This window comes from Kribbella lupini, from assembly GCF_039529595.1.
GTDB classification, from domain to species: domain Bacteria; phylum Actinomycetota; class Actinomycetes; order Propionibacteriales; family Kribbellaceae; genus Kribbella; species Kribbella lupini.
Genome location: NZ_BAAANC010000002.1, coordinates 1,924,030 through 1,978,948 on the forward strand (window position 1 = coordinate 1,924,030; position 54,919 = coordinate 1,978,948).

55 protein-coding genes and 2 tRNA genes (1 of these 57 cut by a window edge) are annotated in these 54,919 nt (G+C 69.8%); 26 read left to right on the top strand and 31 right to left on the bottom strand.

Features of this window, described 5'->3' with window-relative positions:
- The 3 genes from ABD235_RS22410 to ABD235_RS22420 form a co-directional block, all read left to right on the top strand.
- On the top strand, positions 1-939 hold the 3' portion of the coding sequence (locus ABD235_RS22410) for an alkaline phosphatase D family protein (protein WP_344177105.1). Its footprint begins 642 nt before the window's first position; only the last 939 of its 1,581 coding nucleotides appear in the window; the start codon falls outside the window, past its left edge; the stop codon is at positions 937-939.
- A gap of 95 nt (positions 940-1,034) precedes the next feature.
- Positions 1,035-1,907 carry an aldo/keto reductase gene (locus ABD235_RS22415; RefSeq protein ID WP_344177107.1) on the top strand — a complete coding sequence of 291 codons (873 nt, stop codon included), beginning with the start codon at positions 1,035-1,037 and terminating at the stop codon, positions 1,905-1,907.
- A gap of 72 nt (positions 1,908-1,979) precedes the next feature.
- Positions 1,980-2,324, top strand: coding sequence for a tetratricopeptide repeat protein (locus ABD235_RS22420; protein WP_344177109.1), 345 nt, complete (start codon positions 1,980-1,982; stop codon positions 2,322-2,324).
- On the opposite strand, the gene ABD235_RS22425 is transcribed toward ABD235_RS22420, so the two are convergent.
- The gene (locus ABD235_RS22425; RefSeq protein WP_344177111.1) at positions 2,317-3,960 is read right to left on the bottom strand and encodes a glycosyl hydrolase family 28-related protein; all 1,644 of its coding nucleotides are present in this window, start codon (positions 3,958-3,960) and stop codon (positions 2,317-2,319) included. The two genes, ABD235_RS22420 and ABD235_RS22425, sit on opposite strands and share 8 nt — an antisense overlap.
- Before the next feature lie 118 nt (positions 3,961-4,078).
- On the opposite strand from ABD235_RS22425, the gene ABD235_RS22430 reads away from it, so the two are divergent.
- From ABD235_RS22430 to ABD235_RS22445, 4 genes are all read left to right on the top strand, one after another.
- Positions 4,079-5,206, top strand: a complete 1,128-nt coding sequence (locus ABD235_RS22430) for an LLM class flavin-dependent oxidoreductase (RefSeq protein ID WP_344177113.1) — start codon at positions 4,079-4,081, stop codon at positions 5,204-5,206.
- Positions 5,203-5,808 (top strand): FMN reductase, encoded by a 606-nt coding sequence (locus tag ABD235_RS22435; RefSeq protein ID WP_344177115.1) that lies wholly within the window; start codon positions 5,203-5,205, stop codon positions 5,806-5,808. Before ABD235_RS22430 ends, ABD235_RS22435 begins: the two co-directional genes overlap by 4 nt.
- A gap of 79 nt (positions 5,809-5,887) precedes the next feature.
- Entirely contained in the window at positions 5,888-6,262 is a 375-nt protein-coding gene (locus ABD235_RS22440) for a YciI family protein (protein WP_344177117.1), read from the top strand.
- Between the two features lie 46 nt (positions 6,263-6,308).
- Positions 6,309-7,247, top strand: coding sequence for an FkbM family methyltransferase (locus ABD235_RS22445; protein ID WP_344177119.1), 939 nt, complete (start codon positions 6,309-6,311; stop codon positions 7,245-7,247).
- Here ABD235_RS22445 and ABD235_RS22450 read toward each other — a convergent pair.
- Entirely contained in the window at positions 7,213-7,980 is a 768-nt protein-coding gene (locus ABD235_RS22450; protein WP_344177121.1) for an SDR family NAD(P)-dependent oxidoreductase, read from the bottom strand. The two genes, ABD235_RS22445 and ABD235_RS22450, sit on opposite strands and share 35 nt — an antisense overlap.
- Positions 7,981-8,088: 108 nt before the next feature.
- Between ABD235_RS22450 and ABD235_RS22455 the strand changes: the two genes are divergently transcribed.
- Positions 8,089-8,628: a GNAT family N-acetyltransferase gene (locus ABD235_RS22455; RefSeq protein ID WP_344177123.1), complete on the top strand. Its 540-nt coding sequence runs from the start codon at positions 8,089-8,091 to the stop codon at positions 8,626-8,628.
- A 115-nt stretch (positions 8,629-8,743) separates the two neighbouring features.
- On the top strand, positions 8,744-9,118 hold the full coding sequence (locus ABD235_RS22460; protein ID WP_344177125.1) for a hypothetical protein: 375 nt from the start codon (positions 8,744-8,746) through the stop codon (positions 9,116-9,118).
- A gap of 1 nt (position 9,119) precedes the next feature.
- Here ABD235_RS22460 and ABD235_RS22465 read toward each other — a convergent pair whose 3' ends face one another.
- The 6 genes from ABD235_RS22465 to ABD235_RS22490 all read right to left on the bottom strand — a co-directional run bounded on the left by ABD235_RS22465 (position 9,120) and on the right by ABD235_RS22490 (position 14,351).
- Positions 9,120-9,695: a hypothetical protein gene (locus ABD235_RS22465; RefSeq protein WP_344177127.1), complete on the bottom strand. Its 576-nt coding sequence runs from the start codon at positions 9,693-9,695 to the stop codon at positions 9,120-9,122.
- 33 nt (positions 9,696-9,728) lie between these two features.
- Positions 9,729-10,616: a DUF72 domain-containing protein gene (locus tag ABD235_RS22470; RefSeq protein ID WP_344177129.1), complete on the bottom strand. Its 888-nt coding sequence runs from the start codon at positions 10,614-10,616 to the stop codon at positions 9,729-9,731.
- A gap of 33 nt (positions 10,617-10,649) precedes the next feature.
- A complete protein-coding gene (fgd, locus tag ABD235_RS22475) occupies positions 10,650-11,654 on the bottom strand; it encodes a glucose-6-phosphate dehydrogenase (coenzyme-F420) (protein ID WP_344177131.1) in 1,005 nt (334 codons plus the stop codon).
- Between the two features lie 174 nt (positions 11,655-11,828).
- Positions 11,829-12,968, bottom strand: coding sequence for a hypothetical protein (locus ABD235_RS22480; protein ID WP_344177133.1), 1,140 nt, complete (start codon positions 12,966-12,968; stop codon positions 11,829-11,831).
- Positions 12,965-13,543, bottom strand: coding sequence for a hypothetical protein (locus tag ABD235_RS22485; protein ID WP_344177135.1), 579 nt, complete (start codon positions 13,541-13,543; stop codon positions 12,965-12,967). The genes ABD235_RS22480 and ABD235_RS22485 overlap by 4 nt, the downstream gene beginning before the upstream one ends.
- A 253-nt stretch (positions 13,544-13,796) precedes the next feature.
- The gene (locus ABD235_RS22490; RefSeq protein WP_344177139.1) at positions 13,797-14,351 is read right to left on the bottom strand and encodes a hypothetical protein; all 555 of its coding nucleotides are present in this window, start codon (positions 14,349-14,351) and stop codon (positions 13,797-13,799) included.
- 105 nt (positions 14,352-14,456) lie between these two features.
- Here ABD235_RS22490 and ABD235_RS22495 point away from each other — a divergent pair.
- A tRNA-Arg gene (locus ABD235_RS22495) sits at positions 14,457-14,532 on the top strand.
- Between the two features lie 53 nt (positions 14,533-14,585).
- Here the strand turns inward: ABD235_RS22495 and ABD235_RS22500 are convergent.
- On the bottom strand, positions 14,586-14,783 hold the full coding sequence (locus ABD235_RS22500) for a hypothetical protein (RefSeq protein ID WP_344177142.1): 198 nt from the start codon (positions 14,781-14,783) through the stop codon (positions 14,586-14,588).
- Positions 14,784-14,901: 118 nt separating this feature from the next.
- Between ABD235_RS22500 and ABD235_RS22505 the strand changes: the two genes are divergently transcribed.
- Both ABD235_RS22505 and ABD235_RS22510 read left to right on the top strand, forming a co-directional pair.
- Positions 14,902-15,432 carry a YciI family protein gene (locus ABD235_RS22505; RefSeq protein ID WP_344177145.1) on the top strand — a complete coding sequence of 177 codons (531 nt, stop codon included), beginning with the start codon at positions 14,902-14,904 and terminating at the stop codon, positions 15,430-15,432.
- A gap of 281 nt (positions 15,433-15,713) precedes the next feature.
- Complete coding sequence (locus ABD235_RS22510) at positions 15,714-17,591, top strand: phosphoenolpyruvate carboxykinase (GTP) (protein WP_344177148.1); 1,878 nt, start codon at positions 15,714-15,716, stop codon at positions 17,589-17,591.
- A 142-nt stretch (positions 17,592-17,733) separates the two neighbouring features.
- Here ABD235_RS22510 and ABD235_RS22515 read toward each other — a convergent pair whose 3' ends face one another.
- Positions 17,734-17,967 (bottom strand): hypothetical protein, encoded by a 234-nt coding sequence (locus ABD235_RS22515; RefSeq protein ID WP_344177150.1) that lies wholly within the window; start codon positions 17,965-17,967, stop codon positions 17,734-17,736.
- A gap of 146 nt (positions 17,968-18,113) precedes the next feature.
- On the opposite strand from ABD235_RS22515, the gene ABD235_RS22520 reads away from it, so the two are divergent.
- Positions 18,114-19,001 (top strand): LLM class flavin-dependent oxidoreductase, encoded by an 888-nt coding sequence (locus ABD235_RS22520; protein WP_344177153.1) that lies wholly within the window; start codon positions 18,114-18,116, stop codon positions 18,999-19,001.
- A 44-nt stretch (positions 19,002-19,045) separates the two neighbouring features.
- Here the strand turns inward: ABD235_RS22520 and ABD235_RS22525 are convergent.
- A tRNA-Ser gene (locus ABD235_RS22525) sits at positions 19,046-19,135 on the bottom strand.
- A 298-nt stretch (positions 19,136-19,433) separates the two neighbouring features.
- Here ABD235_RS22525 and ABD235_RS22530 point away from each other — a divergent pair.
- The 4 genes from ABD235_RS22530 to ABD235_RS22545 are packed head-to-tail and all read left to right on the top strand — an operon-like array spanning position 19,434 to position 23,258.
- Entirely contained in the window at positions 19,434-20,984 is a 1,551-nt protein-coding gene (locus tag ABD235_RS22530) for an LCP family protein (protein ID WP_344177155.1), read from the top strand.
- Positions 20,985-21,031: 47 nt separating this feature from the next.
- Entirely contained in the window at positions 21,032-21,490 is a 459-nt protein-coding gene (locus tag ABD235_RS22535; RefSeq protein ID WP_344177158.1) for a hypothetical protein, read from the top strand.
- Positions 21,491-21,532: 42 nt separating this feature from the next.
- On the top strand, positions 21,533-22,492 hold the full coding sequence (locus tag ABD235_RS22540) for an acetylxylan esterase (protein ID WP_344177160.1): 960 nt from the start codon (positions 21,533-21,535) through the stop codon (positions 22,490-22,492).
- Positions 22,493-22,511: 19 nt separating this feature from the next.
- Positions 22,512-23,258, top strand: coding sequence for an MBL fold metallo-hydrolase (locus ABD235_RS22545; RefSeq protein WP_344177162.1), 747 nt, complete (start codon positions 22,512-22,514; stop codon positions 23,256-23,258).
- A 64-nt stretch (positions 23,259-23,322) separates the two neighbouring features.
- Here ABD235_RS22545 and ABD235_RS22550 read toward each other — a convergent pair whose 3' ends face one another.
- Positions 23,323-24,189: an HIRAN domain-containing protein gene (locus ABD235_RS22550; RefSeq protein ID WP_344177164.1), complete on the bottom strand. Its 867-nt coding sequence runs from the start codon at positions 24,187-24,189 to the stop codon at positions 23,323-23,325.
- A gap of 231 nt (positions 24,190-24,420) precedes the next feature.
- Between ABD235_RS22550 and ilvA the strand changes: the two genes are divergently transcribed.
- From ilvA to ABD235_RS22570, 4 genes are all read left to right on the top strand, one after another.
- Positions 24,421-25,692, top strand: a complete 1,272-nt coding sequence (ilvA, locus tag ABD235_RS22555) for a threonine ammonia-lyase IlvA (protein ID WP_344177166.1) — start codon at positions 24,421-24,423, stop codon at positions 25,690-25,692.
- A 70-nt stretch (positions 25,693-25,762) separates the two neighbouring features.
- Positions 25,763-26,038, top strand: a complete 276-nt coding sequence (locus ABD235_RS22560; protein ID WP_344177168.1) for a hypothetical protein — start codon at positions 25,763-25,765, stop codon at positions 26,036-26,038.
- Positions 26,039-26,044: 6 nt separating this feature from the next.
- Positions 26,045-27,571 (top strand): sensor histidine kinase, encoded by a 1,527-nt coding sequence (locus tag ABD235_RS22565; RefSeq protein WP_344177170.1) that lies wholly within the window; start codon positions 26,045-26,047, stop codon positions 27,569-27,571.
- The gene (locus ABD235_RS22570) at positions 27,568-28,239 is read left to right on the top strand and encodes a response regulator transcription factor (RefSeq protein WP_344177172.1); all 672 of its coding nucleotides are present in this window, start codon (positions 27,568-27,570) and stop codon (positions 28,237-28,239) included. The genes ABD235_RS22565 and ABD235_RS22570 overlap by 4 nt, the downstream gene beginning before the upstream one ends.
- 363 nt (positions 28,240-28,602) lie before the next feature.
- Here the strand turns inward: ABD235_RS22570 and ABD235_RS22575 are convergent, their stop codons facing one another.
- The 12 genes from ABD235_RS22575 to ABD235_RS22630 form a co-directional block, all read right to left on the bottom strand.
- Positions 28,603-29,277: a hypothetical protein gene (locus ABD235_RS22575; RefSeq protein ID WP_344177175.1), complete on the bottom strand. Its 675-nt coding sequence runs from the start codon at positions 29,275-29,277 to the stop codon at positions 28,603-28,605.
- A gap of 164 nt (positions 29,278-29,441) precedes the next feature.
- The gene (locus tag ABD235_RS22580; RefSeq protein ID WP_344177177.1) at positions 29,442-32,633 is read right to left on the bottom strand and encodes a family 78 glycoside hydrolase catalytic domain; all 3,192 of its coding nucleotides are present in this window, start codon (positions 32,631-32,633) and stop codon (positions 29,442-29,444) included.
- Between the two features lie 103 nt (positions 32,634-32,736).
- A complete protein-coding gene (locus ABD235_RS22585; protein WP_344177181.1) occupies positions 32,737-33,018 on the bottom strand; it encodes a helix-turn-helix domain-containing protein in 282 nt (93 codons plus the stop codon).
- A gap of 4 nt (positions 33,019-33,022) precedes the next feature.
- Positions 33,023-34,708, bottom strand: coding sequence for a rhamnulokinase (locus ABD235_RS22590; RefSeq protein WP_344177183.1), 1,686 nt, complete (start codon positions 34,706-34,708; stop codon positions 33,023-33,025).
- A 47-nt stretch (positions 34,709-34,755) separates the two neighbouring features.
- On the bottom strand, positions 34,756-36,219 hold the full coding sequence (locus ABD235_RS22595) for an L-fucose/L-arabinose isomerase family protein (RefSeq protein WP_344177185.1): 1,464 nt from the start codon (positions 36,217-36,219) through the stop codon (positions 34,756-34,758).
- Between the two features lie 96 nt (positions 36,220-36,315).
- Complete coding sequence (locus ABD235_RS22600) at positions 36,316-38,355, bottom strand: bifunctional aldolase/short-chain dehydrogenase (protein ID WP_344178712.1); 2,040 nt, start codon at positions 38,353-38,355, stop codon at positions 36,316-36,318.
- Positions 38,352-39,515 (bottom strand): L-rhamnose isomerase, encoded by a 1,164-nt coding sequence (rhaI, locus tag ABD235_RS22605; RefSeq protein WP_344177187.1) that lies wholly within the window; start codon positions 39,513-39,515, stop codon positions 38,352-38,354. The genes ABD235_RS22600 and rhaI overlap by 4 nt, the downstream gene beginning before the upstream one ends.
- Before the next feature lie 3 nt (positions 39,516-39,518).
- The gene (locus tag ABD235_RS22610) at positions 39,519-39,851 is read right to left on the bottom strand and encodes an L-rhamnose mutarotase (RefSeq protein ID WP_344177188.1); all 333 of its coding nucleotides are present in this window, start codon (positions 39,849-39,851) and stop codon (positions 39,519-39,521) included.
- Positions 39,852-39,864: 13 nt separating this feature from the next.
- Positions 39,865-40,956, bottom strand: coding sequence for a rhamnose ABC transporter substrate-binding protein (gene rhaS / locus ABD235_RS22615; protein WP_344177190.1), 1,092 nt, complete (start codon positions 40,954-40,956; stop codon positions 39,865-39,867).
- On the bottom strand, positions 40,953-41,999 hold the full coding sequence (locus tag ABD235_RS22620; protein ID WP_344177192.1) for an ABC transporter permease: 1,047 nt from the start codon (positions 41,997-41,999) through the stop codon (positions 40,953-40,955). The genes rhaS and ABD235_RS22620 overlap by 4 nt, the downstream gene beginning before the upstream one ends.
- On the bottom strand, positions 41,989-43,014 hold the full coding sequence (locus ABD235_RS22625) for an ABC transporter permease (RefSeq protein WP_344177195.1): 1,026 nt from the start codon (positions 43,012-43,014) through the stop codon (positions 41,989-41,991). Before ABD235_RS22625 ends, ABD235_RS22620 begins: the two co-directional genes overlap by 11 nt.
- Positions 43,011-44,489 (bottom strand): sugar ABC transporter ATP-binding protein, encoded by a 1,479-nt coding sequence (locus ABD235_RS22630; protein WP_344177198.1) that lies wholly within the window; start codon positions 44,487-44,489, stop codon positions 43,011-43,013. The genes ABD235_RS22625 and ABD235_RS22630 overlap by 4 nt, the downstream gene beginning before the upstream one ends.
- A 493-nt stretch (positions 44,490-44,982) precedes the next feature.
- Here ABD235_RS22630 and ABD235_RS22635 point away from each other — a divergent pair, with 493 nt between their 5' ends.
- Positions 44,983-46,095, top strand: coding sequence for a LacI family DNA-binding transcriptional regulator (locus ABD235_RS22635; RefSeq protein WP_344177200.1), 1,113 nt, complete (start codon positions 44,983-44,985; stop codon positions 46,093-46,095).
- Here the strand turns inward: ABD235_RS22635 and ABD235_RS22640 are convergent.
- Entirely contained in the window at positions 46,088-46,660 is a 573-nt protein-coding gene (locus ABD235_RS22640; RefSeq protein WP_344177203.1) for a transglutaminase-like domain-containing protein, read from the bottom strand. The genes ABD235_RS22635 and ABD235_RS22640 overlap by 8 nt on opposite strands.
- A gap of 103 nt (positions 46,661-46,763) precedes the next feature.
- Here ABD235_RS22640 and ABD235_RS22645 point away from each other — a divergent pair, with 103 nt between their 5' ends.
- A complete protein-coding gene (locus tag ABD235_RS22645) occupies positions 46,764-47,711 on the top strand; it encodes an aldo/keto reductase (RefSeq protein WP_344177204.1) in 948 nt (315 codons plus the stop codon).
- A 58-nt stretch (positions 47,712-47,769) separates the two neighbouring features.
- On the top strand, positions 47,770-48,321 hold the full coding sequence (locus ABD235_RS22650; protein WP_344177206.1) for a DUF4240 domain-containing protein: 552 nt from the start codon (positions 47,770-47,772) through the stop codon (positions 48,319-48,321).
- Here the strand turns inward: ABD235_RS22650 and ABD235_RS22655 are convergent.
- The 3 genes from ABD235_RS22655 to ABD235_RS22665 all read right to left on the bottom strand — a co-directional run bounded on the left by ABD235_RS22655 (position 48,318) and on the right by ABD235_RS22665 (position 50,754).
- Positions 48,318-49,010 (bottom strand): hypothetical protein, encoded by a 693-nt coding sequence (locus ABD235_RS22655; protein WP_344177209.1) that lies wholly within the window; start codon positions 49,008-49,010, stop codon positions 48,318-48,320. The two genes, ABD235_RS22650 and ABD235_RS22655, sit on opposite strands and share 4 nt — an antisense overlap.
- Before the next feature lie 155 nt (positions 49,011-49,165).
- Positions 49,166-50,401, bottom strand: a complete 1,236-nt coding sequence (locus ABD235_RS22660) for an RNA polymerase sigma factor (RefSeq protein ID WP_344177211.1) — start codon at positions 50,399-50,401, stop codon at positions 49,166-49,168.
- Positions 50,398-50,754 carry a YciI family protein gene (locus ABD235_RS22665; RefSeq protein WP_344178714.1) on the bottom strand — a complete coding sequence of 119 codons (357 nt, stop codon included), beginning with the start codon at positions 50,752-50,754 and terminating at the stop codon, positions 50,398-50,400. The genes ABD235_RS22660 and ABD235_RS22665 overlap by 4 nt, the downstream gene beginning before the upstream one ends.
- Positions 50,755-50,930: 176 nt before the next feature.
- Here ABD235_RS22665 and ABD235_RS22670 point away from each other — a divergent pair, with 176 nt between their 5' ends.
- Entirely contained in the window at positions 50,931-52,337 is a 1,407-nt protein-coding gene (locus ABD235_RS22670; protein ID WP_344177214.1) for an MFS transporter, read from the top strand.
- Here ABD235_RS22670 and ABD235_RS22675 read toward each other — a convergent pair.
- The 3 genes from ABD235_RS22675 to ABD235_RS22685 all read right to left on the bottom strand — a co-directional run bounded on the left by ABD235_RS22675 (position 52,288) and on the right by ABD235_RS22685 (position 53,737).
- The gene (locus tag ABD235_RS22675; protein ID WP_344177216.1) at positions 52,288-52,635 is read right to left on the bottom strand and encodes a YciI family protein; all 348 of its coding nucleotides are present in this window, start codon (positions 52,633-52,635) and stop codon (positions 52,288-52,290) included. The genes ABD235_RS22670 and ABD235_RS22675 overlap by 50 nt on opposite strands.
- Before the next feature lie 76 nt (positions 52,636-52,711).
- Positions 52,712-52,867, bottom strand: a complete 156-nt coding sequence (locus tag ABD235_RS22680; RefSeq protein WP_344177219.1) for a DUF6131 family protein — start codon at positions 52,865-52,867, stop codon at positions 52,712-52,714.
- A gap of 96 nt (positions 52,868-52,963) precedes the next feature.
- Positions 52,964-53,737, bottom strand: a complete 774-nt coding sequence (locus tag ABD235_RS22685) for an enoyl-CoA hydratase/isomerase family protein (protein WP_344177221.1) — start codon at positions 53,735-53,737, stop codon at positions 52,964-52,966.
- Positions 53,738-53,973: 236 nt separating this feature from the next.
- Between ABD235_RS22685 and ABD235_RS22690 the strand changes: the two genes are divergently transcribed.
- The gene (locus tag ABD235_RS22690) at positions 53,974-54,882 is read left to right on the top strand and encodes an SH3 domain-containing protein (RefSeq protein ID WP_344177223.1); all 909 of its coding nucleotides are present in this window, start codon (positions 53,974-53,976) and stop codon (positions 54,880-54,882) included.
- Positions 54,883-54,919 lie beyond the last annotated feature (37 nt).

The following is a 54,919-nucleotide window of genomic DNA, read 5'->3' on the forward strand; positions in this document are numbered from 1 at the left end:
GCCCGGTACCGGCTGCAGTACTCGCTCTACAAGTCCGAGGCGCCGCTGCAGGCCGCGCACGCGGCGCACCCGTGGATCCACACCTTCGACGACCACGAGGTGGAGAACAACTGGGCCGGCGACCTGAGCCAGGCCGACACCGAGCCGGACCAGGACCCGGTGATCTTCAAGCAGCGCCGCGCGCAGGCGTTCCAGGCGATGTACGAGAACCTGCCGCTGCGGCACGAGCAGATGCCGTCCGGGCCGGACATCCGGTACCACCGGCGGCTGCCGTACGGGCGGCTGGCTGACTTCACCATCCTGGACACCCGGCAGTACCGCTCGGACCAGCCGTGCGGCGACGGCGACTCGTCGACCTGCGACGACCGGTTCGACCCGGACAACACGATGCTCGGCGGCAAGCAGCGCAAGTGGCTGCTGGACGGTTTCCGCCAGTCCCGCGCCCGCTGGCAGGTGCTCGGCAACCAGACCCCGATGGGCCAGACCGACTGGACGCCCGGCCCGGAGACGCACGTCTGGCTCGACCCGTGGGACGGATATGTTGCCGAGCGCAACAAGGTGCTGGCCGCGGCGCAGGACAGCGGGGTGCGGAACCTGGTCGTGATCACCGGTGACCGGCACCAGAACTACGCCCTGGAGCTGAAGCGCGACTTCGCCGACCCGGATTCCCGCACGGTCGGCACCGAGTTCGTCGGGACGTCGATCACCAGCGGCGGCGACGGCGCGGACACCACCGACCAGGGGCAGCAGTTCTTGGCCGCGAACCCGCACCTCAAGTTCTTCAACTCCCAGCGCGGCTACGTCCGGGTGACGGTCGACGAGCACCAGTGGCGCTCCGACTTCCGCGTCGTCCCGTTCGTCAGCAAGCCCGACGCCCCGGTCAGCACCCGCGCGACGTACGTCGTCGAGGACCGGCGCGCGAACGTCCACCAGGCCTGAGCACACCGGCCGAACGGGATTCAGCAGCCGCAGTACTTACTGCATCCGCATTTTGCTGTTGGATTTCGTTCGGCCGGTGAGGGAACTTGGGATCCATGGCTACCAACACGAAACGCCGGATCGGGGACGTCGAGGTCGGTGCGATCGGCCTCGGCGGGATGCCGATGTCGATCGAAGGACGTCCCGAGGACGAGAGTCGGTCGATCGCGACGATCCACGCGGCGCTCGACGCCGGGGTCACGCTGATCGACACCGCCGACGCGTACCACCTGACCGCGAACGACGTCGGGCACAACGAGTCGCTGATCGCGAAGGCGCTGTCCTCGTACGGCGGTGACACGTCGGACGTGCTGGTCGCGACCAAGGGCGGCCACCTGCGCCCGGGCGACGGGTCCTGGACGCTGAACGGCTCCCCGGAGTACCTGAAGCAGGCGGCCGAGGCGTCGCTGAAGCGGCTCGGGGTGGAGGCGATCGGGCTGTACCAGTTCCACCGGCCCGACCCGAAGACGCCGTACGCCGACTCGGTCGGCGCCATTCGCGACCTGCTCGACGCGGGCAAGATCCGGCTGGCCGGCATCTCCAACGCGAACCCCGAGCAGATCAAGCAGGCAGGAGAGATCCTCGGCGGCCGCCTCGTCTCGGTGCAGAACCAGTTCTCCCCGGCCTTCCGGTCGAGCGAGCCCGAGCTGGAGCTGTGCGACGAGCTCGGCATCGCGTTCCTGCCCTGGTCGCCGCTGGGCGGCATCTCGAAGGCGTCGGACCTCGGCGAGCAGCACCCGGCGTTCCACAAGATCGCCGGTGAGCTCGGGGTCAGCCCGCAGCAGGTGACGCTGGCCTGGATGCTGGCCAAGTCGCCGCACGTCATCCCGATCCCGGGGTCGAGCCGGCCAGAGACGATCCGCGACTCCTGGGCCGCGGTCGACCTGGAGCTCACCGCCGAGCAGGTCGCCGCGCTCGACGCCGGCTGAGCCGCCGGAATAGCGCCGTACGGACCTGACGTTGGGGCTGACGAATCATTCAGCCCCGATGGGAGGGTCCCCATGGAAGACATGCGTGCGTTGAGCTACGGCCTCGGCCGGCAGTACTTCGAGGAGAAGGACTACCGCGGGGCGATCAAGGCACTGAAGCCGGTCGTCGACGAGACGCCGGACGACGTGGGCACGCGCCTGCTGCTGGCGCGTGCCTACTACCACTCGGCGCTACTCAAGCCGGCCGAGGAGCACCTGCACGAGGTGATCACCCGCGAGCCGACCGAGTACTACGCGCACCTGATGATGGCGCGCACGCTCGAGCGGCAGTCGCGGGCGGACGAGGCGGCCAAGCACCGCCGGATCGTGGCGGCGCTGACCGGCGACGACAGTCACCTCGCACAGCACACTATTTGAGGGATCGCTGAGCGGCGTACAGATCCCGTACGGCGGGACGCTCGCCGAGCAGGAACGTGCCGTTCTCCAGATCGCCCTGGAAGTCGCGCGGCAACCCGCTCGAGTCCGACGTGAGCCCCTGCAGCCCGACCGTGAGGCTGCGGGGCGCCACGTCGGCCAGCTGGATCGCGTACGGCGAACCGCTGGTGATCCGCACGTTCCAGTGCGCGATCCGCGCCCCGAACAGCGGGCCCGACGCCGCCGAACCGCCGACCCGGCCGTTGTTCACCAGCGTGATGTCGGTCCGCGCGTTCTCGAACGGCATCGCCCGGTGGGTGTCGAAGGTGCCCTCGGCCATTCGCCCGCGGCGCCAGACGTTGCCCGCGGACAGCCCTTCGAGGTTGAGCCCGTGGTGCAGGGCACCCGTCGGCAGCGGCACGGCGAACGCCTCGATCTCGAACCCGTCGACCAGGTTGTCGTGCGCCTGCATCCGGCACGCGAAGCTGTGGTGCGCGGAGCGACCGCCGACCACGACATCGGTCAGCGTGACCGCCTTCGTGGTGGTGAACCCGAAGCCCAGGTCGCAGTTCTCGACGCGGACGTCGGCGGCCCAGCAGTCGTGGACCGCCTGGAAACACAGGCCGTTCGCGCCGGGGTGCCGGTTGTGGATGGTCATCGGCTTCAGCTCGTTGCGGATCGTCAGCGACTCGACGCCCACGTCGTGCACGGTCGGGCCGAGCTCCCGCAGCCGCGACGGCCAGCTCGGCTTGAGGTCGTAGCGCAGCGGCTGGGCGAGCCGGATCAGCCGCTCGCCGAGGATCGCCTCGATCCGGACCGGCCACTGTAGGGTCGCGTACTGGATGTACTGCCCTGCGGAGCCTGTGGTGAGCTGCGGCGCCTTGACCGGCCAGTCGTAGTCCGCCGTACCGGGGACGTCTCCGGCCAGGTGCTTGAGCACGCCGGCATCGGCCGGGTTGTCGGTCTCCAGTACGACGAGGTCGCCGGCCGCGAGATTCGCGGTGCTGGACACGAGCAGCGTGCGCTGACCGCGGGACGCGGCGCTGACCTCCGCCAGGGTGTCACCGAGCAGCCAGCCCTCGGAGGCGGCGAAGTCCTCGGCCTCCGACTTCGCCTTGCGCTCGGGCGCGATCACCCAGATCTGGCCGCCGGTCCACGACCAGCGGCTCTGCAGACTCGGCTGGAGGTTGGGCCGGTAGCTCTCCTCGAGCGGCCGGGTGAAGTGCAGGATCGTGCGGTCCCGGCCGGAGCCCTTGAGGACGACGTTCGACCAGTGGATCCAGATCGGCGAGTCGAGGCGGTAGACGCCCGGCGGGACGACGATCGTGCCGCCGCCGTGCGTACCGGCGTACTGGACGGCAGCGTTGAAGGCGGGAGCCGCGTCGGCGGTGCTGCCGGGCCGGGCACCGAAGTCGGTGACGCGGGCGATCGTGCGCGGAGCGCGTGGACGTTCGCCGCCGCGGTAGCCGGCGTGGGAGATGTCGGGGATCAGCGGGTGCGTGCCGGGGGCCTCGGACCACTCGGCGAGCAGCTCGCTCGAGGTGTCACGCGGACCAGCGTACGCCGGTCCGGTGGACAGGAGACCAGCGGCGGGGACGGCTGCGGCGCTGCCCAGGAGCAGGCGGCGGGAGAGCATCATGGACGAACTCCTCGGGGCGGAAGGGTTTCGCAGGGTGGGACCAAGTTTCACTGGGCGGACCGGAATAGACAAGAGCCAGAAATAGTTCAATAATTAACTACCTAATCGAGGAGGGCTCATGCAGTTCGGCATCTTCAGCGTCAGCGACGTGACGCAGGATCCGACCACCGGAACGACCGTCTCGGAAGCCGAGCGGATCAAGGCGATGGTGGCGATCGCGCTGAAGGCCGAGGAGGTCGGCCTGGACGTCTTCGCCAGCGGCGAGCACCACAACCCGCCGTTCGTGGCCTCGTCGCCGACGACCATGCTCGGCTACATCGCGGCGCGGACCTCGAAGCTGATCCTGTCCACCTCGACGACCCTGATCACCACCAACGACCCGGTGAAGATCGCCGAGGACTACGCGATGCTGCAGCACCTGGCCGACGGCAGGGTCGACCTGATGATGGGCCGCGGCAACACCGGCCCGGTCTACCCGTGGTTCGGGCAGGACATCCGCAACGGCATCCAGCTCGCCGTCGAGAACTACGCCCTGCTGCGCCGGTTGTGGCGCGAGGACGTGGTCGACTGGGAGGGCAACTTCCGGACCCCGCTGCAGGGCTTCACCGCGACGCCGCGGCCGCTGGACGGCGTACCGCCGTTCGTCTGGCACGGCTCGATCCGCTCGCCGGAGATCGCGGAGCAGGCGGCGTACTACGGCGACGGCTTCTTCCACAACAACATCTTCTGGCCGGCCTCGCACACCCAGCAGATGATCGACCTGTACCGCCGCCGCTTCGAGCACTACGGGCACGGCGCCGCGGACCAGGCGATCGTCGGACTCGGCGGCCAGGTGTTCATGCGGAAGAACTCGCAGGACGCCGTCCGCGAGTTCCGGCCGTACTTCGACAACGCCCCGGTCTACGGGCACGGGCCGTCGCTGGAGGACTTCACCCGCGAGACGCCGCTGACCGTCGGCAGCCCGCAGGAAGTCATCGAGCGGACGCTCGGCTTCCGCGAGCAGTTCGGCGACTACCAGCGCCAGCTGTTCCTGATGGACCACGCCGGCCTGCCGTTGAAGACCGTGCTCGAGCAGCTGGACATCCTCGGTGAAGAGGTCGTGCCGGTGCTGCGCAAGGAGTTCGCGGCGCTGAAGCCGGCCCACGTGCCGGACGCGCCGACGCACGAGTCGCTGAAGACCGCGGCCGAGCGGGCCCACTCGCTGGAGTCGCTGTCGGCGCCCGTCGCCGAGGGGGCCGAGCGATGACCGAGCGCACGATCGCAGTGGTGACGGCCGGACTGACGAGCCCCTCGTCGACCCGGCTGCTCGCCGACCAGCTCGCCGCCGCCGTCCGGGACACCCTGGACGAGCGCGGCGTGCCGCGCAAGGTGGTCGTCTTCGAGCTGCGCGACCTCGCGCACGACCTGACGAACAACCTGCTGACCGGTTTCCCGTCGGAGTCGCTGCGCGAGGTGCTGGAGACGGTGGTGAACGCCGACGCGTTGATCGCGGTCACGCCGACGTTCAGCGCGTCGTACAGCGGGCTGTTCAAGCTGTTCTTCGACGTGCTCGACGACAAGGCGCTGGTCGGCAAGCCGGTGCTGATCGGCGCGACCGGTGGGACCGAGCGGCACTCGCTGGTGCTGGAGTTCGCGCTGCGGCCGCTGTTCGCGTACCTGCAGGCGGTCGTCGTACCGACCGGCGTGTACGCCGCGTCGTCGGACTGGGGTCCGCACGCGGTCGCGCTGCGCGCCCGGGTGGACCGCGCGGCGACCGAGCTGGTCGACCTGCTCACCAACCAGCCCGCCCGGCGGGCCGTCGATCCCTTCGAGAGCCCGACGCCGTTCGAGGATCTACTGAATCAGTGAAATGTCGAGAGTTGCCGGTCGGCCCCGATGTAGCGTCGGAGGGCCGATCGGCGGCCTCTCAGACGTTGGGATTCCGAACATGAAGTACGTCGTACTGATCCACTCCAGCCCGCAGCCGTGGGGTCACCCGACCGGCGACACCGTGCCCGAGCACCAGGCGCTCCCGAAGGCCGAGCGCGAGCGGCTGAACGCGAACTTCGAGAAGCTGCTGACCGAGCTCCAGGCCAACGGCGAGCTGCTCGGCGGCGAGGCGCTCGGCGACCCGGCCACGTCCCGTCTTTACCGGTACACCGGCAAGCCGGTCGTCACCGACGGCCCGTACTCGGAGTCGAAGGAGCACCTGGCCGGGTTCTTCCTGATCGACGTCGACACGCCCGAACGGGCCGACGAGGTCGGCCGGGCCTTCGCCGGCCCGGGCGAAACCGTCGAGCTCCGCCCGATCCACGTCTTCTGAGCCTCTCGTGGGTTGAGAAAGCTCGCGGCGCGGGTACGTAGAGGGGATGGAGGTTCGGGACGGGCTGATCGCGCGCCTGGCGTGGCGGCTGCCGTACGTGGCCGCGGCGAAGGCCGGGCCAGGCGCCGCGCGCCGGGTGGCGCATGTCCTCGGCCGGATCGAGGGCCTGCGCCCGGGCGGCGTCCAGCGGATCGCGCTGCGGATCTCCCCGCGGCTGGCCGACGCGAACCCCGGGCTGGCGAAGATCTCACCGGCCTGGGCTGTCGACGCTGTCGACGTCCGGCGGCACGGTCTGCGGTTGCGGCTCGATCTGCGCGACAACCTGCAGGCGATCCTGTACTACGCGGGCCGGTACGAGCCGGCGACCTCGCGGTTTCTGACCGCGGAGCTGCGAGCGGGTGACGTCCTGCTCGACGTCGGCGCGAACATCGGCCTGCACACGCTCGGCGCGGCGCTGCGGATCCGCGACCTCAGCTCGGGCCGGGTGATCGCCTTCGAACCGGCCGGCGACGCCGGGAGCAAGCTGGAAGAGGCCGCCGAACGCAACGGTCTCGCGGAGTTCGTCGAGCTCGTTCAGGCGGCACTCGGCGACCGCGCGCAGGAGGCCGTGCTGCGCGCGGACAGCCGGTACGACGCCGCCGACACCGGGGTGCGTTCGCTGGGCGGTGACGGCGACGTCGTCCAGCAGGTGCCGGTGGTCCGGCTCGACGACTGGGCCCGGGCCAACGACCTGCCGCGGCTGGACGTGATGAAGCTCGACGTCGAGGGCTCGGAGCTCGCCGTACTGCGGGGTGCCGCGCACACGATCACGCGGCTGCGGCCGCGCGCCGTACTGGTCGAGGACAAGCGGGAGGACCAGCGGCGCGAGCTGTACGACGTACTGAACCAGCTGGGGTACCGGCCTGCCGCGCTGCTGGACCACAACCGGCTGTTCCGGCGGGACCGCTCGGTCAAGGCATCAACTGGCCGCCATTCACTTCGATGATCTGGCCGGTGACGTAGGAGCTCATCGCGTCGGAGGCGAGGAACAGGATCGTGCCGACGCACTCGTGCGGGGTGCCGGTGCGGCCCAGCGGGATGGTGGCGAGCATGGCCTTCAGCTGCTCCTCGCCGGTGTGGCGGTCGTGGAACGGGGTGCTGATGACGCCGGGAGAGATCGCGTTGACGCGGATGCCGTCGGGGGCGAGCTCCTTGGCCAGGCCGCGGGTGAACGTGCTGACGGCGCTTTTGCTGGTCGCGTAGACGACCGAGCCGCCGCCACCGCCGTTCCGTCCGGCGATCGACGTGACGTTGACGATCGTGCCGCCGCCCTGGCCGCGGAAGACCGGGACGATCCGCCGGCTCATCGCGAACACCGAGGTCAGGTTGACGTCGATGATCCGGTGGAACTCCTCGTCCGGTACCTCGGTCACCGGCGAGCGCTTGACCAGGTCGCCGGCGTTGTTCACCAGCACGTCGATGCGCCCGTGCTTGGCGAGGACTGCGTCGACGAGCGCATCGGCCTGGGCGGAGTCGGCGAGGTCGGCCTGGTGGATCGATCCGCTGCCACCGGCGGTGTGCACCGCGTTCAGCGTGTGCTGCGCGCCGGACTCGTTGGCGTGGAAGTGCAGCGCGACCGTCGCGCCGGCCTCCGCGAACCCGACGGCCGCCGCCGCCCCGATCCCGCTGCTGGCGCCGGTGACGAGCACAACCTGGTCAGAGAAGTCGAGAAATCGCATGGGCCCATCCTGCCTGTACTCCGGACCGGCGGCGCGGCGTACCGGCGTACGGGCAGGACAGGCCGGTGGAGAGGGTTGTGATTGCGGCGCCGGGGGTAGATTCGACGAATGGGTTACGACCTGGCGACGCTCGAGCTCCGGCGGTGGCGAGTAGCTGACGCGTTGCGCCTGACCGCCGCGCACGCGGATCCGGACATGGCCAACCAGGGCGGCATCCGCGACACCGCGAGCGCCGTCGACTGGATCGGCCGGGTCGCCGACCTCGACAACGGGCACGTGTACGCCGTGGTGGACGGCGACGACCACCCGGTCGGCTGCGTGGCGGTCACCAACATCGACCGTCACCAGGTCGGCTGGACCTGGTACTGGACCATCGCCGAGGTCCGCGGCCAGGGCATCGCCCGCGACGCCCTGCGCGCCCTCGCCGACTGGGCCCACCACGACGCCGGCCTCTACCGGCTCGAACTAGGTCACCGCACCAACAACCCGGCCTCCTGCGGCGTCGCCGCCGGCGCCGGTTTCCTGTTCGAGGGCCTGGAACGCGAACGCCTCGCCTACGACGGCACCCGGTACGACGTAGAACGCCACGCCCGCCTCGCCTCGGACCCGCTGACGACCCCCGAGCGCCCGGTCACCATCAGCACCTGACAGCAGCCAGTACGCCGTACGCCTGGCGCGTCATGCCCTGATGCCAGGTCTTGCAGGGGCCCGGGACAGGCGTTGCGGGAGGCGACGGGAGCCGGGAGACCCTACGGTTGGGGGTATGGGTAAAGGCAACCGGTTGTCGTTCTTCTCGTTGGTGATCGGTGGGGCGGCGGGGTTCGGGTTGCTGTGGATCACGCGGCGGGCCTGGGACGACTGTGGTGTGAAGGTCAACGGCGTCGGCAACGGGCCGACGTTGTTGTTCGTCGGGCTGCCGGTGGCGATGGTCGTCAACATCGTGCTGTTCAGCGTGGTGTGGCGGGTGATGAAGAAGGGCGGCGGCGGGAAGTTCCTGATGCCGCTGATCGGCGCGCTGGTCGCGATCGCCATCGCCGACCTGGCCCTCTTCTCGTGGGCCGGCACCCCGGCCGGGATGGCCGCGCCGATCTGCCCGGCCAACGTCCCGGCCTGGTGGCCGGAGTGGATCCCGACCTGAGTCAGTCCGCGGGTGGGGCGTAGGAGCGCCAGCGTTCTTCGACGACGTAGCCGAGGGCAAGGTTCGCGCCCAGGCTGGCATCGTTGAGTGCGGCGCCGCCGGTGCCGAACAGGCGCACCCCCTCGGCGTACAGCGTGAGGATCGACAGCGCCTTGACAGCCTGCCCGATCCCGCGACGGCGGTACCCGGCGAGCACCGAGGTGAAGCCGGTCTCCCCGCGGGTGCCGATCAGGCTGATGGTGGTCGCCGCGACCAGCCTGTCCCCGTCAAGCGCGCCGAAGACCCGGCCCGTCGTCCACAGCTCCCTGATCGTCTCGAGCGACCCGACCGTCCGCTGCGTTGCCGGGGTGTACGGGTAGTCCGCCTCGTTCGCCTGCTCCAGCGCGTGCAGCGCCTCCGCGTACGACGGCCCGAGCTCGTGCACGACCACGCCGGTCGCCCGGCGTACCACCTGCTCCAGCTTCACCGGGTCCGGGTCGTGCAGCCGCGCGCCCCAGGACTCGCCGACGACGGTGTACCCGGCGGCCTCCAGTACGGCGCAGCGCGGGTCGTCGGCGCGAACCACCTCGAACGTCATCCCGGTGATTGTCCGCGCGCTACCGCCACCGGCTCAACCCGATATCCCCAGCCGCTCGGCCAGGCCCATCGCGTCGTACGGCGCGCGGACCTTCACGTCGTTGTCGAAGTACGCGAACACCTCGCGCTGCCGCCGCGGCGCGGGCGATCCGACGCGCTGCCCGTTGGTCGGCGTGCGGCCGCCGTGCCACGTCTTGATCCGCCCCGCCCACCGGTCCAGCGCGGCGTCGTCGTACCCGCTCACGTACAGCTCGTCCGCGCCGTGCAACCGCACGTAGACGAAGTCCGACGCCGTCACGTCGTCGAGCATCGGCCACTTCCCCGCCGTGTCGGCGCAGACCAGCGCGATGTCGTGCTCGCGCAGCAGGTCGACGAACCGGCCGTGCTCGTACGACGGGTGCCGCACCTCCAGCGCGTGCCGGACCGGTTGCTCAACCGGCGCCTCCAGCAACGACCGGTCCTTCATCCGCTCATCGTGCTTGCGGGCCAGCTTCGCCGCCTCACCAGTTGTCCGAGGCAACAACTCGAAGAACCGCGCGAGCCGGTCCTCGTCGTACCCCAGGGTCGGCGGCAGCTGCCACAGCACCGGCCCGAACTTTTCCCCGAGCGCGAGCACCCCGGAGGCGAAGAAGTTGGCCAGCGGCGTCTCGACGCCCTCGAGCTTCTTCATCTGCGTGATGAACCGCGGCCCCTTGACCGAGAACACGAACCCCGGCGGCGTCTGGTCGTACCAGCGCCGGTACGACGAGACGTGCTGCAGCGAGTAGAACGACCCGTTCAGCTCGATCGAGTTCAGCCGCCGCGACGCGTACTCCAGCTCGGCCCGCTGCGGCAGCCCGTCCGGGTAGAACACCTTCCGCCACGGCGCGTACCGCCAGCCGGAGATGCCGACCCGGTACGGACTGTCCGCCCATTGCTCCATGTCCGGACAGTCCCCACCCGGCGGGGCCGGTAATCAGCCGAGCTTGCGCAGCAGCGGGACGACGTCCTCGGTGAACTGGGTCAGGAAGCGCTCCTGGTCGTGACCGGGGCCGTGCACCACGAAGTGGTTGAAGCCGGCCTCGAGGTACGGCTGGAACTGCTTCACGACCTCTTCGGGGTCGGAGGCAACGATCCAGCGCTTGGCGACCTGCTCGATCGGCAGCTCGTCGGCCAGCCGCTCCATCTCGGTCGCGCTGTCCACGCTGTGCTTCTGCTCCGGCGTCAGCGACAGCGGCGCCCAGAAGCGGGTGTTCTCCAGCGCGGCCTCCGGATCGCGGTCGTAGGAGACCTTGACCTCGAGCATCCGGTCGACGTCCTCGAACTTCTTGCCGGCCTTCTCGGCGCCCTCACGAACGGCCGGCATCAGCTTGTCGTTGTACAGCTCCATGCCCTTGCCGGAGGTCGCGATGAAACCGTCGCCCGCGCGGCCGGCGTACTTGGCGACCAGCGGTCCGCCGGCGGCCACGTAGATCTTCAGCGGCGTCTCCGGGCGGTCGTAGATCGACGCCTCGACGGTCTTGTAGAACGGCCCGTCGGAGCTGACCGTCTCCTCCGTCCAGAGTGCGCGGATCAGGTCGACCGACTCGCGCAGCCGCGCGAACCGCTCCTTGAACTCGGGCCACTCGCGGCCCGACACAGCGATCTCGTTCAGCGCCTCGCCGCTGCCGACGCCGAGCATGATCCGGCCCGGGTAGAGCACGCCGAGCGTCGCGAACGCCTGCGCGATCACGGCCGGGTTGTAGCGGAACGTCGGGGTGAGCACCGACGTACCGATCAGCACCCGGTTCGTCCGCTCGCCGACGGCAGCCATCCAGGCCAGCGCGAACGGCGCGTGCCCGCCCTCGTGCCGCCAGGGCAGGAAGTGGTCGGAGACGGTGACGCTGTCCAGCCCGAGCTCCTCCGCGCGTACCGCGTACTCGACCAGGTCCCGCGGTCCGAACTGCTCCGCCGACGCCTTGTAACCGATCCGAATGCCCACCGTCTCGCTCCTCCGTCGTAGTCCGTCCACCGGATGACAACCCGCGCACCGCGCGTTCTATGCCGCTGCCGGTGTGTCGCCACCGTACTGCGCCGCGCGGGCGCGTGACGCGGGGTGGGGACACGACGGAGTGCCGGTCGGCGTCGGCTGCCGCGGTCCGGCGGGACGGCGCGGTCAGCTGGTCTGGCGCCAGATGTCGTTGATCACCTTCTGGGCGGCGGGCTCCTCGCCCGGCGCCGCCACGGCGGCCGCGCCGACCAGCCACCAACGGCCCTGGGAGCTGAAGATATGGCTCATCACCAGCGTGTACGGCTTGCTGCTGACGGCGTACCAGGTCGTGCTGTTCCGCGGAGTGGTCGGAGCGGCGGTCTTGTACGTCGTACTCCACTCCTTGTCGAACGCCGCCCGACCGGCCAGGCACGCCGCCTGGTCAGTGCACGGGCGCAGGGCGATCCGCAGGTCGAGCCCCGCCGGGGTCGTCCCGGTGTGCACGCGGCGGTAGATCGTCGTCGACGACTCGGCGGCCAGCTTCTCGTCGAGCACCGGCGGCTGCGGGAAGCCGAACTCGAACGGCAGGTCGAGCTGCCGCGCGACCTGGAGGTCCGCGCCCAGCGGGTAGATCGCGCCGACCACCGGAGCGAACGGCTTCGACCGGGACCACGGCACGGAGGTCATCTTGTCGATCCCGGGGCTGAGCACGCCGGTCGGCATCGCGCCAGGGCTGACCGCGGCCGGCGGTGGGACGACCGGGTCGACGTCGGAGGTCGCGCTCTTGATCGCGGCGCCGACGGAGTAGGTGATGCTGAACACGGCGAGTACGACGACCACCGCGACGACGTACGGCCACTTCTTGCGGTCCGCGGAGCTTGCCGCTCCGTTTGAAGGGGGACGGGCGTCTGCGCCGGCATCGGGCTGCGAGGCTTCGCCCGCGATCGGGGCGGCGCCGTACGGCGCGAGCTGCTGGCGGACCGCGGTCAGGGACTCCTCGTCGTTGCCGAGCAGGCCGTCGAGCGGGTCGAGCAGGCGCTCGGCGCCGGACCGGCCGGGGACGAGCTGCGTGACGGCGTACGGCCTGGTAGCGGTCAGGTTGGCGGCCCAGAGCGGCAGCTCCTCATGCTGCGGGCCGAGCGCGGCGGAGCGGCTGGCCTGGCTGAGGCGGTCGCGGACCGCGGGGTCGTCGGCACCGGCCGTGCTCAGCACGAGGACGACGACCTCCATCCCGGTGAACGACCGCCCGCGCCAGATCTCGGCGAGCGGGTGGTCCAGCAGCCGCTGGTCCAGCTCGTAGCCGGAGATCTCCGGCGTGGTGTTCACTTCGCCTCCCAGATCGCGCGGTCGGCCAGCACGAGCGCGGCCTGCTCGGCCTTGGCAGGCTCGACCGGGTGCGCCTCGTAGTCGACCTGGACGACGAGGTCGTCGCGCAGCACCACAACCGACACCTTCCAGTCCTCGCCACCGGTCCGCCCGAACCGGTCGATCCGCGTCGGGTACGGCCGACCCGGCATGATGACGCCCTTCTCGCGGTCGAACGCCTTGCGTGCCACCTGGTCCGGCCGGAACGGCGGCTCGCCCTCGCCGCCGAGCTTCCCGGCGTACGGCGTGATCCGGACGTTGACCGTCGCGGCGGTGAAGGTCTGCTGGCCCGACTCCTCGGCGACCGCGCGGCAGCGCACCTCGCCGGTCCCGGTCTGCGCGAACACCGGAGAAGATGCCTTGGGCAACAACGCGGAGATGTCGCCGAGCCGCCCGCACAAGTCGGCCGGCAGCTTGCGCGCGCCGATCACGTCGTCCTCGTGCACCGGCTCACCCGAGGCGAACCCGATCCCCAACCCCGCGACCAGTGCCACCCCGGAAGCGATCAGCGTCCCCCGAACCACTCCACCAGCCACGCCCCAGACCCTAGCCACGCGGAAGTTCTCCCTCACCGATCACGCTCGCACCGCCCGGACAACGCGTCTTAGACGCCGGCAACCGAAGCGCGGTTCCCCCGACATTCACGACAGCTCAATCGAGTCCCCGAAGGTTTTGGGGCCTCCCGCTCTGGACTGAGGAGGGAGGGAGCGCAGCGACCGACCGACGAGGGAAGAGCGGGAGACAAAGCCCCAAAACCCGCGGCGACGAAGTCGACGCCAAAAGCACAGCTCACCCCAGCAGGGTTTTGACCGTCCCGCCGGACTCGCTCAGCTTGCTGCCGAGCCCGGACAGCGCCTCGCCGACCGACGCGAGAATGCCGGACAGGTCCTGCAGGTTCCCGGCCAGGGTTTCGATCTCGGTCGCGACGCCGCTGACCTGACCGCTCCCGTCGTTCAGCCGCTTGGCCGCCGCGTCGCCGATGCCCGGGATCTTGTCCAGCTCGCCGGCCAACCCGGCCAGCATCCCGGCGGCGTCCTTCAGCCGGTCGCGGGCCGCGTTCATCGTGGTCGCGCTGCCGCTGAGCGCCTTCCGCGCGCCGCCCTCGCCGTCGTCCCCCACCAGCGCACCGGCCGCCTTCGCCGCCTGCTCACCGGCCTCGGCCAGCCCGCCGCCGATCGTCTTCAGCAGGTCCGGCAGCTTGCCGATGAACCCGAGCGCGTCGTCCGGCAGGTCCTTCACCAGCTTGAGGACCTTCTCGAAGTCGTCGGAGTTCTCCAGTACGAACCCGACGGCCTTCTTCACGTCGTTGAGGTCCCGCCCACCGAGCAGATCACCGATGTCCATGCCCGGAATGTAGTGCCGGCAGGCCCGCGGCGCCCGCGTCCCGCGCCCGCTCACCCCCGATTACCACCAAGAGCCGGTCTCGTTGTATCGTTTTCGTCGTTGCCTGCGCTCGTAGCTCAACGGATAGAGCATCTGACTACGGATCAGAAGGTTGGGGGTTCGAATCCCTCCGAGCGCGCCAGCAAAGCCCCAGGTCACCAGGTGGACGACCTGGGGCTTTGTCGTTCCCGAGGGTCAGCGACCGCGGCCTTCGGCGTCCTTGCGGACCTCCGGGGAGTCCCAGCGGCCACCCTTGGCCCGGATGTTGTCCGCGGCCTTCTTGTGGCCCATCTCCTCGAGCTTCTTGGGCACGTTCAGGTGTGCCTTCAGCAGATCGGCCGCCTTCTGCGCCGCCGCGTCGTCCTTGCGCGCCTGACGCTCTTCCTTGCCCATACTCATCTCCTGTGCGATCGACGTGACCCCGTGCTTGTCGGGGAAGCTTCTCCCGTCCGGGGTTCAACGGGCGGTACGACGCGTGCTCGCGGCAACTGGTTCCAGGAGAGGATCGAGGATGGAGTACTTCGTGTACGGGCGTGACCGCGCCGGGGCGTTCCCGTTGAAGGTCGAGCTCAGCGAGCAGCACTGGACCTTCATGGACCGGTACGCCGAGGAGCTGATCGCGCGCGGGCCGACGCTGACCCACGACGACGAGGACGCCGAGACCACCGGCAGCCTGCACATCCTCGACCTACCGGACGCCGAGGCCGCCGAGCGGTTCGCGTACGACGAGCCGTACTACCTCGCCGGCGTTTTCGACGACGTCCTGGTCCGCGGCTTCCGCAAACGCGTCGGCACGACGATGTGGGACTTCACCGGCGCGGTCCCGGGCTACACGCGCTACCTGCTGCTCGCCACGGACGGCGTCGACCACGAGCCGCCGGCGTCGCCGCACGTGATCCTGTACGGGGACCTGCTCGACGGTACGACGCTCGTCGGCCAAGCGGCGCTCGTCGAAGCCCCGACCCCCGAGGCCGCGGCCGAGCTCCGGCCCGGCGCCGCCGTCCACGTCTGGCGCTTCGGCGGCCGCCCCACCGAGAACTAGCCCGACCCGAGCAAGTCGCCAAGCACCAGACCACTCACCCCCGAAGCCCCGCGCCAAATCCCCTCGGCGCGGGGCTTCAGTACGTCCTGCACCGGCTACCGACAAGAAACTTCCGGCGGAAAGCGGTTGTCGGCAAAAGTTTGTGATCGGGCTCACGCACTCGCGGTTCTCAACACGCCACCAGGTCGCGTACCGTTAGTACCACTTGCACACTGGTATACGCCCACCGGAGTTACTGGTATGCGACCGATCACACCGCCGAACAGGGGAATGAGCCGCCGATGACGACCACCGCCAGCCCTGCCCAGACCGAGGAAGCGCTCAGTGTCGAGAGCTCCGCTGCACCGCACACCATCGACCTGACGAACGCCCCGACTGAGCACGAGGGCCTGCGGGCCTGGGTGGCCGAGGTCGCCGCGCTCACGCAGCCCGACCGGATCCACTGGGTCGACGGCAGCGACGCGGAGTACAAGAAGCTCACCGACGAGCTGATCGCGGCCGGCACGCTGGTCCGCCTGAACGACGAGAAGAAGCCGAACTCGTTCTGGGCCCGCACCGACCCCTCGGACGTCGCCCGCGTCGAGCAGCGCACGTTCATCTGCTCGGTCGACGAGGCCGACGCCGGTCCGACCAACAACTGGATGGACCCGGCCGAGATGAAGGCCCTGATGACCGACCTCTACCGGGGCAGCATGAAGGGCCGGACGATGTACGTCGTCCCGTTCTGCATGGGTCCGCTGAGCGCCGAGAAGCCGATGTTCGGCGTCGAGATCACCGACTCGGCGTACGTCGTCGCCTCGATGCGGATCATGGCCCGCACCGGCGCCGAGGTGCTCGCGAAGATGGGCGCGGACGCGCCGTACGTCCCGTGCCTGCACTCGGTCGGCGCGCCGCTCGAGCCGGGTCAGGCCGACGTGATGTGGCCGTGCAACGACGAGAAGTACATCGTCCAGTTCCCCGAGGAGCGGACGATCTGGTCCTACGGCTCCGGGTACGGCGGCAACTCGCTGCTGGGCAAGAAGTGCTACTCGCTGCGGATCGCGAGCGCGATGGCCCGTGACGAGGGCTGGCTGGCCGAGCACATGCTGATCCTGAAGCTGATCTCGCCGGAGAAGAAGGTGCACTACGTCGCGGCCGCGTTCCCGAGCGCCTGCGGCAAGACCAACCTGGCGATGCTCGACCCGACGCTGGACGGCTGGGAGGTCGAGACGCTCGGCGACGACATCGCCTGGATGCGCTTCGGCGAGGACGGCCGCTTGTACGCCGTGAACCCGGAGTTCGGCCTGTTCGGCGTCGCGCCGGGCACCGGCTGGAAGACCAACCCGAACGCGATGCGCACGATCGAGAAGGGCAACTCGGTCTTCACCAACGTCGCGCTGACCGACGACCGCGACGTCTGGTGGGAGGGCTACTCCGAGACCCCGCCGAACCACCTGACCGACTGGAAGGGCCGCGACTGGACGCCGGGCAACGGCGAGCTGTCCAGCCACCCGAACAGCCGGTTCTGCACGCCGATCCTGCAGTGCCCGATCATCGCCGACGAGTACGACGACCCGAACGGGGTCCCGATCTCGGCGATCATCTTCGGCGGCCGCCGGGCGACCACGGTCCCGCTGGTGACCGAGGCGCGCGACTGGCAGCACGGCGTGTTCATGGGCGCGACGCTGTCGTCGGAGACCACCGCGGCCGCGGTCGGCGAGGTCGGCGTGGTCCGGCGCGACCCGATGGCGATGCTGCCGTTCCTCGGCTACGACGCGGGCCAGTACCTGAACCACTGGCTGACGGTCGGCAAGGAGCACGATGACGCCTTGCTGCCGAAGGTGTTCTACGTGAACTGGTTCCGCAAGGACGAGGCGGGCAAGTTCGTCTGGCCGGGCTTCTCGGAGAACAGCCGGGTGCTCAAGTGGATGATCGACCGGATCGAGGGCCAGGCCGACGCGGTCGAGACCCCGATCGGTGCGGTGCCCACGCCCGACGCGCTGGACGTGAGCGGGCTGGAGCTGACGCCGGAGGCGCTGCAGGTCGCGCTGAACGTCGACGCCGAGGAGTGGAAGGCCGAGCTGCCGCTGATCGAGGAGTGGTTCGCCAAGCTCGGCGACACCGTCCCGGCCGAGCTGCGGCTCGAGCTGGACACCCTGCGCAGCCGCCTCGGCGCCTGACCCAGTACGCCGGCGGCTGACCGGAAGCCAGTACGCCGGAGAGCGCGAAGCGCCTCGTCCCCCACCAGGGGCGAGGCGTTTCGCCGTAGTGGGGTCAGTGGACAGGCGGGTGCATCGCCCGTCCACTGCCCCGGTCGGGGAGTCAGACGCGGGGTGGTGGAGCGATGCGGTCGAGCGCTACCCGTGCGGTGTGCTCCTGGCCGGTCGGCCCCTCGTACTGGACCAGGCCGACCCAGCCGTCCCCGCAGTGCAGCCGGCTGACCAGCCAGGCCGGTCGCCAGGCGCTGTCGACCCAGCAGGCGACATGCGCCGGGAGGGACAGCTGGAGGAACAAACGGAGGTCGTACACCTGCGGTCTGACGGCTGAATCCGTCACCGCCACCACACCCTTTCGTGAGGTCAAAGGCTTCGCCGAACGCCCGCTCCTCACCGCGGCCTCACCCGCCGGGCACCTCCCCAGTTACCCACCCCGAAACCCGGTCACACCTGCGGCACGCCCGTTGCCGCACATATGTTGGCCAGATGAAACTTGGAGTGATGTTGCCGGTCGGCGGGGACGACGGGCCGGACGGACAGATGCCCCGGTGGGCCGACACGCGCCGGATCGCGCTCGCGACCGAGGATGCCGGGCTGGACTCGGTCTGGCTCGCGGACCACTTCTTCTACCGCGACCCGAGCGGTACGACGTACGGGATGCAGGAGGCGTGGACGCTGCTGAGCGCGGTGGCGGCGGTGACCGAGAAGGTCGAGCTCGGCACGATGGTGCTCTGCTCGACGTTCCGTGACCCGGGGCTGGTCGCGCAGATGGCGACGACGCTCGACGACGTCTCCGGCGGCCGCGTGATCCTCGGCGTCGGCGCGGGCTGGCACGACCCGGAGTACGAGGCGTTCGGACTGCCGACCGACCACCGGGCGTCGCGGTTCGCGGAGTGGGTCGAGATCGTGGCGCGGCTGATCCGCGGCGAGACGGTCACGAAGAAGGGCACGTACTACACGGTGAACGAGGCCACGCTCGTGCCGCAGCCGGACCGGCGGATCCCGATCCTGATCGCTTCCCGGCAGCCGCGGATGCTGGACCTGACCGCGCAGTGGGCCGACCAGTGGAACACGGCCTGGTTCGGCGCGGTCGACGACAAGGTCCGCGGGCGGCTGGCGGACCTGGACGAGGCGCTGGCCCGGAACGACCGGCCGGCCGGCGCGGTGAGCAAGACGGTCGGGCTCACGATTCGCGACCCCGAGCAGCGCGACGCCGGCGACCCCAGCGGGTTCGCCGGCACGGTCGAGGAGCTGGCCGAGGTCTTCACGGCGTACGCCGAGCTCGGGGTCGAGCACCTGATCGTCGGGCTCGAGCCGGTGACGCCCCGCTCGGTCGAGCGGCTGGGCGAGGCGAAGGCTCTGGCCTTCGGCTGAAACGACAAGAGCCGCCAGCGGGTGCTGGCGGCTCTTTCGTACTGCGGAGGCGGCGGGATTTGAACCCGCGAGAGGGGATTACCCTCAACCCGCTTAGCAGGCGGGCGCCATCGACCGGACTAGGCGACGCCTCCTCCGACGGCCCCGTACGGGACACGACGACGGCCAAGACTATCCGGCCGGATGCCGTCGGAGCAAAGCGGGCACCCGGCGACCGGGCACGGCCGGGACCGGACGCCTTGGGAGTGTTGCCCGGGCCCCCTGTAATCTGGCCGAATCGACGGGGGTCGAAGCTCGAAGTCAACCGAGGAGGCCGTGACGGCGTCTGTACTACCGGGGAGCTGATCCCACCAGGTCATCAGCCTGCCCTCAGGGCCCGCGCGTCGCGGGTCCGCATCGCCGCCACCCGTCGTCGATCCAGGGAACGGAGCCATGTCGCGGAGCACTCGCGCAGCCGGTCGGAGGTCTGCACCCAAGGCCAGCCGGTCGCGCCACAAAGCGCACCGGGCCCGGACGGTCTCGAAGGCGATCGGCCTCACCCTGGTCAGCGCCCTGGTCCCCGGATCCGGGTTCCTGATGGGCGGCCGGACCAAGCTCGGCGCGTTCGTCATGACGCTCAGCGTCGGCCTGCTCGGCCTGGCGGCGTACATCGGTCTGACCAAGCGTGACGCGGTGCTGACGCTGGCCGTCGACCCGAGTCAGCTGCTGATCGCGACCGCCGCACTGGTCGTCCTGGGGCTGCTCTGGATCTGGATCGTGGTCGCCTCCCACAAGCTGCTCCGCCCGGTCAGCCTGACCGCGGTCGGCCGGCTGGCCGGCTCGGCGTTCGTCGGTCTGCTCTGCTTCGCCATCGCGGTACCCACCACCGTGGCGGCGCAATCGGTGATGGCCCAGCGCGACCTGGTCGGCAGCGTGTTCGCCTCCGAGGGCAACTCCAAGAGCGCGACCCGGCCGAAGGTCGAGGACAAGAAGGACCCCTGGGCGGACACGCCCCGGCTGAACCTCCTGCTGCTCGGCGCGGACGACGGCGCCGGCCGCGAGGGCACCCGGACCGACACCGTGATGGTCGCCAGCATCGACACCAAGACCGGCGACACCAAGCTGATCTCGCTCAGCCGGAACTGGATGCGGATGCCGTTCCCGGAGGACTCCCCGCTGCACAAGTTCTACCCGGACGGCTTCTACGATCCCGACGGCCCGGCCGAGCAGCCCGAGTTCTACCTCGACGCGATGTACCGGAACCTCCCGGCCGCCCACCCCGGCGCGCTCGGCGCGTCCGACAACGAGGGCGCCGACGTGCTGAAGGTCTCGGCCGGCGCGGCGCTCGGCCTGGACATCGACTACTACATGCAGGTCAACCTCAAGGGCTTCGAGTCGATCGTCGACGCGCTCGGCGGGATCTCGGTCAACATCAACTACAAGGTGCCGATCGGCGGCGACTACAAGGGTCCGGGCTCGGGCGACGACATCCTGCCGAAGGACTACCTGCAGCCCGGTCCGGACCAGAAGCTGAACGGCCACGACGCGCTCTGGTTCGCGCGCGGCCGCTACGGCCTGGACGACGCATCCCGGCAGGAGCGCCAGCGCTGCACGATCCACGCGATCGTCAACAGCGCCAACCCGAAGACCCTGGTGACCAAGTACCAGCAGATCGCGTCGGCCAGCAAGAAGCTGCTGCAGACCGACATCCCGCAGGAGATCCTGCCGGCCTTCATCGAGCTCGGGCTCAAGGTGAAGGGCGCCAAGGTCACCAACATCGACCTGGACAAGAAGAAGAACTTCCCCAGCGGCCAGAACCCGAACTACGAGGCGATGGCGGAGATCGTCCAGAACGCGATCGCGGGCAAGAAGCCGGTCGCCTCCACCACCGGTACGCCGACCCGCAAGCCGTCCGGCGGCAAGTCGAACACGCCGGTCAAGCCGCCGGCCGGTGGCACCGAGGACCTCAGCGACGCCTGCGCGTACCACCCGGCCAACCCCTGACCGACCCGCTGCGCCGGCCGCGCCGTACCGGGTGAGATCCTGGCGTGATGCGTACGACGTACCGGATGCGGGCAGGACGGTTCCTCGGAGTCCTGGCCGCCGGCTTGATCCTGCTCGGCCTGGCCGCGATCGCGTGGGCGGTCGGGCTGCCGGACGCGGTGGTGGGTGTGTTCCTGGTACTCGGCGGGCTGGTCGCGCTGGCCGGGCTGTGGATCCTGCTCCGGCCGCCGGTGCTGCTGAAGCTCGGCAAGGAGCAGATCGAGGTCCGCGGCGTGAAGACCGACTGGACCGACATCACCGAGGTCGGCCGGGTCGAGACCACGCACGGCGAGGCCGTCGTACTGCGGACCAAGCACCAGGACAGCTCGATCCTGATCCCGGTTTCCTGGCTGCCGCCGGGGCAGGACGAGAAGCTCGCGACGGATCTGCGGGACCGGCTGAACTCCGCGCACGGCTACACCATCTGGGACGGCACTGCCGGTGAGGACGCCGATCGCGCAGAATGATCCGTGGTGGATTTTGTCCGGATCTGAGCGAAGGAGTCGCCCGTGCTGTCGTTCGAGCTGTCTGCCGAGGAACTGAGCGTCTACCAGGGCACCAACCCGCGCCCGGACGACTTCGACCAGTTCTGGGAGAAGGCGCTGGCCGAGCTGGCCGGGACCGACGCCGAGGAGTCGTTCGTCGACGCGACGGACTTCCCGCTGACCACGGCGACCGCGCAGCACCTGTACTTCAACGGCACCGGCGGCTACCGCGTGCACGCCAAGGTGATCCGCCCGCAGCAGCCGACCGGTCCGGCCGTCCTGATGTTTCACGGGTACGGCGGCGAGCAGCCGCGCTGGGTCGACCTGCTGCCGTACGCCGCCCGTGGGTTCACCGTCGCGGCGCTGGACGTGCGTGAGCAGGTCGGCTTCCGCACCGAGTCCCAGGAGCCGAACAGCTTCAGCCTGCACAACCACCTGGTCCACGGGCTCGACGGCGGACCGGACAGCCTGCTCTACAAGCACGTCTTCCTCGACACCCGCCGGCTGGCCGACCTCATCCGCGCGCTGCCCGACGTCGACGCCTCGCGCGTCGCCGCGACCGGCTGGAGCCAGGGCGGCGGTCTGACGCTGGTCTGCGCCGCGCTGACGCCGGAGATCAAGTACGCCGCCAGCGTGTACCCGTTCCTCACCGACTACCAGCGCGCCTGGGAGCTCAACCTGGAGCGCGGCCCGTACGACGAGATCACCACCTGGTTCAAGAAGCGCGACCCGCGGCACCTGCGCGAGCAGGAGGTCTTCACGACCCTCGGCTACATCGACGTCCAGAACCTGGCGCCGCGGATCCAGGCCGAGGTCACCCTGTTCACCGGCCTCGAGGACCAGGTCTGCCCGCCCTCCACGCAGTACGCGATCTACAACAAGCTCACCGGCGTGAAGGAGATCCGGACCTACCCGGACCTCGGCCACGACGACCTGCCGGGCGCGCACGACGACATCTACCAACTGATCGGCAGCAAGCTCTGAGCACTCACGGCGGCCGGCAATGACCGCCCTCACCGTTCTCGGCACCGCGGCCCCTTATCCCCTGCCGGATCGGCCCTGCTCGGGCTACCTCGTGCAGGGTGGGGGCGCCCAGGTCTGGATGGACACCGGCCCTGGCTCACTGGCTGAGCTGCTCCGCTACACGACGCTCGACCAGCTCGACGCGGTCTGGATCTCCCACCTGCATCTGGACCACGTCGGCGACCTGCTCAACGCCTACTACGCCTTGGCGTACGGGCTGCTGCCGCCACTGGCTCGGCCGTTGCCGGTCTACGCGCCTGCTGCGTTGGGGAAGCGCCTGGCCGGGTTCTTCGAGCAGGAGGACGCCGGATTCGTCAGCGACGTGCTGGAGCTGCGGGAGCTAACCGATGGGCTCTCGGTGCAGCTGGGTGGGCTGGAGTTGCTGAGCCGGGCAGTGGAGCACGGCTGCGACGCCTACGGGCTGCGGGCGTCTGCCGAAGGCAGGTCGTTGGCGTACTCCGGGGACTGCGCGCCCTGCCCAGCACTCGACGAGCTGGCCGCCGATGCGGATCTGCTGCTGTGCGAGGCGGACTCCGGCGAGGAGGCCGCGGTGCACCACACCCCTGAGCAGGCCGGAGCGCTTGCTCGGCGTACCGGCGTACGGCGGTTGGTCGTGACGCACGTCGGTCCGTCGCTGCGTCCTGCGGAGGCCACCGCGAGGGCCGCCGAGGTGTTCGGCGGCCCCACGGTGTGTGCGGAGGTCGGTCAGACCCTTGACCCCTGGTAGGCCCGCAGCACCCGCCACCACCTGACTGCTTGGTGAGTACTGCGCGTCCGCCGTTGGTCTGCGGTCAGTTCGCTTCCTTGCCGGCCCAGTAGTGCCAGGTGGGGGAAGCGACTGGGGATCGGGTCAGACCGTCCGGCCAGGTGGCCGGCAGGTCGTGACTCCGGGCCGCGTAGAGGATCACCTCCGAGGCGAATCGATCACCGCGTACGGCGACCCGGGCGGCCGTCTCCGCCCGCATGTCGGCGAGGTAGTGGATGGCCGGCAGGAACTCCGCGCTGAGCCGCGGACTGAGCCGGCCCACCGGTTCGTCGTCCAGCCGGACCTCGACCACCACCTGGTGGCGGTCGTTGATGCCGTCGTCCTCCTCGACGGCATGCATCGTCCCGTACGCCCAGCACTCGCCTTCCGGCCGGAAGAACGGTGCCAGCACGTCCGGATGCACCTCGCTGCCCGGGACCACGATCCCGCTGCCGGGCGGCAGCACGTGGTAGCTCCCGGGCGGTGGCAGGTTGACCGGGACCAGCATGTGTGGCTGGCCCAGTGCGATCGCCACACTGGCGTGGAACTCGGTGCCCTGGGTGCCCTTGCCTTCCCAGTCCGCCGGCTCCCACTCACTGACCCACAGGTGGCAAGGGACCTGCGGTTGCAGGCCCTGCGCCACCAGTTCTGACAGCACCGGGTGATACCGGTGCGCGTCGTCCCTCGGCAGGTAGCCGACCACCTTGCCCTGCACCCGGACAGCGATCGAGCGCGGGTCGAAGCGGTTGTGCGGTTCCGGGACGAGATCCGCGTCGGTGTCCAGGTCTGCTCCTCGCGCTGGGATGGGATCGGGGAACAGGCTGCGAATCGCCTGCTCGTGCGGGGCTTCCCGCACGACTTCCTGACCACACCACAGGGCGTCTCCCCACAGACTGAACGGAATCAGTTCCATGCGTTGCCCTCCAGTCCCCGTTGACCGGTTTACTCGGCTCATCCCGTCCAGAGCCCTGGCCGTTACACCGAGTGAGCGTATGAGAACTAGACTGCCCAGCCGAACCCCTTTTCACGCATGAAAAACGGACCTGAAATCCAACGGTGTCCGCTCGTCCGTAGTGTGGACTCAGCGCGTCTTGGGCTGCGGGAAAAACGGTGAATCACGTGCAGATGCACGGGAAGGAACGTCATGCAGGGCAGTGAAACAGTCGCTCGATCGATCGTCGACGCAAGCGCCGTGGAGCAGGCCGTCGGCCGGCTCGACGGCGTCGCGCTGCGCACTCCCCTGCAACGCAACCCGCGACTCTCCGCACGCACCGGCGCCGACGTCTGGCTGAAACGCGAGGACCTGCAGATCGGCCGTTCGTACAAGCTGCGCGGGGCCTACAACCTGATCGCCCAGCTGTCCGACGCGGAGAAGAAGGCCGGCGTCGTCTGCGCCTCCGCGGGAAACCACGGCCAGGGTCTCGCGTACTCGTGCCACGCGCTCGGCGTGCACGGCCGCGTCTACGTGCCGCGGACGACGCCGCGCCAGAAGCGCGATCGCATCGCCGCGCTCGGCGGATCGCAGGTCGAGGTGATCATCACCGGCGACTCGTACGACGACGCGGCCGCGGCCGCACTGGCCGAAGCCGCGGCGACGGGGGCGACGCTGGTGCCGGCGTTCGACGACCCGCGAACCGTTGCCGGGCAAGGGACTGTGGCCGTCGAGCTGGTCGAGCAGCTGGGCCAGGCGCCCGACGTACTGGTGGTTCCGGTGGGTGGCGGCGGGCTCATCGCCGGTGTCGCGACGTACCTGGCGGAGCGGCATCCCGGCGTACGGATCGTCGGGGTCGAGCCCGCTGGTGCGGCGAGCATGGCTGCCGCGTTGGCCGCGGGTGAGCCGGTGACGTTGGAGCAGCTGGACAGCTTCGTCGACGGCGCCGCCGTACGGCGGGTTGGTGCTGTCACGCTGCCGCTGGTGGCTGCTGCCGAGGTCGAGATGACATCGGTGCCGGAGGGGCTGGTCTGCTCGGAGATGCTCGAGCTCTACCAGACCGATGGCCTGATCGCTGAGCCTGCTGGGGCTTTGTCGGCTGCTGCGCTGGGCCGTGCCGTCGCGGTCAAGCCTGGTGAGACGGTCGTCTGCCTGCTCTCGGGTGGGAACAACGACGTCAGCCGGTACGGCGAGATCCTCGAGCGGTCGCTGGTGCACGAAGGGCTCAAGCACTACTTCCTGGTGACGTTCCCGCAGGAGCCGGGCGCGCTGCGGCAGTTCCTCGACCAGGTGCTCGGGATCGACGACGACATCACGCTGTTCGAGTACGTGAAGCGGAACAACCGGGAGACCGGGGTCGCACTGGTCGGGATCGAGATCGGGCGGCCGGGTGACCTGGCCGGGCTGCTGGAGCGGATGGAGGCGGCGCCGCTGACGATCGAGCGGATCGATCCGGGGTCGCCGGAGTTCCGGTTCCTGATCTGAGCCTGTAGTGATGAGAGTTCTGTAATGTTCGGCTCATGCGGTTCTTCGGGAGGGATCGCAGGCTGTGAACATGCGATCTCCACGCCTGATCTACCTGGCTGTTGCCGTGGTGCTGGCAGTGGCCGGATTCGCGCTGACCCAGTACGTCGCCGGCCGCTCGTCGCCGGGGCTCGGGGACACGGTCGTCGTACCGGCCGGCTCGTCGGCGTCCGTCCCGCCGCCGACGACCGCGACGCCGTCGAAGCCGGGGGCGGATCCGGTGACGCCGGGCAGCCCGCGGACCGCCGGCGATGACGACGACCGCGACGACGACGGCATTGACGACGACCTGGACGACGATGACTGAGCCCCGGTGGTCTTCCTGACGCGGCGGTGGGCTGACGACGGGGTCAGTGCGCGGGTGCGGATCATCGGGTGGATGCTGGCGGTGCTCGCGCTCGCCCTCGCCGCGGTGGTCTTCCTGACCTGGCAGGTGCTCTCGGCCCGCTCCGACGCGTCCGCCGACGCCGAACTGACCCACGAGTCGACCAAGTTCCACGCGTACGCCGGCTCGCCGACCGCCGCTCCGTTCGACACCCCGGAGAAGCTGCTCGACCACTGGTTGCAGGTGAATCTCCCGGACACCTCCGAGGCCTTCTTCACGATCGTCGACGGCCGTGCGTCCCGCCGCAGCCTCGGCACTCCACCCGCGCGGCTCGACACCGACCTCGCGTTCGTCCAGCGAATCTCGTCCAGCACCACCCCGCAGTACGGGTGGGTGAACAGCACCGCCGGCAAAGTGCGGTACGGCGTGATCCCGGTGCAGGTCGGCTCGCAGCCGGTGCGTGCCCAGTTGGTGATGCTGGAGTTCCGCGACCTGATGACGCAGCCGCTCGAGGACGCGACGAAGGCGCTCGCACTGATCGGGGTCGCCACGCTCGCGATGGCGGCCGGCGCGTGCTGGATCGTCACCGGGCGCGTCCTCGCGCCGATTCGCGCCGTACGGACAACCGCCGAGCAGATCGGCGAGTCCGACCTGCGCCGCAGAATCGATGTCGTGGGCAACGATGATGTGGCGCAACTGGCCCGCACCTTCAACACGATGCTGGACCGGTTGGAGACCGCGTTCGTCGCGCAACGCGAGTTCGTCGACAACGCCGGGCACGAGCTGCGGACGCCGATCACGGTGATCCGCGGGCACCTGGAGCTGATGAGCGACGACCCGGTCGATCGCGAGGAGACCCGGGCGCTGGTGCTGGACGAACTGGCCAGGATGAACCGCATGGTCGACGATCTGCTGGTACTCGCGAAGAGCGGGCGGCCGGACTTCCTGAAGCTGGAGGAGGTCAACCTGACCGAACTCGTCGTCGAAGTGGTCGCCAAGGCTCGCCCGTTGGCCGATCGTGCGTGGCGTGTTGACGAAACCGCCGACACGACGATGGTCGCGGACGGGCAGCGCCTTACTCAGGCGCTGATGCAGCTGGCCTCCAATGCTGTGCGCCATACGACTTCAGACGACCGGATCGCCCTGGGTTCGCGGGTGCAAGAGCCGGGTGCGGCTCACTCTGATCCTGGGGGCAGCTCCGGGCCTGGCTCGGCGCCCCGCTCTGGGGCCGGCTCGGAGCGCACCTGCCGCACCGACTGCCCTGGGGGTGCTCATGTCCACCTGTGGGTCGCCGACTCCGGCGAGGGAGTGGCGCCCGGGGACCGCGAGCGGATCTTCGAGAGATTTGCCCGAGGCAACGATCAGGTCCGCACCGACGGCGCGGGGCTGGGGTTGGCGATCGTGCGTTCGATCGCGCAGGCCCACGGCGGCGACGTACTGCTCGCCGATGACGACCACCCTGGTGCACGGTTCGAGCTCGTGCTGCCGTTGACACCGACCGAGGGGAACTCATGACGAACCGGATCCTGATCGCCGAGGACGAGGACCGGATCGCCTCCTTCGTCGAACGCGGCCTGCGCAGCAACGGCTTCATCACCACCGTCGTCGCCGACGGCGAATCGGCGTACCAGGAAGCCGTCAGCGGCGCGTACGACCTGCTGCTGCTCGACATCGGCCTGCCGAAGGTCGACGGCTTCACCGTCCTGCGCCGCCTCCGCGAGGCGCGGGTGAGCATGCCGGTCGTCATCCTGACCGCCCGCGACAGCGTCCGCGACACCGTCGCCGGCCTCGAAAGCGGCGCCGACGACTACATCGCCAAACCGTTCGCCTTCGAGGAACTCCTGGCCCGCGTCCGCCTCCGCCTCCGCAGCGACGGCTCCGGTACGGCGGACGCGACCATCCTCCAGGTCGGCGACCTCAGCCTCGACCTCCGCACCCGCCGCGCTTCCATCGACGGCAACACCATCGACCTCACCGCCCGCGAGTTCCTCCTCGCCGAAGTCTTCTGCCGCCACCCCGACCAGGTCCTCTCCCGCGAACAACTCCTCTCCCAGGTCTGGGGCTTCGACTTCGACCCCGGCTCCAACGTCGTCGACGTCTACATCCGCTACCTCCGCAAGAAGCTCGGCCCCGACCGCATCCAAACCATCCGAGGCATGGGCTACCGCCTCCGCACCAACTGAGCCCGCCGGGCCACACCTGTCCACGGCCTCAGCCGGGATCCCCCGCCTCGCCCGCTCCGCGCCCCACACTCACAGCACGCCTACACAGCCGGCGCTTTCAGCTGCCCGGCGTCGCCACGCGGGCACCTCCGCAGTCCGCACCCTGAGCCGCGCCGCCTTCACCCGGCAAGCCCGCCGCGCCCGTCCGCTGCCGGCCACACACCTACCCGCACCGCACCAGCCGACTAGCCTTCCACCCGCCCAGGCGTGCACCGGCCCCGCGGGAGCTTGGGGTTCGCTTCCGGTCGACCCCCGTGTGGACCAGTTCCAGCGGGACCGATGTCTCATCCGCTGCCGGTCGCCCGTCGACGACCAGCAGGCAACTCAGCGGGGCGGTGCCGCGTGCTTGGGACTTTGCTCCGACCCAGCAGCTTCCGCACGCATGCCGTCCGGCGTACCACCGAACTGCTCGGAATTCATGTCAGCAGGACACCCGTCACCTTGCTCGTCGACCTGAACAACGTCCCGCTGCGAATCCACAGCCCCAAGACGCCCGTCCCGCCGACCCGATCCGTCCGCGCCGGAAACTGCCGGGCCGCCGCCGTCCGCTGAATGGGCGACAGCACCGGGCTCGACCTGGTCATCGGTGGCACCGAGCATGGGCTGATCGGCTGTGTCAGGCGTCGACCGGGTCTCCACCCGGTTCCGCTCAGCCTCCCGAGCACGGCCTGCGTCGGTACCCCAGCTCGCCGTGTCCGGAGAGGTGTCCCGCGCGTCGGCATTCCGCGTGGCACCGTCTCGCACGACGCCGTCCTGCGCGATGCCGTCCCGTGCACGACCGTCACTCCGCCCGGCCTGGGCCTCGCGGGCCCGGGCGTCGACCTCGTCGGCTGCGGCCTGTTGCTTGTTCGCGTGGGCTGCCGCGACCTCGGCCTGCTGTTCGTGTTCCTGCGCGAGCTGTTCGTTGTGGCGCCGCTTCGAGTTCTTGGCGGCACCGGCGAGCAGCGCGAGCACGATCACCACGGCGGCCAGGCCCACGACGATCCACAGGACGGTCATTCCGTCCATCTGTCCTCCTCGGCTCGATATCCGCCGTCACCGGTACCCGGGCCGCACCCAGCACTAACACGCCGGGCGCCGAGGGCCCGGCCGTCGCGACGTCCTGGATGCGACCCGCACCGACGAACGGGCTCCCGACGGGCGAGCCGAGGTTCGTGGCCGGCTCAGGGACGGACGCTGAACCGGTAGCTGCCCGACGCGACAGTCACCGTCGTACCGCCCCCGTCCATCACCTCCCTGACGCCCTCAACCTGCCGAAGGCCGCGACCGCTTTCCGTCACCCGATCCGCCGATCCAGGCAGCTTGACGGTCGCCGTCGTGTTGGCCGGGATCCGTACGTCGAGCGTGAATCGCCCATCGGACTCCTGCTTCCATCGACTCCCGACCACGCCGTCCGGCGTCTGGTGCTCGAGCTCCGCCGACGTGATCCCGTCCCCGGGCGTCGGCGCGATCAGCACCTTGCGGTAGCCGGGCTCCGCCGCCGACACACCGGCCAGCGTCCGGTACATCCACTCCCCGACGGCGCCGTACGCGTAGTGGTTGAACGAGTTCATCCCCACGTCGTTGAACGTCCCGTCCGGGTTGATCGAGTTCCACCGCTCCCAGATCGTCGTCGCGCCCTTGCCGATCTCGTAGCCCCACGACGGGTACGACGTGTTCTGCAGCAGCTGGTACGCCAGATCCGAGCGCCCGATCTTCGTCAGGACCGGCAGCAGTCCGTCAACGCCGAGGAACCCGGTCGACAGATGCGTGTCCCGCCGCTGGATCGCCGCCGCGAAGTGCTCCCCCGCCGCCGCGATCCGATCGGCCGGTACGAGGTCGCTCGTGAACGCCAGGATGTACCCGGTCTGACTGTCCGACCCGACCTTCCCGTCCGCCGCGACGAACCGGCCGGCGAACGCCGTCCGCACGTCCTCGTACACCTGCTGGTACTTCGCCGCGTCGGCCGTCTTCCCGATCGCCGCCGCCATCTGGCTCAGCTGACGAGCGCCCTTCGCGACGAACGACGTCCCGATCAGCTCGCCCGGCGTCGGATCGTCGAGGTTCAGCCAGTCGCCGTAATCGCCACCGCCTCGGATCAGCTCGTTCGAGCTGGCGACCAGGTAGTCGACGTACCGAGCCATGGAGTCGTAGTGCTGCCGGATCACCGACGTGTCGCCGTACGCCTGCCACAGCGTCCACGGCACGTTGACACCGGCGTCGGCCCAGCCCGCGTTGCCCATGCCGCCGTCGAACGCGTTCGGCACGGTCGGCGCGACACTCGCGTACGCGCCGTCAGCGCGCTGGGTGTCCCGCAGATCCTGCAGCCACTTCGTCAGGAAGGCCTGCGAGTCGAGGTTGTAGACGGCGGTCCGCGCGAACACGTTGATGTCGCCGGTCCAGCCCATCCGCTCGTCGCGCGCGGGCGTGTCCGTCGGGATCGAGAGGAAGTTGCCGCGCTGTCCCCAGACGATGTTGCTGTGCAGCTGGTTCACCAGCGCGGAGTTGGTCCGGAACTCGTTGGTCTGCTCGCCGTCCGTCCCCAGGACGACCCCGACGATCGCGCTCGCCGGCGGAGCTGTCGCGAGACCGCTGACCTCGACGTACCGGAAACCGTGGAAGGTGAAGCGCGGCTGGTAGGTCTCCAACCGGTTGGTCGCGAACGTGTAGTGATCCGTCGCCTTCGCCGACCTCAGGTTGTCGGTGTAGAGCGTGCCGTCCGGGTTAAGCACCTCGCCGTACCGGATCTTGACCGTCTGTCCCGGCGATCCGCGCAGCGTCAGCCGAGAGACGCCGACCATGTTCTGCCCGAGGTCGTACAGGTACACCCCGGCCGTCGGCGACGGGATCGTCTTTGCCTTCAGCAACTGCGTGACCCGCACCGGTTGGTCCGTCTGCGGAACCAGCTTGCTCGTCGCACTCGGCCGGACCTGGACCGGCGTCCACTCGTACGGCGTACGCCGTGCGTCGCGACTCTCCCCGTTCAGCAGATCGGCCACCCGTACGGCGCCGGGCGCGGTCTGCCAGCTGGCGTCGGTCGCGAAGACGTCGCTCGAACCGTCGGTGTAGGTGACTCGGAGCTGCGCGATGAACGCGGCGTCGCTGCCGTACTTGCTCGCACCGAACATCGCCAGGTTGCCCGCGTACCAGCCCGGGGCGACCTCGGCGCCGAACGTGTTGGCGCCGGACTTCAGCAGCTTGGTGACGTCGTAGCTCTGCGACTGGATCCGGCGGGCGTAGTCGGTCCAGCCCGGAGCCAGCTCCTGGTCGCCGACCTTGCGGCCGTTGAGGTTGAGCTCGTAGATGCCCTGCGCTGCCGCATGGATGCGTGCCGACTGAATCTTCTTTGCCTTGGGCAAGGAGATCTGCTTCTGGAACACCGGGAGCGGCTTGCCGGGCAGCCAGAGGTCGGTGTTGCCCTTGACCTGCAGACCGCCTTGCGGGCGGATGGTCCCGTCCGGGAAGGTCTGGTCGCCCGTCGGGAACTCGGTGTCGACGAGCACCTCGCCGCCGGTTCCGGTCACCTTGAGGCTGTGGACGACGCCGTCCTCCTCGCCGTTCGTGCGGAAGCCGACCACGCCGGGGGCGTTGTGATCGGAGCGCTCGCGGGTGTCGATCTGTACCTCGTCGAGCCAGGTGGTGATGGTCTGGCCGGCGCTGGTGATGCGGAGGTGGTGTTGCTGCTTGAGATCGGTCCCTGCGGGGAGCGGGATCTCGCCCAGCAGCACGTATCCGCCGCCAGGTTGCCGGACGTGCGGGCGGAGGAGTGGCTTGTCGGGGGTGAGCTGGTTGAGCTGCCACATGTAGCCGATGCCGCCGCGGCCGCGGAAGAAGACGCCGAGAGCGTCCTTCACCAGGGTCACGTCCGCGTCGATCGTCGTGTCGGTCCACTCAGCACCCGGCTGGTTGTCCGCGCCGATCCAGTCCCCTTGCCAGTCCGCGGGCTGCAGAGGGCCGGTCTCGAACGTCGCGGTCGGAGACCAGGCGGAGGCGCGGCCCTGGTCGTCCCAGACGCGAACGGTCCAGCGGTACGCCGTGTAGGCGGTCAGCGCCGGTCCGCCGTATGGAACCTCGATGGACTGGGCTGATCGGACCACACCGCTGTCCCAGACGGTGTCCGACTTGGTGGCTGACTGCTTCGCGACGTGGATCTCGTACCGGCTCTGAGTGATGCCGCGGCGCTGGCCGTCGAGCTGCCAACTGAGGCGTGGTGGTGTCCCGGGGACGCCGAGTGGGTTGGTGAGGTTGTTGGTCTTCAGGTTCAGGACCTGGATGGCGACGCCTTTCGGGTCGGGCGGTGAGCCGGTCGCGGGGACCAGCGGGGTCAGCAACAGCACGGCAGCCACCAGAGGGCCGAGCCGAGAGCGGAACGACATGGGCGAACTCCTCACAGAGACGGGGCGATCTACAGGGGAGGTGAAGTACGTCGTACGTGGTGCGATGGTCGCGGCGCCTCGGACAGCTGGGCACTGCGGTGGGTCAGAGGAGGCCGCGGTGGGCCGCCCAGACGATGGCTTCGATGGCGGTGCCGAAGCCCAGGCGGTCGCAGGCGGCGCGGGTTCGGCGGCGGACGGTTCGTTCGGACAGGTCGAGGCGACGTGCGACCGCCTCGATCGGTAGGCCGGTTGCGATCAGGCGGAACAGCCGCAGGTCTTCGTAGCTCAGTCCGCGCGGGAGCAGTTGGTTGAGGTCGTTGGGCGGCAGCAGGTTGTGGTCCCTCAGATCCGGGTGGGTGAGGGTCTCGTTGTGCAGGGCGGTCATCGGATCACCTGGTTCCGAACACCCGGGACTCGGCGGCGTCCCAGTCGGCCGGTCTACCCTGCGGCGCATACCGCCGCAGACGATGGGTCGCACGGACCAGCGCGCGCATCGCGCCCAGGTCCGGCAACGGTTCCCCCAGGGCGCGTGCCTGGACCAGCACGTTGCCCAGCGCGGACGCCTCGACGGGACCGGCGAGCACCGGTACTCCGCAGGCGTCCGCGGTCAACTGGCAGAGCAACTCGTTCTGCGAGCCTCCACCGATCACGTGCACCACGTCGATCTCGCGACCGGCGATCTCCCGCGCGCTACGCAGGGTCCGCCGGTAGGCCAGCGCGAGACTCTCCAGGATGCAGCGCACGGTCGCAGCGCGCGTCGCCGGCTTCTCCTGACCGGTCCGTGCGCAGAACTCGTCGATCCGCGCCGGCATGTTGCCCGGCGCAAGGAACACCGGATCGTCCGGATCGATCAGTACGCCGAACGCCGGCTCGTCAGCAGCCTGCTCGAGCAGCTCGACGAGCTCGTCGGTCCCCCAGATCCGCAGGCACTCCTGCAGGATCCACAGCCCCATCACGTTCTTCAGGAACCGCGTCCGCCCGTCGACCCCACCTTCGTTGGTGAAGTTCGCCCGGCGAGCCTCCTCGGTCAGCACCGGCTCGGGCAGCTCCAGCCCAGCCAAAGACCACGTCCCTGAGGAGATGTAGGCGAAGTTCTCGCCGTCAGCAGCAGGCACAGCAACCACAGACGACGCGGTGTCGTGTGAACCCACGGCAATCACCGGAACCCGCAGCCTGTCGCCCTCAACTGCCGCACCACCGGTGGCCGCAGCGGTGGATGGAGTACTAGTAGCCGGGGTGCCAGCGCCCGTGGCGTCGGCGTGCACGTGGCCGCTGTCGGCAATGGCCGGGGTGCTAGCGCCCGCGGCGTCGGCGGCGGCGTGCACGTGGCTGGTGTCGGCAGTGGCTGCGGCGTCCGCGGTGGCCGCAGTGCCGGGGGGCTCTGTGGTGGTCGCTGGCGTGGGGTTTGGGGCTAGGCCTATCTGCTCGGCTACTTCGGGGAGGAGGGGCCCGATGAGGTGGCCGGGTTCTCGGAGGGTGGGAAGAAGGGTTGTGGGGATGCCTACTCGGTCGGCTAGGGCCGCGCTCCAGGTGCGGGTGCGGACGTCGTACAGCTGGGTGGTGGAGGCGTTGGTGGCTTCGGCGCCGGGGTTGCCGGTGAGCCAGTAGGCGAGGAGGTCGGGGATGAGGAGGAGCTGGTGGGCTCGGTCGAGGGACTGTTCGGCGACCAGCTGGTAGATGGTGTTGAAGGGGAGCTGCTGGAGGCCGGTGACGGCGTACAGGTCTTCGGCGGGGATGGTGCGGAGGACCTTGTCCATCACGCCGTCGGTCCTGGAGTCCCGGTAGTGGATCGGGTTGCCGATCAGGCGGCCGTCGCTGTCGAGCAGGCCGTAGTCGACGGCCCAGGAGTCGATGCCGATGCCGTCGATCGGGCCGCCGGCGGCGGCCTTGGCGAGGCCGACGAGGGTCTCGCGGTAGAGGTGCAGGATGTCCCAGTGCAGGGTGCCCTGGATCTCGACCGGGCCGTTCCAGAAGCGGTGGACCTCGGTCAGCTCCAGCTTTCCGGGCGCGACGTCGCCGACCATGACGCGTCCACTGGACGCGCCGAGGTCCACCGCGGCCAACCGAAGAGTCATGGGGCGAAGCTCCTTCTGGAGTGGTCGTACAGGTCCGGCGGTTCAGCTCAGGCTGGGTTGATGACCTCCAAGGGCAGATGCAGCAGGCTGGAGACTGCCTTGAGGTCCGCGACCTGGTGGCCGGTGCCGAGGGCCCAGTGGTGGGCTACGCCGGAGGCTGACCAGGCGTCGGTCCACTCGCCGGGGTCGCAGCCGAAGTCGACGCGGCTCGTGGTGTTGCCGATCTGGAGCAGTGGGCCAGGGACGACCTCGCCTTCGGAGGCGATCAGTTTGAACGTGCCGTCGCGGAGCTGACCGAGGCCGAGCGCGGTCACCGGACCATGCGCGACGTCGAACTCGACCGACACACCCCAACCGCGTTTGCCGTGGTAGACGCCCAGCCCACGCAGCAGCGGTTTGGCGGAGCTGATTGCGAGGTGGGCCGGGCCGTCGTGCCCCATCTCGACCACGTTGTCGTGGAAGTTCAACGCCTGCAGCTCGGTGAACGAACCACCGGCGCCGAGCTTGTCCATCATCAGCATGGCCAGCGAGGTCCGCAGCTCGTACTCCCCGGCCGCGGGCACACCCCTTGCTGTGAGCAACGATGCGCCGAGGATCATCCCGGCCGCGACCCGTTCGTGGGTCTCGCCGTCGAGTCCGCGGTGGTAGTACGCCAGGGTGTCGAGCTGGAAGTCCTCGACCAGCCGGTCCAGGGCCACCGAGACCGTCGCGCCCCAGCGGAAGTCGTCCTCGACCACCGAGTCGTCCAGCGTGAACACGTCTTGCGCGACCTTCATCCGCGCCTCGGTCTCGGCCGCGGTCACCTTCTCGACCCGGACCCGCAGGTCGTCGATCTCCAGGATCTCGACGTGCCCGCCGAGCTGCGCGGAGACCAGGGTCGGGTCGGTGATCACGTCCATCATCCCGGGGTACAGATGCCCGAGCAGGCCGTGCCGCCCGTGCCGGAACGCGGCCCGGACGCCGGCCGCCTTCAGCCACCGGTGGATCCTGGCCCACGCCCGCTCGTCCTCGAGGTACCCCGAGACCGACCGGAAGTCGATGCCGCACCGCTCGAACGCGTTCGCCATCTCCGGCAGCGGGCAGGCGCCGCAGTACGCGAGCCAGGCCCCGGTGTCGAACGACGCGTGATCCATCGCCTCGGTGGGCTGCAGGTTCAGCAGCAGCACCGGCGCACCGGACCGCTGCGCGACCGGCACCAGCATCGACGCGGTCATGTACGTCGTGAGGAACCCGACGATCAGGTCGCAGTCGGCCAGCCGCAGCTTCTCCGCCGCCGCGGCCCCTTCCTGCGCGTCGGAGATGAACCCGACGTCGACGACCTCGCAGTCGAACTCGCCGAACCGTTCGGCGACCCGCCGTGCCGACGCCTGCAACTGCGGCAGCAGCTCCGGGAACTGCGGCCAGTACGCACCGAGCCCACCCGCGACCAGTCCGATCCGCGTCTTCCGCGGCTCGACCCACGGCAGCACGCCGCCGCCGTCGACGGACCGCGCCGGATCAGCACTCCACATGGTCGTCCTCCTCGAGAATCGGAGCCCCGCCCATCGACACCTCGACGTGAGTCGGGGTGAGGCGGGGCGGCAGCAGGTGGGTGGTCATCAGTTGCCTCAGCGAAGGAACGCCGCGGCGACGCCGGCGTCCACCGGTACGTGCAGACCGGTCGTGTGCGACAGGTCCCCGGCCGTCAGCGCGAAGACACCGGCCGCGACGTGCTCCGGCAGGACCTCCCGCTTGAGCAGCGTCCGCTGCGCGTAGAACGCACCCAGCTCCGACTCCGGTACGCCGTACACCGCGGCACGCTTGGCGCCCCAGCCCTTCGCGAAGATCCCGGAACCGCGAACCACGCCGTCCGGGTTGATCCCGTTCACGCGGATCCCGTACTCGCCGAGCTCCGCCGCGAGCAGCCGGACCTGATGCGCCTGGTCGGCCTTGGCCGCGCCGTACGCCACGTTGTTCGGGCCGGCGAAGACCGCGTTCTTGCTGGAGATGTAGACGATGTCGCCACCGATCCCCTGGTCGATCAGCACCTTCGCCGCGACCTTGGAGACCAGGAACGAGCCCTTCGCCATCACGTCGTGCTGCAGGTCCCAGTCGTGCTCGGTGGTTTCGAGCAGCGGCTTCGAGATCGACAGGCCCGCGTTGTTGACGACCAGGTCGACCCCGCCGAACGCCAGCACCGCCTGCTCGAACGCCGCCGCCACCGCGGCCTCGTCCGACACGTCGGCGCCGACCGCGACCGCCTTGTCCGTCGTACCGATCTCCTTGGCCACGGCCTCCGCCGAGGCGGTGTCCAGATCGGCGACCACCACGCACGCGCCCTCGGCCGCCAGTCGCTGTGCGATGGCCTTGCCGATCCCGGAACCACCGCCGGTGACGAACGCGACCCGGGTGGCGAGCGGCTTCGGCTTCGGCATCCGCTGCAGCTTCGCCTCCTCGAGCGCCCAGTACTCGATGCGGAACTTCTCCCGCTCATCGATCGGCGCGTACGTCGAGACCGCCTCGGCGCCGCGCATCACGTTGATCGCGTTGACGTAGAACTCGCCCGCCACCCGGGCGGTCTGCTTGTCCTTGCCGAAGCTGAACATGCCGACCCCGGGCACCAGCACGATCGCCGGATCCGCGCCACGCATCGGCGGGCTGTCCGGCTCCTTGTGCCGGTCGTAGTAGGCCGCGTAGTCCTCGCGGTACTGCAGGTGCAGCTCCTTGAGGCGTGTCACCGCCTCCTCCAGCGGCGCGGTCGGCGGCAGGTCGAGCACCAGCGGTCGCACCTTGGTTCGCAGGAAGTGGTCCGGGCAGGAGGTCCCGAGCGCGGCCAGCTCGCCGAGCTTCTCGCGCGCGGTGAACTCCAGGACGACGTCCGCGTCGTTGAAGTGCCCGACCTGCGGGTTGTCCGTCGATGCGAGCCCACGGATCACCGGCGCGAGCGCCGCGGCGCGATGCCGTCGTTCCTCCTCAGGCAACGCCTCGAACCCCGGTACGACGGCGCCGAACGGCTCCGACTTGCCGCGCTCGGCCAGGAATTGCTCGGCCGTGCGGATGATCTCGATCGAGTTCGCCTCGCACTCGGCCGAAGTGTCACCCCAGGCCGTGATGCCGTGGCCGCCGAGGATCACGCCGATCGCCTGTGGGTTCTCCCGCTTGGTCTGCGCGATGTCCAGGCCGAGCTGGAATCCGGGCCGCCGCCACGGCACCCAGACCACCCGGTCACCGAAGCACTCGGCGGTCAGCTTCTCGCCGTCGGCCGCGGTCGCCAGCGCGATTCCCGAGTCCGGGTGTAGGTGGTCGACGTGAGGCGCGTCGACCAGTCCGTGCATCGCGGTGTCGATCGACGGCGCCGCTCCGCCCTTGCCGTGCAGGCAGTAGTCGAAGGCGGCGACCATCTCGTCCTCGCGGTCGACGCCGGGATAGACGTCGACCAGCGCGTTCAGCCGGTCGAGCCGCAGCACCGCGAGGCCGGCCGCGGTCAGCGTGCCGAGGTCGCCGCCGGAGCCCTTCACCCAGACCAGGTCCACCGGCTGCTGGGTGACCGGGTCGGTTGCCGTGCCCTTGGCGGACGTGTTGCCGCCCGCGTAGTTGGTGTTGCGCGGATCGGCACCCAGTCTGTTGCTGCGAGCAACAAGCTCGGTCGCGGTCTCGCTCACTGTCATGCTCCCCATCCGGCCTGCTGGCCGTCGGCTCGGTCCTTGGTGATCTGCTCGAAGTAGCCGCTGCGCTGGTACGCCGCGACCGGGTCGGGGTCGAGCCCCTGCTCGGTCCGCAGCTCGGCGAGCAGCGGACGGACGTCGGTGTTGTAGGCATCCATCAGCGCAGCGTTGGCGCCCAGCACGTCACCGTCCTGCTGAGCCTTGCGCAGCGCGTCCCGGTCGACCAGCAGCGCCTTCGCGGTGGCCTCCTGGACGTTCATCACCGACCGGATGATGGCCGGGATCTTGGCCTCGATGTTGTGGCACTGGTCGAGCATGAACGCGATCCCGCGGTCGGGGTCGAGCGCGTCACCGCGGACGATCTCGTTCATGATCCGGAACAGCTGGAACGGGTCGGCCGCGCCCACCATCAGGTCGTCGTCGGCGTAGAAGCGGCTGTTGAAGTCGAACGCGCCGAGCTTGTCCACCCGGAGCAGGAACGCGACGATGAACTCGATGTTGGTGCCCGGCGCGTGGTGCCCGGTGTCGATGCAGACCGTGGCCTTCGGGCCGAGCTCCAGGCAGTGCGCGTACGACGTCCCCCAGTCCGGCACGTCGGTGGTGTAGAAGGCCGGCTCGAACAGCTTGTACTCCAGCAGCATCCGCTGGTCGGCGCCGAGCCGGTCGTAGACCTCCTTCAGCGCGGTCGCCAGCCGGGTCTGCCGGTCCTGGATGTCGTCCTGACCGGGGTAGTTCGTCCCGTCGGAGAACCACAGCTTCAGGTCCCGGGAGCCGGTCGCGTCCATGATGTCGACGCACTCCAGCAGGTGGTCGGTGGCCTTGCGCCGGATGCTCGGGTCCGGGTTGGTCACGCTGCCCAGCTTGTAGTCGTCGTCCTGGAACACGTTGCTGTTGATCGCCCCGAGCCGCACCCCCTGGTCCTTCGCGTACGCCGCCAGCGCCGCGTAGTCGTCGACCTTGTCCCAGGGAATGTGCAGCGCGACGCTCGGCGCGACGCCGGTGTACCTGTGCACGACCGCGGCGTCGGCGATCTTCTCCTCCGGTGACCGCGGCACGCCCGGCTGGCTGAACACCTTGAACCGGGTGCCGGAGTTGCCGAACGCCCAGGAGGGCAGCTCGATCTCCTGCCGGCGCAGGGCGGATTTCACGGCTTCGGTCGTCATAGGTCAGTCCTTCGCAGGTGTGAGGTGGAAGATCTCGCGGAGCAGCAGGAACGACTCGTCCGGCGGGCGTCCGTCGATTCCGGTGAAGTAGTCGGTCATCTGGGCCTGCCAGCGCTCGTTCACCTCGGTCGCCGCCATCGCCTGCTGAGCCGCCTCCAGGTCGTCGGCCTCGACGTACCCGATCAGCAGGCCGTCGTCGCGGAGGAAGAGCGAGTAGTTGTGCCAGCCGGAGTCGCGCAGCGCGGCCTGCATGTCGGGCCACACGTCGCGGTGGCGTTCGACGTACTCGTCCAGCCGGTCCGGCTTGACCTGGAGGCAGAAGCAGTAGCGGTTCACGAGTGCTCCGAGGTCAGAAGTCGAACTGGTCGATGTTGGCCGCGGTGAACTCGGTCGGCGGGCCGAGCACGATCTCGCCGGACGCGCCGACGGTGTAGTCGCCGAGCTTGCCCGCCTTGAACTTCTCGCCCTCGGCACCGGTGATCTGGCCGGAGGCCAGCGCGCCACCGGCGTACGCGGCGAGGTAGCCGATGTCGGCCGGGTTCCAGAGGGCGAACTTCTTCACCGTGCCGTCCTTGACGAACTTGCGCATCTGGTTCGGCAGGCCGAGGCCGGTGATCGCGACCTTGCCCTTGTAGTTGGACGAGCTGACGTACCGCGAGGCGGCGGCGATCCCAACCGTGGTCGGCGACACGATCACCTTGAGGTTCGGGTAGGTCTGCAGCAGGCCCTGGGCCTCGGTGAAGGACTTCTGGTCGTCGTCGTTGCCGTAGGCGATCTTGACCAGCTTGAGCTTGGCGTTGGCGGGCTTGGCCAGCTCGGTCTTCATCACCTCGATCCACGAGTTCTGGTTGGTGGCGTTCGGCGTCGCGGACAGGACGGCGATCTCACCGGAACCGCCGGCCAGCTCGCTGGCCATCTTCACCAGGCTCTCGCCGATGCCCTGCGTGGTGGCCTGGTTGATGAACGCGTCCCGGCAGGTCTTGGCCGCGTCGGAGTCGAAGGTGACCACCTTGATCCCGGCCTTGCGGGCCTGGTTCAGCGAGGGGCAGACCGCGTTCGGGTCGTTGGCGGCGACCACGATCACGTCCTGCTGCTGCTGGATCAGGGTGTTGATGTAGCTGACCTGCGACGACGCGCTCGCGTCGTTCGGACCGACCAGCTTGTACTCGCCCTTGAGCTCGCCGACCGCGACCTTGCCGCCGCCGACCTCGACATCGGTGTAGGGGTTGTTCAGCTGCTTGGGCAGGTACGCGATCTTCAGACCTTCCTTGAGCGGCGCGTTCGGGTCGGCCGCGGCCGACGTCGACGAGCTCGGCGCCGCGGTCGCGTCGCCCGCGGTGCTCTCCTTGGTCGTGCCACCGCCGCAGGCGGTCAGCGCGAGGGACAGGACGGCCACCGTCGAGAGCGGGACCGCCGTACGGCGGGACAGGCGGAAGGTCATGAGAGGTCCTTTCTGGACGGTGACCCAGGAGTTGATTCGGTGCGGTGCCGGCGGCGTTGCACCGCGGAACGGACGGCGTTGGCGAGGTTCGGGGCGAGCACCGAGGCGATCAGCAGGACACCGGTGACGACGTTGAGCGCCTCGTTGGAGACGTCGGACAGGCGGAGCGCGTTCTGCAGGGAGGCGAGCAGGACCACGCCGGCGATCACTCCCGGCAACGCGCCCTTGCCGCCGAAGATCGACACCCCGCCGAGCAGCACGGCGGCGACCACCGCGAGCTCGAGGCCGGCCCCGTTGTCGGCACGGGCGCTGGAGTACCGCAGGGTCCAGAGCACTCCGGCCAGGCCCGCGACCAGACCGCTCACGACGTACAGCCAGAACTTGAGCCGACCCGGACGGACGCCCGCGAAGCGGGCCGCCTGCTCGCTCGCACCGACCGCGAAGACCGCGCGGCCGACCGGTGTCGCGTGCAGCACCACGCCGAAGACGATCGCCAGCACGACCACGATGATCAGCACGTTCGGGATCGAGGTGCCGCCGATCGTCCCGGTCACCCAGTCGGTGTAGAGCGCCGGGAAGTCCGCGACCGCGCTGTCACCGAGCACCACGAAGGCCAGGCCCCGGTAGAGCGCCAGGGTGCCGATCGTGACCGCCAGCGAGGGCAGGCCGAGCACGGTGACGAAGAAGCCGTTGACCGCACCGAGCACCGCGCCCAGCAGCAGGCAGACCGGGATGATCGTCTCGATCGGCTGGTTCGCGTTCCACAGGTAGCCCATCAGGGCGCTGGACAGGCCCAGCGTGCTGGCCACCGAGAGGTCGATCTCGCCGGTCACGATCACCAGCGTCATCGGCAGCGCGACCAGCGCGATCGGCAACAGGTCGAGGACCAGGAAGCCGAAGTTCTGCGAGGTGCCGAAGTTGTCGACGCTCGCCGACGCCACGATCAGCACCAGCACGGTCAGGGCGATGATCGCCACGTTCCAGTTCGCGAACCGGCCGGCCCAGGCCGGGCGGTCGGTGATCGCCGCGGTGTCAGCCGACATGGGAGCCTCGCTTCTTCAACGTCGCGGCGACCCGCGCCGCGACCAGCCGGTCGGCGCCGATCGCGAGCAGGATCAGACCGCCGACGATCGCCTGCTGCCAGAACTGGTTGATCTCGAGAACGGCCAGGGCACTGCCGATCGTGGTCAGCAGCAATGCGCCGAGGGCAGCACCCCAGACCGATCCGCTGCCGCCGAAGACCGCGACGCCTCCGACGACCACAGCGGCGACCACGTTCAGCTCGTAACCCGTCCCGGCGGCGGCGTCGATGGTCCCGAAGCGGGCTGCGAACAGCACGCCCGCCAGGCCGGCCAGCGCCCCGCTGACCAGGAAGGCCGCGACCGTACGGCGCCCGACCGCGATCCCGGCCAGCTTGGCCGCCTGCGGACTCGAACCCATCGCATACAGCTCGCGACCGGCCCGGTAGCTGCGCAGGACCAGGCCGGTGACGACCAGGACCAGCAGGGCGATCAGCACCAGGTACGGCACGGAGACCAGCGTGGCGTTGCCGAAGTCGAGGAACCCGGCGGGCAGCTCGTCCGCGTTGATCTGCTGGCCGCCGGCCCAGAAGTAGGTGATGCCGCGCACTACGTACAGCGTGCCGAGGGTGACGACGAGGGCCGGGACGTTGCCGTACCGGACCAGGACGCCGTTGAGGGCGCCGCAGATCCCGCCGACCGCGGCACCGACGAGCAGGGCGACCACGACCGGGAGGCCCGGGTTGTCGCGGAGCAGCGTGCCGACGGTGAACGCGCTCAGCCCGAGGACCGAGCCGACCGAGAGGTCGATGTTGCGGGTGATCACCACCACGGCCTGGCCGACCGCCAGAACGGCCAGGATCGCGGTGCCGAGCAGGATGTCGCGGATGCTCTGTCCGGAGAGGAACCGCGGGTTGGAGATCGCGGTCACTGCGACCAGCAGGATCAGCGCGAGCACGATGCCCAGCTCACGCGCCCGCAGCACCAGGTCCAGCGAGGATCGACGCGCGGTCACGCCGGGCAGCCCGACGGCCGTCATACGGTCACCTCCTGGCCGGTGGCGGCGAACATCACGGACTCCTCGGTGGCGTCGGCCCGGTCAAGCGCGGCGACCAGACGGCCCTCGCGCATCACCAGCACGCGATCGGCCATGCCGAGCACCTCCGGCAGCTCCGACGACACCATCAGGACGGCGACGCCTTCCGCGGCCAGGCTGGACATCAACCGGTGCACCTCGGCCTTGGTCCCGACGTCGATGCCCCGGGTCGGCTCGTCGACGATCAGCAGTTTCGGTGCCATCGACAACCATTTCGCCAGCACGACCTTCTGCTGGTTGCCGCCGGACAACGTGCCGACCTCGTCGCTGAGCCGTCCGTACTTGGTCTTCAGCCGCTTGGTCCACTCCTTCGCCGACCGGCGCTCACTGCTGCCGGTCAGGAAACCCAACTGGGACAGGGCTCTCGACCGCGGCAGCGTCACGTTGCGCTCGATCGACAACTCCATCAGCAGGCCCTGCTGACGACGGTCCTCCGGGACCAGCGCGACCCCGGCCGCCATCGCGGCCCGGGGCGAGCCGGGCTTCAGCTTGCGCCCGCCGACCTCGACCGTGCCGCCGTCGCGCGGATCGACGCCGAAGATGGACTGCACGACCTCGGACCGGCCGGAGCCGACCAGGCCCGCCAGCGCGACGATCTCGCCGGCCCGGACCTCGAAGTCGATGTCGACGAAGACCGGATCCCGCCGGAGGCCGCGCACCGAGAGCACCACGGCGCCCGGTGCCACGTCCTGCTTGGGGAACAGCGCGTCGAGATCCCGACCGACCATCCGGCGGACCATCTCGTCGACGCTGAGCCCCGCCAGCGGATCGGTGGAGACGTGTTTACCGTCGCGCAGGATCGTCACCTTCTCGCACAGCGCGGTGATCTCCTCGAACCGGTGCGAGATGAACACCAGCGCGGCGCCGTCGTCCCGCAGCGACCGGGCGACCGCGAACAAGCGCTCGACCTCAACGCCGGTCAGCGCCGCCGTCGGCTCGTCCATCACCACCACCCGGGCGTCGGCCGACAGCGCCTTCGCGATCTCCACCAACTGCTGGTCGGCGATCGACAACCCGCGGGCCGGCCGGTTCGGCACGATCGAGACGCCGAGCCGGGCGAACAGCTGCTCGGCCTGGCGCTGCATCGCGGCCCGGTCGATGGTTTTGAAACGACCCAGCGGTTGCCGGCCCATCGCGATGTTCTCCGCGACGGACAGGTCGGGAAACAGCGTCGGCTCCTGGTAGATCACCGCGATGCCGGCCGCCTTGGCGTCGGCGGGCGTGGACAGCTCGATCGGGGCACCGTCGAGCTCGAGCGTGCCGGAGTCCGGCCTGTGCACGCCCGCCAGCATCTTGACCAGGGTGGACTTGCCCGCGCCGTTCTCCCCGACCAGCGCGTGCGCCTCCCCGCCGTACAGGTCGAAGGAGACGTTCTGGACGGCGGCGACCGCGCCGAACGACTTGGAAACTTCACGCACCCGTAGCACCGGAGCGTCCGTCGCCATCGCCACCTCCGGAGGTCTGGGTCGGTTGTTGCTGAAAGGTTTCAAGAAGATTGCCCGACGCCGAGGGCGAGCGTCAAGAGCCAGAGCGAAGTCTGTGGAGAACCACAGGCGGACCCTGCGGACATCCACAGTCCGGCCAGGTACGCTTCGTGGGCTATCACGTTTCAAGCGGGGAGGTCGCGTGGCTCCACCCAGCGCACCAGGACGCGCCGGAGCGCCGGATCCTGCCTCCGACCGCGGAGGCAACGGATCGTCGTCCCCGCGCGGCGGCACATCCCCGCGAGCAGGCGGTACGCCGAGGAGCAGCGGCACCCCAGCGCCGCGCACTCCCCGGACGAGTGCACCGCGTTCCGCGGCGCCGCGAGCCGGAGCGCCACGTACCGGAGCGGCCGCGCCGAGGACCGGCGCGTCACCCTCGCGAGGCGGCGCGCCCGCGCCGCGAACGGGACGGACGTCCCGCGTCCCGGTGAAGCGCATCCCGGCGGCCGGCGTACCGGGTGAGGGCGCTACGCCTGCCGCTCGCGTGGCCGGACGCGGTCGTGGACGCGACGCGGCCGGCGTCAAGGACGTCGCCGCGGCGGCAGGAGTGTCGCTGGGGACTGTGTCCAATGTGCTGAACCGGCCGGAGATGGTCAGCCCGGCAACCCGGGCCAAGGTCGAGGCGGCGATGGAGTCGCTCGGCTTCGTCCGCAACGAGTCGGCCCGGCAACTGCGGGCGGGCAGCAGCCGGATCCTGGCGTACCTGATGCTCGACGCCGGGAACCCGTTCTTCACCGACGTCGCCAAGGGCGTGGAGGAGGCGGCCCGCGAGGCCGGCCTGTCGGTCTTCCTCTGCAACAGCAACGAGGACGCGGCGCGCGAGGCGGACTACCTGGATCTGCTCGAGCAGCAACGCGTCCAGGGCGTGCTGATCACGCCGATCGACCCGCACACGCCGCGGATCAGTACGCTGCCGATGCGCGGTACGCCGGTCGTGGTGGTCGACCGTTCACTCGACGAGGGCATGCACTGCTCGGTCGCAGTGGACGACGTACTCGGCGGCGAGGTCGCGCTGGGCCACCTGATCGAACTGGGTCATGAGCGGATCGCCTTCGTCGGCGGGCCGAACACGATCGGCCAGGTCACCGACCGGCTCGAGGGTGCACGGAACGCCTTGCAGGACGCGGGTTTGCCTGCGGAGAACCTGGTCGAGCTCACCACTGCCGCGCTGACCGTCGCGGAGGGCCGCGGCGCTGGGCAGCGCCTGGCCGGGCTTCCCGCGGATCGTCGGCCGACGGCTGCATTCTGCGCGAACGACCTGCTCGCGTTGGGGCTGTTGCAGCAGTGCGTCAGCCTTGGACTGCGCGTGCCGGAGGACCTGGCGATCGTCGGGTACGACGACATCGAGTTCGCCGCGGCGGCCGCCGTACCGCTGACTTCCGTACGGCAGCCGCGTCACCTGCTCGGCAAGACGGCCGCCGAGCTGCTGCTCGACGAGTCGTCGAACCCGGACCACGAGCACCAGCGGGTCACCTTCACGCCGGAGCTCGTCGTACGGACCTCTACGCGCGGGAAGACCGCCGGGCAGGGTCTCAGCTGAGATCGCCGGGCAGGCCGCCGTTCGCGACGAGGGCGATGACGTCGTCGGTCGAGCGGAGCGCTGCCACCAGGCCGGGATCGGGCGTGGCGAAGACGCCGGGCAGGTCGGCTTCGCCCTGGGACGGGTCCGGCGCGTAGGCGAGGCGCTCGTCGGACAGGGAGAACTCGGTGGTGACGCCGGGCTTGTCGCCGCGCGGATCCTGCCGGTACCAAGTGCCGTCGAGCTGTACGGCGGTCATGCCGTGCAGGAAGAAGCCGCCCTTGCCGTCGGCCAGGCGCTGGTAGCAGATGCCGGCCGGGACGCCCTCGGCGCGGAGCAGCGCGGTCAGGAGATGCGCCTTGCCGTGGCACAAGCCGGCGCCGTGGCCGAGCACCTCGGACGCGGCGACCGTCGGACGCCGGTCGCCGACGTCCATCGAGTGCTTCACCTCGTCGCGGGTGAACTCGAACGCGGCGCGCGCGAAGTCCGTCGTACCGGGATGGTCGCGGCGGAGCCGGGCCGCGGTCTCGGTGATGGCCGGGTGGGTCGCGTCGATCACTGCGTCGGAGGCCAGGAAGTCGTTCACAGCTTGGAGTCTGGCACGGCCTGTCCATGATGCGAAACCATTTGTCTCATCTGTCGAGCTACTGATTGACCTGGAGTGAACTCCAGATCAGATCGTGGAGGGCATGACTGAGCTGAAGATGGCCCTCGGAGCGATGCTGTTCGGGACGACGATCGACGAGCGGACGTCGTTCGCGCTGCTGGACCAGTACATCGACGCCGGCGGGCAGTGGATCGACACGGCCGACTGCTACGCGTTCTGGGTGGATCCGAGCGGCCACGGCGGGAAGAGCGAGGAGCTGCTCGGACGGTGGTTCGCGCAGCGTCCCGGCGTACGGGACAAGGTGAAGGTGGCCACGAAGGTCGGCTGCGAGCCGCTCTGGCCGGGCAGCTTCCCGGAGCACGCGGAGGGGTTGTCGGCCAAGGTCATCGACCAGGCGGTCGAGACGTCGCTGCAGCGGATGGGCATCGACCACGTCGACCTGTACCTGGCCCACCGCGACGACCTGCAGACCCCGCTGGAGGAGACCGTCGCCGCCTTCGGCAAGCACGCGGCCGCGGGCACGATCGGCCGCATCGGCCTGTCCAACTACGCGCTCTGGCGGGTCGAGCGCGCCCGGGGCATCGCCGAGCGCCTGGGGGTCACCGGGCCGACCGCGCTGCAGCTGCGCTACTCGTACCTGCAGCCGCGGCCCTTCGTGCGCAACAAGGCTCACGACCACCGCTTCGGCTGGATCACCGACGAGTTCCTCGACTACGCCCAGCAGAACCCGGAGCAGGAGCTGTTCGCGTACAGCCCGCTGATGTCCGGCAGCTACGAGCGCCCCGACCGCCCGTTCCAGGAGGCCTTCGACCACCCCGGCACCACCCGCCGCCTGGAGGCCCTCACCCAAGCCGCGGCCGACCTCGGCGTCACCCGCAGCGAGGTGGTCCTCGCCTGGCTCACCGGCGGCTCCCCCAGCGTCACACCGGTCGTCGGCGTCAGCACCCCGGCCCAGCTCACCCAGGCGCTGTCCGGCGTACAGCTGACCCTGCCCACCGACGTCCGCACGAAGCTGGACGAGGCCTGGTGAGCAGAAGGTTGGTCTCAGGGGCTCCTCCGGGAAGCCTGTTTCGTGCCACGCTTTGGGGGTGGACAGGGATGGGTTCTGGGGGCTGGTGGACGCGGCCCGGGAGCAGGTTGATGACACGGTCGTGGATCCGGACGGGGTCGCGGATGCGCTGATCAAGGAGCTCGGTGGGTTGTCGGCCGAGGAGATCGTCGGGTTCGGGGTGCAGTTCGAGCTGCTCCTGAGCCAGGCCTACCGGTGGGATCTGTGGGGTGCGGCGTACCTGCTGAACGGTGGGATGGGGGACGACTCGTTCGACCACTTCCGTGGGTGGCTGGTGGCGCAGGGGCGTGAGGTCTGGGAGGCCGCGCTGGCTGATCCGGACTCGTTGGCCGACGTGGTCGACGAGGACCTGGAGGACACCACCGAGCTGTTCGACGGGGAGGCGGTGCTCGCGGTCGGGGCCGAGGCCTACAGCGCGGTGGCCGGGTCGGAGAAGGCGTTCTGGGCCGCGGTCGACGCGGGGACGCCGGACTCGCCGGACGTGCCGGCGGGCGAGGAGTTCGACTTCGACGACAAGGGCGAGCTGGAGTCCCGCTTCCCGCGGCTGGCCGCGCTCTACCTGGAGGTTTAGGCCGGCTCGCCGCCGATGCGTTCGATGAAGTTGCGCAGCGAGCGGCGCCAGCCGGCCTGACCGGCGTCGGGGTCGGCGGCAGCGAGGCTGACCAGGTGCTGGGTCATCTCGAAGCCTGCGACGGCCTCCTGCAGGGCGGTGAGGGTTTCCTCGGACAAGGGCTCCCGGTCCGCCAGGACCTCATCGCCGCGGTCGGGCACCACCGGGTGCGTCGTCCAGCTGCCCAGCCCGGCGGGGACGAGCAGCTCGGGGACCAGCGACTCGTGGGACAGCGACGCGAGGTCGCGGTTCCCGTTGTCGATGCTGAAGATCGTGGTGCCGCGGCGCCGGACGTCCTCGACGCGTTCCAGCAGGGTGTCCGCCGGGTTGGCCTCGGAGACGATCAGCAGCGACTCACCTTTGCCGGAGTCGCGGAGGCGGTCCAGTCCGATCGCCAGGTGGGGCGGAGCGTCCGGCGGCGGAGCCCAGCGGACCAGCGAGGGCCTGACGTCCTCCACTCCGGCCCGGTGCAGCTCGTCGTCCAGGTGCGCGGTCAGGTGCCACGGCTCGTCCTCGGGCGGCCCGAACAGCATCAGCCCGCCCCTGCGCGTCGTGTAGCGCCGCAGCGAGTGGGCGAACGACGTGGTCCGGCTGCCCAGCTCGGTGCCGGTCAGCATCTCGCGCAGCAGTGACGCCTTGGTGAGGTCCACAAGCCCAACCTGACACATGACACCGACCACCGCGACCCCGCCGTACGGCGTGAGGCGGGTCACCCCGGCGTAACGGATCCGTGGCCCGGCCCAGTGGGCGGCACTTCGGACGGGGGTGTCGCCACGGTTCACCGGTGGCCGCAGGCGAACCGCCCCTAACTGATCCGCTCGGCCCGCTTCTGCAGGTAGTCGCGCTCGGGCATCGACGTCGTACGCCGGGCTGCCAGCAGGTAACTCGCCCGAGCGCCGTCCAGGTCGCCCGACATCTCCAGCAGGTGAGCCTTGACCGCCTCCAGCCGATGGTGGTCCTTCATCCGGCCGTCGGACTCCAGCGGCTCGAGCAACGCGAGCCCCTCCTTCGGCCCGACAGCCATGGCCACGGCGACCGCGTGGTTGAGCCGGACCATCGGGTTGTCCGAGATCTGCTCGAGCACCTGGTACAGCGCGACGATCTGCCGCCAGTCGGTGTCCTCGGCTCGCTCCGCGGTCCCGTGGACTGCGGCGATCGCCGCCTGCACCTGGTACGGCCCCAGCTGGGTCCGCGCCAGGGCGTCCGAGACCAGGTGCTCGCCCTCGACGATGGCCGGCTTGTTCCACTTCGACCGGTCCTGCTCCTCCAGCGGGATCAGTGAGCCGTCCGGAGCCGTGCGGGCCGGCCGGCGCGCGTCGGTGAGCAGCATGAGCGCCAGCAGACCGGCCACCTCCCCGTCGTCCGGCAGCAACCGCCGTACGCCGCGGACCAGCCGGATCGCTTCGGTGGTCAGCTCCGCGCTGTGCAGGTCGTCGCCGGACGACGCGGTGTAGCCCTCGTTGAAGATCAGGTACAGCACGTGCAGCACCGCGCCCATCCGCGCGTCCCGCTCGGCCTCCGGCGGCATCTCGAACGACGAGCCGGCCTGCTTGATGCTCCGCTTGGCCCGGCTGATCCGCTGCGCCATCGTTGCCTCAGGCACCAAAAACCCGGCCGCGATCTGCGCGGTGGTGAGACCACCGACGGCGCGCAGCGTCAGCGCGATCTGCGACGCCGGCGACAGCGACGGGTGGCAGCACAGGAAGAGCAGCGTCAACGTGTCGTCCCGGCCGCCCGGGTCGTCGATCTCCGGGCTCGGGGCAACGAACTCCTCCGGTGAGGCCATCGTGGCGGCGTTCTCCTCACGCCGCCGCCGGGCCGACTCGCTGCGCAGCAGGTCGGTCAGCCGGCGTGAGCCGACCCGGATCAGCCAGCCCCGCGGGTTGTCCGGCACACCCTCGCTCGGCCACTGCTGGGACGCGGCGAGCAGCGCCTCCTGGACCGCTTCCTCGGCCAGGTCGAAGTGCCCGTAGTGCCGCACCAGCGCACTCAGGACCTGTGGCGCCTGCTCCCGGAGCAGGAGCTCGAAGTCGTTGTTCACATCTCCAGCCCGGACGCGTCCATCACCGGCCGCACCTCCACCGCCACGTACTTGGCGTCCGGCATCCGCGCGGCGTAGTCGATCGCCTGGTCGATGTCCTCGCACTCCACCAGGTAGAAGCCCGCCAGGTGCTCCTTGGCCTCGGCGTACGGGCCGTCGGTGGTGCTGCGGGTGTTGTCGGCGTCCACGAAGACCGTCCGGGTCGTGATGGGGTCGGCAAGGCCGGCCGCGCTGACCAGCAGACCCTGCTCGGTCAGCTCACGGGACAGCTCCTGGTGCGACCGCGTGAGGTCCTCCCGCTGCTCGGCGGACAGGCCCGCCCAGCTGTCGGGGTTGGAGTAGATCAGCAGCATGTACTTCACGGTCACCATCCTGACGGTCGACGAGGTCCCTGTAACCCCTGACGCCCGGTACGTCGGAACAACACGTCCGGAATCGACACCGCGCAGATGTCGAGCGAGTGCCCAGCCGTGCCGACGTACCCCCGTGACAGCGCCCACCCAGGGCGCCCCGCCGTACGGAGGACCCCATGCCGAAACGCTGGCTCGCGCTGGCCCTGCTCTGCCTGACCGGCTTCATGATCATCCTGGACGCGTCGATCGTGCTGGTCGCCGTACCGTCGATCGAGCGGGAGCTGACCTTCTCGTCCGGTGGCGTCCAGTGGGTGCCCAGCGGCTACGCGCTGATGTTCGGCGGCCTGCTCCTGCTCGGCGGCCGGGTGTCCGACCTGCTGGGCCGACGGCGGGTGCTGATCGTCGGTCTGGCCGTCTTCGCCGGCTCTTCCCTGCTCTGCGGCTTCGCCTGGTCAGGTGACGCGCTGGTCCTGGCCCGCGGGCTGCAGGGGGTCGCGGCCGCCGTACTGGCTCCCAGTGCGCTCTCCATCGTGATGACGACGTTCCCGGACGGTCCGGACCGCAACAAGGCGCTGGGTATCTGGGGAGCGACCAGCGGCGTCGGCGGTACGGCGGGGTCGCTGATCGGCGGCCCGGTGACGGACGGACTCGGCTGGCAGTGGATCTTCTTCATCAACGTGCCGGTCTGCCTGCTGGTGATCGCGCTGGCACCGGTCCTGCTGCAGGACAGCCGTGGACCCGGCAAGCGAGGCTTCGACTTCACCGGAGCGGTCACCGTGACCGCTGCGCTCATCGTGCTCGTGTACGCCGTGATCGAGGCGCCGGAGTCCTCGGCTGGACGCACCACCCTGCTGGCCCTCGTCTCGGCGGCCCTGTTCGCCCTGTTCGTACTAGTGGAGAAGCGGTCGACAGCTCCCCTCGTACCGCTGCGGCTGTTCCGCTCGCGCGCACTGGTCGGCGGGAACCTGATCACGATCGCCTTCGGGCTCGGCGCGTTCGGCCTGAACTACGTCTACACGCAGTACGCCCAGCTCGCGCTCGGCATCTCTGCGATCCAGTACGGGCTCATGTCCTCGGTACTGGCCGCCGCCGCGGTCTGCGGCTCGATGGTCGGGCAGAACCTGGTCACCCGGATCGGCGCCCGCCCGGTCGCCACTGTGTCCCTGCTGCTGACCGGTGTAGGAGCTACGGCGATGAGCCGGCTGACGGTGGACTCCGGGTACTTCGAGCTGGCCTTCTGGGGCCTGACCATCTTCGGAGCCGGTCTGGGTGCCGGTACGGTCGCCGGGTCCATCTCCGCCCTGGCCGAGGTCGCCGGCGACGACGCCGGAGTCGCATCAGGCTTGCAGAACGCCAGCTTCCAGATCGGTGGAGCAGTCGGCATCGCCGTACTGTCTGCTGTCGCTACGGCGCACAGCAGGAGCGCCGGCCCGGCCGGACTGACTGCCGGCTACCGCGTCGCCTTCGCGGCCTGCTGGGCCTTCGTGGCCGTCGGACTGGTCGGCGCGGCCCTGTTGATGACCCGCAAGCCGGCTACGGAGCCGAGAGCACCGTCTCCCGCAGCTCAACCCGGTCCCCGATGATCGCGGCGACCTGTCCGGCGATCTCCTGAGCCCGCTCGTCGTCGGTGTCGATCATGAAGAACCCGGCGATCTGTTCCTTGGCCTCGCCGAACGGACCGTCGGTGATCACCCGGACGCCGTCGCGGACCTGCACGACCTTGCCGGAGCTGGGGAAGCTCAGCCCTTCGGAACTGACCAGCTCGCCGGACGCCGCCAGCGCGTGCTTGAGCTCGGTGAGGGACCGGATCGCCGCGACGTCCTCGGCGGAGCCGGTCCAGGTGTCGTCGGTGGTACCGAAGATGAGGACCAGGTACTTCATCTTCGAGATGCTAACGAACGAACGGGACCCCGCGAGCCCGAAGGCCCGCGGGGTCCCGTCGCTCAACTACCGCAACTCAGAACCAGTGTCGTCGTCCCCCGACGGCGCGACCGGTCGAGCCGAGGATGAACAGCACCGCTCCGACCACGAGCAGGATGATGCCGATGGTCCACAGGATGGAGACCTTCAGCAGAAATCCCAGCAGCAGCAGGATCAGTCCGAGGATGAGCATGTCTTCTCCTTAGTCGAGACGCCGCCCAGGCGGGGGTGGCGGCTCAACACTGGTGCCCCGAACAGCGCAGAGATCAAACGTCCAACGATCGTTTGATCAGTTCCAGCCGAACCGCGGCGTGCGCTTCTCGGTGAACGCCCGCACACCCTCGGTCAGTTCACCGCTCGAAATCGCCTCCTGGTACCGCTTGTACGCCGCCGGGTCGGCGTCCTCGCCCGCCAGCAGCGAGTTCACCGTTTCCTTGGCCGAGCGGATCGTCAGCTGCGACCGGGCGACCAGCTTCGCGGCGAACGCGTCGACCTCCACGTCCAGGTCGTCGGCGGCGACGACGCGATCGACCAGGCCCTTCAGCTCGGCCTGGCCGGCGGACAGCAGCTCGCCGCTGAACAGCAGGTACTTCGTGGTCGCCGGTCCGACCAGGTCGAGCAGCACCTTGATCGCGGCCGGCGGGTAGACGACGCCGATCCGGGCCGGCGTGACCCCGAACGTGCTGCCGTGGGCGGCGAACCGGAAGTCGCAGTTGACCGCGATCTCCAGCCCGCCGCCGATGCAGTGCCCGCGGATCACCGCCAGCGTCGGCTTCGGGAACTCCCGCAGCGCCGCCTGGGCGCGCAGGTTCGCGGCCCGGATCTCGGCCATCGGGTCGGTCGGGTCGGCCCCGGAGACCAGTTCGGAGATGTCCGCCCCGGCGGAGAACGTCGGACCGGCACCGGAGACCACCAGCACCTTGACGGCCGGGTCCACCGCGAGCGGCTCGAGCAGTCCGGGCAGCGCCTCCCACATCTGCTTCGTCAGGGCGTTGCGCTTGCCGACCCGGTCGATCACCAGCCGGGACACCTCACCGGTCACGATGCTGAAGCCCTGATCCATGACGCGCAGTGAAACAGAACCTACGGCGTGGCGCCGCCTGCAAGATCACACTCCGGCCAGCGTGCGTTCAGGCCGCGACACGTTCGTAATGCGTTAAAACTCGCCGGGAGTTGGGAGACCGGGGGGTATGTGTGCTTGACTCCTCCGGTCGATAACGTTTTGGTCTCGGCAGATTGGGAAATCCAGTGACTGAAGGACGGCATAGACAGGCGCGGCACCGTCAACCGCGCCCGAAGGTGATCCGCACCGGAATCGTGAAGGTCGCGGTCCCCGGCGCGGCGGTGGCGCTGATGGCCACCGGGTCGGCAGTCGCGTTCCCCGACCAGGCCCCGCAGGTCGACGCTCCGCTCGCAAGCTCTCCCCTGCAGCTTGCGCGTGAGGTCCAGACCAGCCGGGACGCCTACCGCCCCTCGCTCAACCTGAAGCCGAGCACCCCGCCGACGGCGAAGGCGAAGACCCCGCCGGCCGCGAAGCACCTGAAGAAGCAGGCGCCGATCCCGACGAAGTCGGTGAAGACCCGCGCCGCGGAGACCGTCAAGGCGCCGGAGATCACCGGCAGCAAGTTCACCACCACGGACCTGAACGTCTGGACCGCGCCCGAGCAGAAGGGCACCCTGCTGACCGTCCTGTCCAAGGGCAGCAAGGTCTCGGTCACCGGCGAGGTCCAGGGCATCTGGGCCCAGATCGTCCGCGACGGCGTCGCCCGCTGGGTCAAGGCGGAGTACCTGGCCGCGACCAAGCCGGTCGAAGAGGTCGCCGGCGGCGTCTCGTCCAAGGCCTGCGCTTCCGGGTCCGGTGTCGAGGACGGCCTGTCCGCCGACGCGATCCGGGTGCACCGCGCGGTCTGCGCGCTGTTCCCGTCGGTGTCGTCGTACGGCGGTGTCCGCTCCGGCGACGGTGGCGAGCACGGCACCGGTCGCGCGCTCGACATCATGGTGTCCGGCTCGACCGGCGACGAGATCGCGGCGTACGTGCGCTCGCACTACAAGGAGCTCGGCGTCAGCGAGGTCATCTGGGAGCAGCGGATCTGGACCGTGCAGCGCAGCAGCGAAGGCTGGCGTGGCATGGAGGACCGCGGTGGTACGACCGCCAACCACTACGACCACGTGCACGTCACCGTCTACGGCAACGAGGGCACGATCTAGCGACTCGGGGCCTCCACCGCCCTGCCGAAAGGGCCCG

Excerpts from the sequence above, each read along its gene's own strand:
- ABD235_RS22415 (WP_344177107.1), top strand. The coding sequence starts at position 1,035 with ATGGCTACCAACACGAAACGCCGGATCGGGGACGTCGAGGTCGGTGCG.
- ABD235_RS22420 (WP_344177109.1), top strand. The coding sequence starts at position 1,980 with ATGGAAGACATGCGTGCGTTGAGCTACGGCCTCGGCCGGCAGTACTTC.
- ABD235_RS22425 (WP_344177111.1), bottom strand. The coding sequence starts at position 3,960 with ATGATGCTCTCCCGCCGCCTGCTCCTGGGCAGCGCCGCAGCCGTCCCC.
- ABD235_RS22430 (WP_344177113.1), top strand. The coding sequence starts at position 4,079 with ATGCAGTTCGGCATCTTCAGCGTCAGCGACGTGACGCAGGATCCGACC.
- ABD235_RS22435 (WP_344177115.1), top strand. The coding sequence starts at position 5,203 with ATGACCGAGCGCACGATCGCAGTGGTGACGGCCGGACTGACGAGCCCC.
- ABD235_RS22440 (WP_344177117.1), top strand. The coding sequence starts at position 5,888 with ATGAAGTACGTCGTACTGATCCACTCCAGCCCGCAGCCGTGGGGTCAC.
- ABD235_RS22445 (WP_344177119.1), top strand. The coding sequence starts at position 6,309 with ATGGAGGTTCGGGACGGGCTGATCGCGCGCCTGGCGTGGCGGCTGCCG.
- ABD235_RS22450 (WP_344177121.1), bottom strand. The coding sequence starts at position 7,980 with ATGCGATTTCTCGACTTCTCTGACCAGGTTGTGCTCGTCACCGGCGCC.
- ABD235_RS22455 (WP_344177123.1), top strand. The coding sequence starts at position 8,089 with ATGGGTTACGACCTGGCGACGCTCGAGCTCCGGCGGTGGCGAGTAGCT.
- ABD235_RS22460 (WP_344177125.1), top strand. The coding sequence starts at position 8,744 with ATGGGTAAAGGCAACCGGTTGTCGTTCTTCTCGTTGGTGATCGGTGGG.
- ABD235_RS22465 (WP_344177127.1), bottom strand. The coding sequence starts at position 9,695 with ATGACGTTCGAGGTGGTTCGCGCCGACGACCCGCGCTGCGCCGTACTG.
- ABD235_RS22470 (WP_344177129.1), bottom strand. The coding sequence starts at position 10,616 with ATGGAGCAATGGGCGGACAGTCCGTACCGGGTCGGCATCTCCGGCTGG.
- ABD235_RS22490 (WP_344177139.1), bottom strand. The coding sequence starts at position 14,351 with ATGGACATCGGTGATCTGCTCGGTGGGCGGGACCTCAACGACGTGAAG.
- ABD235_RS22500 (WP_344177142.1), bottom strand. The coding sequence starts at position 14,783 with ATGGGCAAGGAAGAGCGTCAGGCGCGCAAGGACGACGCGGCGGCGCAG.
- ABD235_RS22505 (WP_344177145.1), top strand. The coding sequence starts at position 14,902 with ATGGAGTACTTCGTGTACGGGCGTGACCGCGCCGGGGCGTTCCCGTTG.
- ABD235_RS22510 (WP_344177148.1), top strand. The coding sequence starts at position 15,714 with ATGACGACCACCGCCAGCCCTGCCCAGACCGAGGAAGCGCTCAGTGTC.
- ABD235_RS22520 (WP_344177153.1), top strand. The coding sequence starts at position 18,114 with ATGAAACTTGGAGTGATGTTGCCGGTCGGCGGGGACGACGGGCCGGAC.
- ABD235_RS22530 (WP_344177155.1), top strand. The coding sequence starts at position 19,434 with ATGTCGCGGAGCACTCGCGCAGCCGGTCGGAGGTCTGCACCCAAGGCC.
- ABD235_RS22535 (WP_344177158.1), top strand. The coding sequence starts at position 21,032 with ATGCGTACGACGTACCGGATGCGGGCAGGACGGTTCCTCGGAGTCCTG.
- ABD235_RS22545 (WP_344177162.1), top strand. The coding sequence starts at position 22,512 with ATGACCGCCCTCACCGTTCTCGGCACCGCGGCCCCTTATCCCCTGCCG.
- ABD235_RS22550 (WP_344177164.1), bottom strand. The coding sequence starts at position 24,189 with ATGGAACTGATTCCGTTCAGTCTGTGGGGAGACGCCCTGTGGTGTGGT.
- ilvA (WP_344177166.1), top strand. The coding sequence starts at position 24,421 with ATGCAGGGCAGTGAAACAGTCGCTCGATCGATCGTCGACGCAAGCGCC.
- ABD235_RS22560 (WP_344177168.1), top strand. The coding sequence starts at position 25,763 with ATGCGATCTCCACGCCTGATCTACCTGGCTGTTGCCGTGGTGCTGGCA.
- ABD235_RS22570 (WP_344177172.1), top strand. The coding sequence starts at position 27,568 with ATGACGAACCGGATCCTGATCGCCGAGGACGAGGACCGGATCGCCTCC.
- ABD235_RS22575 (WP_344177175.1), bottom strand. The coding sequence starts at position 29,277 with ATGACCGTCCTGTGGATCGTCGTGGGCCTGGCCGCCGTGGTGATCGTG.
- ABD235_RS22580 (WP_344177177.1), bottom strand. The coding sequence starts at position 32,633 with ATGTCGTTCCGCTCTCGGCTCGGCCCTCTGGTGGCTGCCGTGCTGTTG.
- ABD235_RS22585 (WP_344177181.1), bottom strand. The coding sequence starts at position 33,018 with ATGACCGCCCTGCACAACGAGACCCTCACCCACCCGGATCTGAGGGAC.
- ABD235_RS22590 (WP_344177183.1), bottom strand. The coding sequence starts at position 34,708 with ATGACTCTTCGGTTGGCCGCGGTGGACCTCGGCGCGTCCAGTGGACGC.
- ABD235_RS22595 (WP_344177185.1), bottom strand. The coding sequence starts at position 36,219 with ATGTGGAGTGCTGATCCGGCGCGGTCCGTCGACGGCGGCGGCGTGCTG.
- ABD235_RS22600 (WP_344178712.1), bottom strand. The coding sequence starts at position 38,355 with ATGACAGTGAGCGAGACCGCGACCGAGCTTGTTGCTCGCAGCAACAGA.
- rhaI (WP_344177187.1), bottom strand. The coding sequence starts at position 39,515 with ATGACGACCGAAGCCGTGAAATCCGCCCTGCGCCGGCAGGAGATCGAG.
- rhaS (WP_344177190.1), bottom strand. The coding sequence starts at position 40,956 with ATGACCTTCCGCCTGTCCCGCCGTACGGCGGTCCCGCTCTCGACGGTG.
- ABD235_RS22620 (WP_344177192.1), bottom strand. The coding sequence starts at position 41,999 with ATGTCGGCTGACACCGCGGCGATCACCGACCGCCCGGCCTGGGCCGGC.
- ABD235_RS22625 (WP_344177195.1), bottom strand. The coding sequence starts at position 43,014 with ATGACGGCCGTCGGGCTGCCCGGCGTGACCGCGCGTCGATCCTCGCTG.
- ABD235_RS22645 (WP_344177204.1), top strand. The coding sequence starts at position 46,764 with ATGACTGAGCTGAAGATGGCCCTCGGAGCGATGCTGTTCGGGACGACG.
- ABD235_RS22665 (WP_344178714.1), bottom strand. The coding sequence starts at position 50,754 with ATGCTGCTGATCTACTCCAACCCCGACAGCTGGGCGGGCCTGTCCGCC.
- ABD235_RS22670 (WP_344177214.1), top strand. The coding sequence starts at position 50,931 with ATGCCGAAACGCTGGCTCGCGCTGGCCCTGCTCTGCCTGACCGGCTTC.
- ABD235_RS22675 (WP_344177216.1), bottom strand. The coding sequence starts at position 52,635 with ATGAAGTACCTGGTCCTCATCTTCGGTACCACCGACGACACCTGGACC.
- ABD235_RS22680 (WP_344177219.1), bottom strand. The coding sequence starts at position 52,867 with ATGCTCATCCTCGGACTGATCCTGCTGCTGCTGGGATTTCTGCTGAAG.
- ABD235_RS22685 (WP_344177221.1), bottom strand. The coding sequence starts at position 53,737 with ATGGATCAGGGCTTCAGCATCGTGACCGGTGAGGTGTCCCGGCTGGTG.